49 protein-coding genes, 1 pseudogene and 1 riboswitch (2 of these 51 only partly in view) are annotated in these 57,671 nt (G+C 72.0%); of the genes and pseudogenes, 32 read left to right on the top strand and 18 right to left on the bottom strand.

The annotated features are described in order from the left end of the window. The 5 genes from pknB to thiO form a co-directional block, all read right to left on the bottom strand. Positions 1-1,792, bottom strand: the 5' portion of a protein-coding gene (pknB, locus tag ABZ822_RS16160) for a Stk1 family PASTA domain-containing Ser/Thr kinase (RefSeq protein ID WP_360853231.1). 140 nt of this gene lie to the left of the window's left edge; only the first 1,792 of its 1,932 coding nucleotides appear in the window; its start codon is at positions 1,790-1,792; the stop codon falls past the left edge of the window. Positions 1,793-1,911: 119 nt separating this feature from the next. After that, positions 1,912-2,358 carry an SRPBCC domain-containing protein gene (locus ABZ822_RS16155; protein ID WP_360853228.1) on the bottom strand — a complete coding sequence of 149 codons (447 nt, stop codon included), beginning with the start codon at positions 2,356-2,358 and terminating at the stop codon, positions 1,912-1,914. Positions 2,359-2,472: 114 nt separating this feature from the next. After that, a complete protein-coding gene (locus ABZ822_RS16150) occupies positions 2,473-3,339 on the bottom strand; it encodes a thiazole synthase (protein WP_360853226.1) in 867 nt (288 codons plus the stop codon). Positions 3,340-3,347: 8 nt separating this feature from the next. Continuing rightward, positions 3,348-3,548: a sulfur carrier protein ThiS gene (gene thiS, locus ABZ822_RS16145; RefSeq protein WP_360853223.1), complete on the bottom strand. Its 201-nt coding sequence runs from the start codon at positions 3,546-3,548 to the stop codon at positions 3,348-3,350. After that, entirely contained in the window at positions 3,545-4,765 is a 1,221-nt protein-coding gene (gene thiO, locus ABZ822_RS16140) for a glycine oxidase ThiO (protein WP_360853220.1), read from the bottom strand. The genes thiS and thiO overlap by 4 nt, the downstream gene beginning before the upstream one ends. 13 nt (positions 4,766-4,778) lie before the next feature. After that, a riboswitch (TPP riboswitch) is annotated at positions 4,779-4,866 on the bottom strand. A gap of 174 nt (positions 4,867-5,040) precedes the next feature. Here thiO and ABZ822_RS16135 point away from each other — a divergent pair. From ABZ822_RS16135 to ABZ822_RS16115, 5 genes are all read left to right on the top strand, one after another. Beyond that, positions 5,041-6,264 carry an FAD-dependent oxidoreductase gene (locus ABZ822_RS16135; RefSeq protein ID WP_360853218.1) on the top strand — a complete coding sequence of 408 codons (1,224 nt, stop codon included), beginning with the start codon at positions 5,041-5,043 and terminating at the stop codon, positions 6,262-6,264. Positions 6,265-6,463: 199 nt separating this feature from the next. Next, positions 6,464-6,829 (top strand): Rv2175c family DNA-binding protein, encoded by a 366-nt coding sequence (locus ABZ822_RS16130; RefSeq protein ID WP_356180988.1) that lies wholly within the window; start codon positions 6,464-6,466, stop codon positions 6,827-6,829. A 440-nt stretch (positions 6,830-7,269) separates the two neighbouring features. Continuing rightward, positions 7,270-7,932, top strand: a complete 663-nt coding sequence (thiE, locus tag ABZ822_RS16125; RefSeq protein ID WP_360853215.1) for a thiamine phosphate synthase — start codon at positions 7,270-7,272, stop codon at positions 7,930-7,932. Positions 7,933-8,109: 177 nt separating this feature from the next. Next, positions 8,110-9,027 carry a methylenetetrahydrofolate reductase [NAD(P)H] gene (metF, locus tag ABZ822_RS16120; protein ID WP_360853212.1) on the top strand — a complete coding sequence of 306 codons (918 nt, stop codon included), beginning with the start codon at positions 8,110-8,112 and terminating at the stop codon, positions 9,025-9,027. 35 nt (positions 9,028-9,062) lie between these two features. Then, positions 9,063-10,019 carry a hypothetical protein gene (locus ABZ822_RS16115; RefSeq protein ID WP_360853209.1) on the top strand — a complete coding sequence of 319 codons (957 nt, stop codon included), beginning with the start codon at positions 9,063-9,065 and terminating at the stop codon, positions 10,017-10,019. Positions 10,020-10,073: 54 nt separating this feature from the next. Here ABZ822_RS16115 and ABZ822_RS16110 read toward each other — a convergent pair whose 3' ends face one another. From ABZ822_RS16110 to ABZ822_RS16095, 4 genes are all read right to left on the bottom strand, one after another. Continuing rightward, entirely contained in the window at positions 10,074-11,630 is a 1,557-nt protein-coding gene (locus ABZ822_RS16110; RefSeq protein WP_360853206.1) for an NAD(P)/FAD-dependent oxidoreductase, read from the bottom strand. Positions 11,631-12,060: 430 nt separating this feature from the next. Beyond that, a complete protein-coding gene (locus ABZ822_RS16105) occupies positions 12,061-12,672 on the bottom strand; it encodes a helix-turn-helix domain-containing protein (RefSeq protein ID WP_360853203.1) in 612 nt (203 codons plus the stop codon). Between the two features lie 44 nt (positions 12,673-12,716). After that, positions 12,717-14,804, bottom strand: a complete 2,088-nt coding sequence (locus ABZ822_RS16100) for a YhgE/Pip domain-containing protein (RefSeq protein WP_360853200.1) — start codon at positions 14,802-14,804, stop codon at positions 12,717-12,719. Then, on the bottom strand, positions 14,776-15,660 hold the full coding sequence (locus ABZ822_RS16095; protein ID WP_360853197.1) for an ATP-binding cassette domain-containing protein: 885 nt from the start codon (positions 15,658-15,660) through the stop codon (positions 14,776-14,778). The genes ABZ822_RS16100 and ABZ822_RS16095 overlap by 29 nt, the downstream gene beginning before the upstream one ends. Before the next feature lie 255 nt (positions 15,661-15,915). Here ABZ822_RS16095 and ABZ822_RS16090 point away from each other — a divergent pair, with 255 nt between their 5' ends. The 3 genes from ABZ822_RS16090 to ABZ822_RS16080 all read left to right on the top strand — a co-directional run bounded on the left by ABZ822_RS16090 (position 15,916) and on the right by ABZ822_RS16080 (position 18,360). Further along, positions 15,916-16,554 carry an SAV_6107 family HEPN domain-containing protein gene (locus ABZ822_RS16090; RefSeq protein ID WP_360853194.1) on the top strand — a complete coding sequence of 213 codons (639 nt, stop codon included), beginning with the start codon at positions 15,916-15,918 and terminating at the stop codon, positions 16,552-16,554. Positions 16,555-16,667: 113 nt separating this feature from the next. After that, positions 16,668-17,429, top strand: coding sequence for a methyltransferase (locus tag ABZ822_RS16085; protein WP_360853192.1), 762 nt, complete (start codon positions 16,668-16,670; stop codon positions 17,427-17,429). A gap of 514 nt (positions 17,430-17,943) precedes the next feature. Beyond that, positions 17,944-18,360 carry a DUF3040 domain-containing protein gene (locus tag ABZ822_RS16080; RefSeq protein WP_360853189.1) on the top strand — a complete coding sequence of 139 codons (417 nt, stop codon included), beginning with the start codon at positions 17,944-17,946 and terminating at the stop codon, positions 18,358-18,360. An 877-nt stretch (positions 18,361-19,237) separates the two neighbouring features. Here the strand turns inward: ABZ822_RS16080 and ABZ822_RS16075 are convergent. The 4 genes from ABZ822_RS16075 to ABZ822_RS16060 form a co-directional block, all read right to left on the bottom strand. Next, positions 19,238-21,715, bottom strand: a complete 2,478-nt coding sequence (locus ABZ822_RS16075; protein ID WP_360853185.1) for a DUF3488 and transglutaminase-like domain-containing protein — start codon at positions 21,713-21,715, stop codon at positions 19,238-19,240. A 49-nt stretch (positions 21,716-21,764) separates the two neighbouring features. Continuing rightward, positions 21,765-23,117, bottom strand: coding sequence for a DUF58 domain-containing protein (locus ABZ822_RS16070; RefSeq protein WP_360853182.1), 1,353 nt, complete (start codon positions 23,115-23,117; stop codon positions 21,765-21,767). Continuing rightward, positions 23,117-24,157 carry a MoxR family ATPase gene (locus tag ABZ822_RS16065; RefSeq protein ID WP_360853179.1) on the bottom strand — a complete coding sequence of 347 codons (1,041 nt, stop codon included), beginning with the start codon at positions 24,155-24,157 and terminating at the stop codon, positions 23,117-23,119. The genes ABZ822_RS16070 and ABZ822_RS16065 overlap by 1 nt, the downstream gene beginning before the upstream one ends. A 194-nt stretch (positions 24,158-24,351) precedes the next feature. Beyond that, positions 24,352-24,903 carry a carbonic anhydrase gene (locus ABZ822_RS16060; protein WP_360853176.1) on the bottom strand — a complete coding sequence of 184 codons (552 nt, stop codon included), beginning with the start codon at positions 24,901-24,903 and terminating at the stop codon, positions 24,352-24,354. A 381-nt stretch (positions 24,904-25,284) separates the two neighbouring features. Between ABZ822_RS16060 and rsmH the strand changes: the two genes are divergently transcribed. From rsmH to ABZ822_RS15975, 17 genes and pseudogenes are all read left to right on the top strand, one after another. Beyond that, positions 25,285-26,268: a 16S rRNA (cytosine(1402)-N(4))-methyltransferase RsmH gene (gene rsmH, locus ABZ822_RS16055; RefSeq protein ID WP_360853173.1), complete on the top strand. Its 984-nt coding sequence runs from the start codon at positions 25,285-25,287 to the stop codon at positions 26,266-26,268. Next, positions 26,265-26,618: pseudogene (locus ABZ822_RS16050) on the top strand (septum formation initiator family protein); the annotation flags it as partial. The gene rsmH and the pseudogene ABZ822_RS16050, both read left to right, overlap by 4 nt. A 67-nt stretch (positions 26,619-26,685) precedes the next feature. Further along, positions 26,686-28,596 (top strand): penicillin-binding protein 2, encoded by a 1,911-nt coding sequence (locus ABZ822_RS16045; RefSeq protein ID WP_360853170.1) that lies wholly within the window; start codon positions 26,686-26,688, stop codon positions 28,594-28,596. Positions 28,597-28,695: 99 nt separating this feature from the next. Then, complete coding sequence (locus tag ABZ822_RS16040; protein WP_360853167.1) at positions 28,696-30,378, top strand: UDP-N-acetylmuramoyl-L-alanyl-D-glutamate--2,6-diaminopimelate ligase; 1,683 nt, start codon at positions 28,696-28,698, stop codon at positions 30,376-30,378. 64 nt (positions 30,379-30,442) lie between these two features. Further along, a complete protein-coding gene (gene murF / locus ABZ822_RS16035; protein ID WP_360853164.1) occupies positions 30,443-31,873 on the top strand; it encodes a UDP-N-acetylmuramoyl-tripeptide--D-alanyl-D-alanine ligase in 1,431 nt (476 codons plus the stop codon). Then, positions 31,870-32,940, top strand: a complete 1,071-nt coding sequence (mraY, locus tag ABZ822_RS16030; protein WP_360853162.1) for a phospho-N-acetylmuramoyl-pentapeptide-transferase — start codon at positions 31,870-31,872, stop codon at positions 32,938-32,940. Before murF ends, mraY begins: the two co-directional genes overlap by 4 nt. A gap of 11 nt (positions 32,941-32,951) precedes the next feature. After that, positions 32,952-34,358 (top strand): UDP-N-acetylmuramoyl-L-alanine--D-glutamate ligase, encoded by a 1,407-nt coding sequence (gene murD / locus ABZ822_RS16025; protein WP_360853159.1) that lies wholly within the window; start codon positions 32,952-32,954, stop codon positions 34,356-34,358. A 56-nt stretch (positions 34,359-34,414) separates the two neighbouring features. Next, positions 34,415-35,899 (top strand): putative lipid II flippase FtsW, encoded by a 1,485-nt coding sequence (ftsW, locus tag ABZ822_RS16020; protein ID WP_360853156.1) that lies wholly within the window; start codon positions 34,415-34,417, stop codon positions 35,897-35,899. A 6-nt stretch (positions 35,900-35,905) separates the two neighbouring features. After that, entirely contained in the window at positions 35,906-37,000 is a 1,095-nt protein-coding gene (gene murG / locus ABZ822_RS16015) for an undecaprenyldiphospho-muramoylpentapeptide beta-N-acetylglucosaminyltransferase (RefSeq protein WP_360853153.1), read from the top strand. Between the two features lie 47 nt (positions 37,001-37,047). Continuing rightward, a complete protein-coding gene (locus ABZ822_RS16010; RefSeq protein WP_360853150.1) occupies positions 37,048-37,845 on the top strand; it encodes an FtsQ-type POTRA domain-containing protein in 798 nt (265 codons plus the stop codon). A 277-nt stretch (positions 37,846-38,122) separates the two neighbouring features. Beyond that, on the top strand, positions 38,123-39,355 hold the full coding sequence (ftsZ, locus tag ABZ822_RS16005; protein WP_360853147.1) for a cell division protein FtsZ: 1,233 nt from the start codon (positions 38,123-38,125) through the stop codon (positions 39,353-39,355). A 10-nt stretch (positions 39,356-39,365) separates the two neighbouring features. Next, a complete protein-coding gene (gene pgeF, locus ABZ822_RS16000; RefSeq protein ID WP_360853144.1) occupies positions 39,366-40,097 on the top strand; it encodes a peptidoglycan editing factor PgeF in 732 nt (243 codons plus the stop codon). Between the two features lie 10 nt (positions 40,098-40,107). Continuing rightward, entirely contained in the window at positions 40,108-40,827 is a 720-nt protein-coding gene (locus tag ABZ822_RS15995; protein ID WP_360853141.1) for a YggS family pyridoxal phosphate-dependent enzyme, read from the top strand. Between the two features lie 124 nt (positions 40,828-40,951). Then, a complete protein-coding gene (gene sepF, locus ABZ822_RS15990) occupies positions 40,952-41,563 on the top strand; it encodes a cell division protein SepF (protein WP_360853138.1) in 612 nt (203 codons plus the stop codon). 62 nt (positions 41,564-41,625) lie between these two features. Continuing rightward, on the top strand, positions 41,626-41,910 hold the full coding sequence (locus ABZ822_RS15985) for a YggT family protein (protein ID WP_360853135.1): 285 nt from the start codon (positions 41,626-41,628) through the stop codon (positions 41,908-41,910). Between the two features lie 46 nt (positions 41,911-41,956). Further along, on the top strand, positions 41,957-43,024 hold the full coding sequence (locus ABZ822_RS15980; protein ID WP_360853132.1) for a DivIVA domain-containing protein: 1,068 nt from the start codon (positions 41,957-41,959) through the stop codon (positions 43,022-43,024). Positions 43,025-43,124: 100 nt separating this feature from the next. Further along, positions 43,125-43,553, top strand: a complete 429-nt coding sequence (locus ABZ822_RS15975; protein WP_360853129.1) for a hypothetical protein — start codon at positions 43,125-43,127, stop codon at positions 43,551-43,553. 51 nt (positions 43,554-43,604) lie between these two features. Here the strand turns inward: ABZ822_RS15975 and ileS are convergent, their stop codons facing one another. Further along, positions 43,605-46,745 (bottom strand): isoleucine--tRNA ligase, encoded by a 3,141-nt coding sequence (gene ileS / locus ABZ822_RS15970; protein ID WP_360853125.1) that lies wholly within the window; start codon positions 46,743-46,745, stop codon positions 43,605-43,607. A 519-nt stretch (positions 46,746-47,264) separates the two neighbouring features. Beyond that, entirely contained in the window at positions 47,265-48,110 is an 846-nt protein-coding gene (locus tag ABZ822_RS15965; protein ID WP_360853122.1) for a hypothetical protein, read from the bottom strand. 61 nt (positions 48,111-48,171) lie between these two features. Here ABZ822_RS15965 and ABZ822_RS15960 point away from each other — a divergent pair, with 61 nt between their 5' ends. From ABZ822_RS15960 to ABZ822_RS15935, 6 genes are all read left to right on the top strand, one after another. Further along, entirely contained in the window at positions 48,172-48,516 is a 345-nt protein-coding gene (locus ABZ822_RS15960; protein ID WP_360853119.1) for a TraR/DksA C4-type zinc finger protein, read from the top strand. 82 nt (positions 48,517-48,598) lie between these two features. Continuing rightward, positions 48,599-49,171 (top strand): signal peptidase II, encoded by a 573-nt coding sequence (locus ABZ822_RS15955; RefSeq protein WP_360853116.1) that lies wholly within the window; start codon positions 48,599-48,601, stop codon positions 49,169-49,171. A 115-nt stretch (positions 49,172-49,286) separates the two neighbouring features. Continuing rightward, positions 49,287-50,228, top strand: a complete 942-nt coding sequence (locus ABZ822_RS15950) for an RluA family pseudouridine synthase (RefSeq protein WP_360853113.1) — start codon at positions 49,287-49,289, stop codon at positions 50,226-50,228. Next, positions 50,225-50,773 carry a GNAT family N-acetyltransferase gene (locus ABZ822_RS15945; RefSeq protein ID WP_360853110.1) on the top strand — a complete coding sequence of 183 codons (549 nt, stop codon included), beginning with the start codon at positions 50,225-50,227 and terminating at the stop codon, positions 50,771-50,773. Before ABZ822_RS15950 ends, ABZ822_RS15945 begins: the two co-directional genes overlap by 4 nt. A gap of 270 nt (positions 50,774-51,043) precedes the next feature. Beyond that, entirely contained in the window at positions 51,044-52,642 is a 1,599-nt protein-coding gene (locus ABZ822_RS15940; RefSeq protein WP_360853107.1) for a Na+/H+ antiporter, read from the top strand. Between the two features lie 56 nt (positions 52,643-52,698). Then, a complete protein-coding gene (locus ABZ822_RS15935) occupies positions 52,699-53,445 on the top strand; it encodes an SDR family oxidoreductase (protein WP_360853104.1) in 747 nt (248 codons plus the stop codon). Positions 53,446-53,546: 101 nt separating this feature from the next. Here the strand turns inward: ABZ822_RS15935 and ABZ822_RS15930 are convergent, their stop codons facing one another. Continuing rightward, positions 53,547-54,671: a mechanosensitive ion channel domain-containing protein gene (locus ABZ822_RS15930; RefSeq protein WP_360853380.1), complete on the bottom strand. Its 1,125-nt coding sequence runs from the start codon at positions 54,669-54,671 to the stop codon at positions 53,547-53,549. Positions 54,672-54,796: 125 nt separating this feature from the next. On the opposite strand from ABZ822_RS15930, the gene ABZ822_RS15925 reads away from it, so the two are divergent. Next, positions 54,797-55,378, top strand: coding sequence for a dienelactone hydrolase family protein (locus ABZ822_RS15925; RefSeq protein WP_360853101.1), 582 nt, complete (start codon positions 54,797-54,799; stop codon positions 55,376-55,378). 254 nt (positions 55,379-55,632) lie between these two features. Here the strand turns inward: ABZ822_RS15925 and ABZ822_RS15920 are convergent, their stop codons facing one another. Both ABZ822_RS15920 and ABZ822_RS15915 read right to left on the bottom strand, forming a co-directional pair. Further along, complete coding sequence (locus ABZ822_RS15920) at positions 55,633-56,469, bottom strand: zinc metalloprotease (RefSeq protein WP_360853098.1); 837 nt, start codon at positions 56,467-56,469, stop codon at positions 55,633-55,635. Positions 56,470-56,941: 472 nt separating this feature from the next. Continuing rightward, positions 56,942-57,671: the 3' portion of an alkaline phosphatase D family protein gene (locus ABZ822_RS15915; protein ID WP_360853095.1), read on the bottom strand. Its footprint extends 914 nt past the window's final position; only the last 730 of its 1,644 coding nucleotides appear in the window; the start codon falls outside the window, past its right edge — the gene reads right to left on this strand; its stop codon occupies positions 56,942-56,944.

Here is a 57,671-nt window from a genome sequence, read left to right as displayed (position 1 = left end):
CGGCCTCTTTGGTGCCCTCGACGTCCGGCACCTCGACCATCTCCTGGCCCTTGGAGACCGTCAGCGTGACCGTGTCGCCCGTCGCGAGCTGCTTGCCCTCACCCGGGGACTGGACGGCGACCGCGCCCTTGTCCTGATCGGAGAAGACGCGCGTGGGCGCCACCTTCACCTTCAGCCCGTTCTCGCGGAGTTCGTTCGTGGCGTCCTCGACCGCGTCGCCGACCACGTCCGGCGCCTCGATCGGCTCGCCCTTGCTGACGGTGATCGCCACGGCGGAGCCGGGCTTGCGCTTCACACCGGAGCCCGGCTCCGTACGGAGGACGGTGCCCTGCGGCGCCTGGTCGCTGAACTCCCGGCGGACGATGCCGGGGGCCAGGCCCAGCTTCCGCAGCTCCGCCCTGGCCTTGGCGAGCGTCATGCCCTCCAGGCTCGGGATCTTCACGACCTCCGGGCCCTTGGAGACGATGATCGTGACGGTGCCGTTGCCGCGGATGCGCTTGCCGGGCGCCGGGTCGGTGTCGATGACCTTGCCCCGGTCCACATTGGCGCTGTAGTCCTCGGTGGCGCGGACGTCGAGCCCTTCGTCCTTGAGCTTCTTCTCCGCCTCGGCCCGCTCCATCGCCAGCACCCCGGGGACGCGCGTGAACTGGCCGGAGTTGATGTACCAGACGCCCGCGCCGATCCCCAGCGCCAGCAGTACGGCCGCCACGAGGGCGAGCACACCGCGCTGCGGGGGACGCCGCCGCGCACGGCCCGCGCCCCGCCCCGCGGGCGGTGGCCCGGAGGGGTCTTCGGGAGCCATGTCCAGGAGGCTGGTCCGGTTCATCGCGTCATCGCGGCTCGACGCCCCGGCCACGCGCGGGATGACGCTCGTACGGTTCTCGGATCCGGCGGTCCCGCCGGCGTCCGCCACGGCCTGCGGCGGTACGGCGTCGAGCTGCTCGTCGGTGAGCGTGACCCGGACGTCACGGGTGGCCGCGAGCAGCGCCACCGCGTCGACGGGGCGCAGCTCCGGGCTGCGGGCGGTGGCCGCCGCCATCAGGCCGTCGAGCTGGGGAGCCAGCCCGGGCACGGCCGCGGACGGCGGGGCGACGTCCTCGTGCAGATGCTGGTAGAGCACCTGGGCGGGGGTGTCGCCGCTGTGCGGGCGGGCGCCGGTGAGCATTTCGTAGAACACGACGCCGCAGGCGTAGACATCGGCGCGGGTGTCGGAGGTGCCGTGCTCGATCTGCTCGGGTGCGAGATACGACACAGTGCCGAGAAGGGACCCGGAGGAGGCGGTGGTGTTGGTGTCCACGGCCCGGACGAGCCCGAAGTCGGCGACCTTGACGCGGCCGTCGTCGCCGATGAGGACGTTCTCCGGCTTCATGTCCCGGTGGACGAGGCCGGCGCGGTGGGCGGAGCCGAGGGCCGCGAGGACGGGCTCCAGGATGTCGAGGGCGGCCCGCGGCTGCAGGGCGCCGCGCTCGCGCAGCACGTCGCGCAGCGTGCACCCGGCGACGTACTCCATCGCCAGGTAGACGTAGTGGCCGTCGGTGCCCTGGTCGTAGACGCCCACGATGTTGGGGTGGGCGAGCCGGGCCACCGACTTGGCCTCACGGATGAAGCGGTCGACGAACGCGCTGTCCGAGGCGAGGCCCGGGTGCATCACCTTGAGGGCCAGCACCCGGTCGAGACGGGTGTCCACGGCCCGGTAGACCGTGGCCATGCCGCCGACGGCGATCCGTGCGTCCACGCGGTAGCGGCCGTCGAGCACCTGCCCGACGAGCGGGTCCTGGAGGGTCGTATCCACGATCACGCAGTCTACGAGCCATCACGGACACACCGGTCCACCAGGACCCCTAGCGTTCCGGACTGCAGCGGAACGGTGACAGCCGACCTCAGGGGGAGCCGTCCGGCGTGAGGGCCGGGTCAGCCGTGGGACGCGGCGGCGAGGGCGCCCAGCTCCTCCAGCGCCGCCGTCCATGCCAGGCGCGCGTACTCCGCGTGCTGCGCCTTGGCCTCATCGGGCACGTCGAGTGCCTCGATCCCCGTCTCGGCGACGGTGACGCGGGTGCCCTCGCCCTCGGGTGCCAGCGTGAACTCCACCAGGGTCGCGTCGCCCCGCTCGGGCGGCTGGTCGGGGTTGGCGGCCATCCGGAAGACGAACCGGGTGGGGGCCTCGACCAGCTCGACGCGCGCGTGGAACTCCCCGTGCTCGTCCCAGCGGAAACGCAGCGCCCCGCGCGGGCGGAGATCCACCTCGGCGCCCCCGAAGGCGTACCAGGTCCGGATGTGCTCCGCCGTGGTCAGCACCCGCCAGACCCGCTCCACCGGGGCGGAGACGTACGCCTCGCGCTCGATCAGGTCGACGCTCACAGGGCACCTCCGGTCTCGGGTCTCCGCTCCCACGCTAGCCGCCCGGGGGTGGCGCGGCGCGGGTCGTGGACCGGACCGCCTCGTGGCGGCGCGGCGCCGGCCGCCCCGGTCAGGTCACGTGAACGCCGGCCGCTCCGGGTCCAGCACCGCGACGCCGTCCGTAGGCGAGGACGCCTCGGCGAAGTGGCGCCGCGGGATCCGGCCCGCGCGCCGCGCCAGCCGGCCCGCCTCGACCGCGTGGCGCATCGCCTCCGCCATCAGCACGGGCTCCTGGGCCCGGGTCACGGCCGAGGCGAGCATGACCGCCGCACAGCCCAGCTCCATCGCCAGCGCCGCGTCCGATGCGGTGCCCGCGCCCGCGTCGAGGATCACGGGGACGCTCGCGTGCTCGGTGATGAGCTGGAAGTTGTGCGGGTTGCGGATGCCGAGCCCGGAGCCGATGGGGGAGCCCAGCGGCATGATCGCGGCGCAGCCCGCGTCCTGGAGCTTCCGGGCCAGGACCGGGTCGTCGTTGGTGTACGGGAGCACGGTGAAGCCGTCGTCGACCAGCGTCTCCGCCGCGTCCAGCAGCTCGACCGGATCGGGCAGCAGCGTGCGCTCGTCCGCCACGACCTCCAGCTTGATCCAGTCGGTGCCGAGCGCCTCGCGGGCGAGCCGGGCGGTCAGTACGGCCTCACCGGCGGTGAAGCAGCCGGCGGTGTTGGGCAGGACACGGATGCCGAGCCGGTCCAGTACGGAGAGCACCGAGCCGTGCACGGTCGGGTCCAGGCGCCGCATCGCCACCGTGGTCAGTTCGGTGCCGGAGGCGATGAGCGCGTGCTCCAGCACCTCCAGGCTCGGGGCGCCGCCCGTGCCCATGATCAGCCGGGACGCGAAGGTGGTCCCGTCGATGGTCAGCGGGTCGGAGGCCGGGCCGGTCCCGGCCGCGCGGGTTCCCTCCGCGCTGTCGTGCGGTGCGTTGCGGAACGCGGTGTCGGTCATCGTCCGGATCAGCCTCCCTGGACAGCGGTGAGCACTTCGACGCGGTCGCCGTCGCCCACCGCCGTACCGGCCCACTGGCCGCGCGGCACGACGGTCTCGTTGAGCGCGGCGGCGACGCCCGACGGTGCGGTGGTGAGGGTCGCGACCACCTCGTCGAGGGTGGTCCCCGCGGGCACGTCCCGCGGTTCCCCGTTCACGGAGACGGTCATACGGGCAACTCCTGGAGTCGGCGGGATGCGGACGGGAATCGGCACGGGGCGAACGGGCGGGCCTCCTCGGGGAGTTCACCGGTGGCCAGCACCTCGGCCATCGCGTCGCCCGTGACCGGCGTGAGCAGCACACCGTTGCGGTAGTGCCCGGTCGCCAGATGCAGGCCGGGGAGTTCGGTCGGCCCCAGCAGGGGCGCGTTGTCCGGCGAACCGGGACGCAGCCCCGCGCAGGTCTCGACGAGCGGGAGTTCGGTGAGGCCGGGCACCAACTCATGGGCGTCACGCAGCAGTTCGTAGACCCCGCCCGCGGTGACCGTGGTGTCCCAGCCCAGCTCCTCGCTCGTGGCGCCGATCACCAGCTCGCCGCTCTCCCGCGGTACGAGGTAGACCTGCCCGCCGCGCACCACGGCCCGTACCGTCCGCGAGAGGAACGGCGCGTACGCGTCGGGGACGCGCAGCCGCAGCACCTGCCCCTTGACCGGGCGGACCGGCGGCACCACGTCCTCCGGCACCCCGTCGAGCCGTCCGCTCCAGCTCCCCGCCGCGAGGACGGTCTGCTCCGCGACGAGTGCGGTTCCGTCGTCGAGCACGGCGCCGGTGGCCCGGTCCCGCAGTGTCGTGAGCCGCCGGGCCCAGGAGCGGTGCAGGTCCACTCCGCCGCGCTCGCAGGCCTTGAGAAGGGCGGCGGCGAGGCGGCGGGGGTCGGTCTGGTGGTCACCGTCCACGCGCAGCCCGCCGCGGACGCCCGGCGCGAGCATCGGCTCGAGACGGCGGCATTCGCGCCCGGTCAGCCACTGCGAGTCGAGCCCGTACCGGAGCTGCAGTGCGTGGAGTTCGCGCATATGCGCGCGGTCGTCGGCGTCCAGCGCGACGGCGAGGGTGCCGCAGGCGCGGTAGCCGATGTCCAGCCCGCTCGCCTCCTGCAACTCGGCGGCGAAGTCCGGGTAGCGCTCGGCGGAGGCGAGGTTGAGACCGAGCAGGGTCTCCTCGCCGTAGTGGAGTTCGGTGACCGCCGCCAGCATTCCGGCGGCGACCTGTGCGGCGCCTCCGGCCGGCGACGGATCGGCGACCGCGGTGCGCAGCCCGCGCCGCGCCGCGCGCCAAGCCGTGACCAGGCCGATGATCCCGCCCCCGACGACGAGGACGTCGTAGGCCGCGGGGGCACCGTGGCCCTGGCGGGGAGTCCTGGGTGAACTGCTGTTCCCGGATGCGTGCATGGGCGCCTGGCCCCTCCCTTCGCCGGCATGACCCGGATCAGGTTCGTACGGTCGGAGGCCGCCCAGCCTCCCTCTCAGCCCGGTGCGTCCGGGCTCCCGCGTGTGCTCTCGACCCGCCACCATAGTCCCTGGCTCCGGCGGGGAGTAAGGGAGCGGCCCCCGGCGTGCGCCGGGGGCGCCCGGCCTGCGGCACGCCTCGTCGTACGTGATGGTGTGTCAGAGATCTCGATGCGCACGTCTGCGGCCCGCCCCCGTCGCCGTCCTAGAGTGATCGTGTGAGCGATGACAAGCAGCCAGAGCAGCGAGTCGTGATCGTCGGCGCCGGAATGGCCGGGGTGCAGACCGCGGTCGCCCTGCGCGAGCGGGGCTGGAGGGGCGCGATCACGCTGCTGGGCGCCGAGTCGCACGAGCCGTACGACCGGCCACCGCTCTCCAAGGCCGTCCTGCTCGGCAAGGCCGACGGCTCCGCCCTCGAGATCGACTTCCCCGCGCTGGGCATCGACCTGCTGCTCAGCCGCCACGTCACCCGGCTCCGTCCCGACCAGCACGTCCTGGAGACCGCCGACGGACCCGTCCCGTACGACACGCTGGTCATCGCCACCGGCGCGGAACCCGTCACCCTGCCCGGCACCGAGGCCGAGCCCGGTGTCCACGTGCTGCGCACCCTCGACGACGCCGAACGCCTGCGGCCCGTACTGGAGGGGCGGCAGGAGGTCGTGGTCGTCGGAGCGGGCTGGATCGGCGCGGAGTTCGCGACCGCGGCGCGCGAGGCCGGCTGCCCGGTGACCGTCGTCGAGGCCGCGGACCGGCCGCTCGCCGGGGCCCTCCCGGCCGAGGTCGCCGAGCACATGCCGGCCTGGTACGCCGACAGCGGGGCCCGGCTGATCACCGGCGCACGGGTGGCGGCGGTCGAGGCGGGTGCGGTGGTGCTCGAGGACGGGCAGCGGCTGCGCGCGGACGCCGTACTCGTCGGCATCGGCGCCCGCCCCACGACGGCCTGGCTGAGCAACTCGGGTGTGGAGCTGTGCCCCGACGGCTCCGTCCGCGCCGACGAGCGCCTGCGCACCTCGCAGCCCGACGTCTACGCGGTCGGCGACTGCGCCTCCTTCCCGTCCGGCCGCTACGGCGTACGCCTGCTCGTGCACCACTGGGACAACGCCCTGCAGGGGCCGCGCACGGTCGCCGCCAACATCGTCGGCGAGGAGACGGCGGGCTCCGTCTACGACCCGGTGCCCTACTTCTGGTCCGAGCAGTTCGGGCGCTTCGTCCAGTACGCGGGCCACCACGCCGCCGCCGACGCCACGGTCTGGCGCGGCGACCCGTCCGGTGCCTCGTGGTCGGTGTGCTGGCTGCGCGACGGGGCCCTGGTGGCGCTGCTGGCGGTCGGCCGGCCGCGGGATCTGGCGCAGGGGCGCCGGCTCATCCAGCAGGGCGCGCGGATCGACCCCGAGCGGGCGGCGGACCCGTCCGTGCCGCTGAAGGCCGCTGTCCTGGGCTGAGGCCGGCGTCCTGGGCCGCGGCTGCTGCACTGGGCCGAGGCGGAGCAGTCCCGCATGCGGGAACCCCGCGCGGGCCTATGACCGGTCCGTGACGGACCCGTGACGGACCGTGCCGTGGACGGGGCGAGGGACCGGCGATCGGCCCCGCCCGGCCGCGCTCTGCTACCGGCTGTCAGCCGGGGATGGCAGGCTGGTGTCCGTGACCGAGATTGACACCAAGACCGATGCGCTCGTTCCCGCCTGGCTCACCCTCCCCGACATCGCCGAACGGCTCGGGGTCGAGGTGACCCGCGTCAGGCAGCTCGTGAAGGAAGGGCAGCTCATCGCGGTCCGCCGCGGTGAGAACCGGGTCCTGCAGGTGCCCGCCGACTTCATCGGCGACGGCAAGGTCGTGAAGGGCCTCGCCGGGACGCTGACGCTCCTCAAGGACGACGGCTTCACCGATGAGGAAATGCTGGAGTGGCTGTTCACGCCCGACCCGACCCTCCCCGGTACCCCGGCCCAGGCCCTGCGCGAGAACCGCGGCACCGAGGTGAAGCGCCGCGCCCAGGCGCTCGCCGTCTGACGACGCCGCACCGCGTACCGACGCCGCATCCAGGTCCGACGGCACCGCGCCGCGCGGCCCGTACCGCACGGTCCGCGCGCGGGACCGACCTGCCCGAGGCACCGCGCCGACCGTGGTGTCCGAAGCCGCGAGCGTGACGGCCGGCTGCCGCGCGCGGTGACGGCCTCCTGGCGCATGCGGTGACGGCCTGCTGCCGCATGCGGTGACGGCCGGCGTCGGGCCGCGGCGCGGATGCGTGAGCGCGTACGTCCGGGCCGCCGCTGCCCGGGCGTGAAGAAGCGCGTGAAGAAGCGCCTGCCCGGGGCGCGGCCACCCATGGCGTTCGCCCACACCGGCGCCCGCCGCGGAGCCGCACCTCGTCGCAGGCCCGACGAGCCACCCCGTACGGTGTGCGGGCCGGACCTCCGGCCCGCACACCGCCGACCCGGGGAGGGGAACCCATGGCCGCCGCAGCTCCCACCGCCCGCGACCAGCTCGCCGACGCCCTGCTCTACCTCTGCACCGACGCACGCAAGCGCCAGGGCGACCTGCCCGAGTTCCTGGACGCGGTCCTGGCCTCCGGGGTCGACATCGTGCAACTCCGCGACAAGGGCATGGAGGCCGCCGAGGAGCTGGAGCACCTCGAGGTCTTCGCCGACGCCTGCCGCCGCCACGGCAGACTCCTCGCCGTCAACGACCGGGCCGACGTGGCGCATGCGAGCGGCTCCTCCGTCCTACACCTGGGCCAGGGCGACCTGCCCGTTCCCGCGGCCCGCACGATTCTCGGCGACTCCGTGGTCGTCGGGCGGTCCACGCATGCCGAGGCTGAGGTCGACGCGGCGGTCTCCGAGCCCGGCGTCGACTACTTCTGCACCGGACCGTGCTGGCCCACCCCCACCAAGCCCGGCCGTCATGCCCCCGGTCTGCCGCTGGTGCGGTACGCGGCGTCGCTGGAGCCCGTACGGCCCTGGTTCGCGATCGGGGGCATCGACACCGCCAACCTGGACGAGGTGCTCGACGCCGGGGCGCGGCGGGTCGTCGTCGTCCGGGCGATCACGGACGCGGACGACCCGGCGGCCGCGACCGCGGATCTGGCGAAGCGGCTGCGCGAGCGCGGAGCGTGACGTACGCCTGAGCGCGACAGCAGCAGGGCGTCACCGTGCGGCAGCGGGGTGTGGCGGTGGCGCCGAGCGCGGTGCGTAACCGGACGAGCTGTCCGAGTGGTGGACATGAGTCAGGCCAACCGGGCATATCGTCGGCTTTTGTTGGGGCTGCGCCCCGCCGCTGGTTAATCTGCCCCTATGGCCCTTGGCACTGCGTCCACCAGGATGGACCGCGCGCGTACCGTCCGTGACCTGCTTGCCTCAGGTAAGCAGTCCTATTCGTTCGAGTTCGCCGCACCGAAGACGGAGAAGGGTGAACGGACCCTCTGGAAGGCCATTCGCCGCATCGAGGCCGTCGCCCCCACCTTCGTGTCCGTGACCTACGGAGCCGGCGGCTCGTCCCGTGACGGCACCGTACGGGCCACCGAGCGCATCGCGACCGACACCACCCTCACCCCCGTCGCCCACCTCACCGCCGTCAACCACTCCCTCGCCGAGCTGCGCAACGTCATCGGCCGCTACGCCGACGCCGGGATCCGGAACATGCTGGCCCTGCGCGGCGACCCGCCGGGCGATCCCATGGGCGAGTGGGTGGCCCACCCTCAGGGGGTCGACTACGCCGCCGATCTCGTCCGGCTCATCAAGGAGTCGGGCGACTTCTGTGTCGGCGTCGCCGCGTTCCCGGAGATGCACCCGCGGTCGACGGACTGGGACAGCGACGTCCGTCACTTCGTGGACAAATGCCGCGCCGGTGCTGATTTCGCCATCACCCAGATGTTTTTCTACGCCGACGACTATCTCCGGCTGCGCGACCGCGTGGAGGCCGCAGGCTGCAGCACGCCGATCATCCCGGAGATCATGCCGGTCACCAACGTCCGCCAGATCGAGCGATTCGCCCAGCTCAGCAATGCCACTTTCCCGCCCGAGCTGGCCGAACGTATCCTCTCGGTCAAAGACGACCCGGCCGCTGTACGCTCGGTGGGGATCGAGTACGCGACGGAGCTGTGCGCCCGGTTGATGTCGGAAGACATCCCCGGGTTGCATTTCATTACGCTCAACCACTCCACAGCGACCCTGGAAATCTACGAGAATCTGGGACTGTCCCAACAGTCCTGACGGCTAGGCCGGAAAGCGGCGGAAGAGGGGCGGACATGGGCTGGACGGTCCTCTACATCGCATTTGGCGTCGTTGCGCTCTGGTTGCTCGGCGAAGTCCTCCTGCAGTACAAGGCGCGGCTGCGCTGGCGCCTGCTCGCCTTCGTCGGCTTCCTCGGCGTGGTCGTCGGCGTGCTGATGCCCTCCGTCTACGTCATCGGGGCGGGCGCCGCCGCCTTCGCGGTCGGCCAGACCTACGTCACGCTCTCCTTCCGGCGCGGCTTCTCCACCGGCTGGGCCCTGCGCAACGGCATCGTCGAGAACCGGCGCCGCAAGGACGAGGAGGACGAGCGCGCCGAGTACGCCGACCCCACGCTCGAGGTCTCCGACCTGGAAGCGCCCGGGGACGAGCGGTACGAGGACTACCGCCAGGAGGCCGCCGGCCAGGAGCCCGTCGGCCAAGCGGCCTTCGGCCAGGAGCCCGGCGGGATCTACCAGCCGCAGCCCATGCCGGACGACACCGGCCAGTACGGGGTCTACAGCGACGCGGCCTACGACGGCCTGGGCGCCGGCCGGGACAACGGCTCGTACGCGGCCACCGGCGCCTATGCGACCACGCCCGCGTACGGGTACGCCCAGCAGCAGGACCCCCTGGGTGACCAGGGCAACTACGCGGCCGCGGGGCAGTACGACTACGGCACGGGGCAGTACCAGGCGTACACCGACCCGTATCTGGGGACGGACACCGGTGCGCAGGGCTACGACTCGTCGTACGCCTCCTACGGCGGACAGGGGTACGACTTCAGCCAGTACGCGGACTCGTACGGCACGGGCGCCCAGGATCAGTACCAGGGGCAGCAGCAGTACGGCGACACCCCGCCCGGCGGGGTGTGGGCCCCCCAGCAGCCGGGGGCAGGGGACCAGCAGCAGCCCGGCGAACTGCCGGACGAGCAGCAGGGGTACCCGTACCAGCAGGGCTACGGCAACGGCTACGGGGACCAGTACCGCTACTGACCGAGGGGGACCGGGCGGAGGCGGACCGGCAACCGGTCCCGTCCCCGGACTCCGTCACTCCGAGCCGCGCCAGTCGTCCCCTTCGACGATGAGACCGGCCACCAGCGCCCCTGACATTCCGGCGTGCGCGAGCCCGCCGCCCGGGTGGTACCAGCCGCCGACCGTGTAGAGCCCGGGCAGCCGCGTGCGGTTGGCCGCGCGGAGGTGTTCCCCGCGGGCACCGGCCAGGGCGGGCCCCGGTACGGCGCCGCCCGCCACCCCCGTCTCGTCGGCGGCGTCCGCGGGCGTGCGGATCTCGGACCACATGAGCCGCTCGCGGAGATCCGGTATCGCGGCTTCCGCCACGGAGATCACCCGCTCCGCGAAGTCCTCGGCGACGCCGTCCGCCGACCAGTCGATCGAGTCCGGCGCCTCCTCCGCGTGGCCCGGCACGGTCACCGAGAGGGTGACCGCCTCGTGCTCGTCGTCCGGGCGCTGCGTCGGGTCGTCGGGGCGCAGCACCGTGACCGTCGGCCGGTCGCACGGGGCGCGCCGCTCGGCCGGGCCCCCACCGGTGCCGAAGACCGAGGCCAACTCCGCGTCCCGGTCGGCCGCGTGGACCACGGTGCGGTGCGCGGTCCCCGCGGGCCGTGCGCCCCTCAGGGCGAGCAGGACCGTGAAGCGGGCGCGGGGACGGCGCAGCCGCGGCAGGACGTCGCTCGCCTCGTACAGACGGGTGTAGGCCACGGGGGAGTCGCCCACCATGACCGCGAGCACCCAGGGGTCGACACCGGCGACGACCAGATCGGCGTCCACCTCCGTGCCGTCGACCAGCAGCAGGCCCGACACCCTGCCGTCCTTCTCCGTGATGACGTCGACCTCGGCACCGAAGGTGAACTCCACCTTCCGCGCCAGGCAGCGTTCGTAGAGGGAGTGGGCGAGCGCGCGCATGCCGCCGCGGACGTACCAGCTCCCGAAGGTCTGCTCCACGTACGGCAGGATCGCCGCGCTCGGCGGGGCGTCGCGCGGATCGATCCCGTACGCCAGCGCGTGGCTCTCCAGCAGGGCGCCCAGCCGCGGGTCCTCCAGTTCGCGGTCCGCGACCTCCGCGAGGGTACGGGCGCCGCGCCGCAGCAGGCCGCGGCGCACGGCCGGGTACGGGTCGCGGGCGAGCGTGCGCCAGTCGTCCCGCAGCGGCTCCTCGAGCAGCGGACGGCGGGTCGCGTCCCAGACGTCCCGCGCACGGTTGACCAGGTCGCTCCAGCGCTCGCCCGCGCCCGCGCCGAGCGCGGCGTCCAGCGCGCTGACGACGCCCGCGCGCGAGGCGTTCGGCAGCGAGACGTCGGTGCTGTCGGCGAAGACGTGCCGGCTCGCGGGGTCGACCTGGGAGAGCTCCACGCAGCTCTCCAGGGGCTCCTTGCCGGTCTTGACGAACAAGTCGCGGTAGACGGCGGGCAGATGGAGGAGGCCGGGGCCGGTGTCGAAGCCGAAGCCCTCGCGCTCGAAGCGGCGGACACCGCCGCCGTAGGTCTCCCCGCGTTCGTACACCGCGACCTGGTGGCCTGCAACGGCCAGCCGAGCCGCGGCCGCCATCGCGCCCATGCCGGCGCCGATCACCGCAATACGTGCCATGGGACGAGACCCTACCGAGCGCCCCCGCGCGCGCGTGAGGACGGGAACCCAGGAACTGAGTAGGGGTACCTATCCACCTGGTTGAGTAGCTGCGCGGATGGGCGACGACCTGCGCGAACGGAAGAGTGGAGACCACGGAAGGGGCGCGGCGCCGGCACTGCCGGCACGGGGCGGCGGAACGGCGCGGCTCCCCGGACGGAGGGGGAATCACGGGGAGATGCCCGGGGCCACGGGGGGCTCGGGAGGACGCCCGCGATTCGGGGGAACGGGGGATCACGGGGGAACGGGGGAAGCGCCGCCCTGTCACGGCTCGGGGGGATCGAGCCGCGCCGGGCGGCGCTTTCGGTTCTTCAGCTTCAGGTTCCGCTTCGGCTTCTGTGGCGGCTGTCGCGGCTGGTTCCCGCCGCGGAGGCACGGGCCCGGTTCGCCGTCAGCCCCCGCTGACCCGACCCTGGAGGAGCCGGGACAGCGCCGCGTGCACATCGTCCAGCGACCGTTCCGGCTGGAACGCCTGCCAGTCCAGCGCCGCCACCAGCACCATGCCCACCAGGGCCGCGGCCGTCAGCGGTACGTCGATCTCGTCGTTCAGCTCACCGCTCTCGACGGCCTCGCGCAGGACGTTCTCCACCACCGCGACCGCCTGCTGCCGCACCACCATCAGCGTCGACTGCCAGGCGCGGTTGGTCCGCCACAGCTCCGCCACGTAGAGCTGGGTGAAGGCCGGGTAGCGGTCGATGAAGACGAGACCGGCGCGGATCATCGCGTCCAGTGCGTCCACCCGGCTGCCGCCGCCCTCGATCACCTCGTCCGCGGCCCGCTGCAGCGAGTCGGTGAGCAGCCCCACCCCGTGCCGCAGCAGCTCCTCGAAGAGCTCGGTCTTGCTGGCGAAGTTGTAGTAGACCGTGCCCTTCGCGACGCCGGCGCGGTCGGCGATCTCGTCGACCGTGGTGGCCGAGAAGCCCTTCTCGGCGATGAGCGTGACGGCCGCCTCGTAGAGCTTCGTGCGCGTTGCCTGGCGGCGTCGCGTCGTGCTGCTGTTCATGGCGTCGATTCTGCCCGTCGCGGGGCGTGTTCCGGTGGCGGACATCACAGACTCAGCTCCGGGTGCAGCCGGTCGAGCGTCCACACCTGCTTGCGCCGGGCCGACCACGCGGTGAGGGCGAGCGCCCCGAGCGTGTACGCGACCAGCACCGCCGTCCCCTGCCACACCGGCTCCAGCCCGCCGCCGCTGATGAGGCGCCGCAGGCCCTCGACGACATGCGTCATCGGGAGGAAGGGGTGGATGGCGTTGAAGAAGCCGGGGCTCGTCTGCACCGGGTACGTGCCGCCCGCCGAGGTGAGCTGGAGCATCAGCAGCGCGAGGACGAGGATCCGGCCCGCGGGACCGAAGCGTGCGTTGAGCCACTGGACGATGGCGGCGAAGCAGGCCGTGGTCAGGAGGAGGAACCCGACCGTCCCGGCCGCGCGCGCCATCTCCAGGCCGAGCCCCCAGTGCAGCACGGACATCAGCGCGCCCGTCTGCAGCATCCCGAGCGCGGCGACCGGCAGCCAGCCCGCCAGGGCGATCCGCCAGGGCGACGAACCGACGGCCAGGGCACGGCGGTTGAGCGGCTGGATGATCATGTAGGCGACCATCGCGCCGACCCAGAGGGACAGCGGGATGAAGTACGGGGCGAAGCCGGTCCCGTAGTTGGGCGCCTGGTGCATGGACTGCGAGGCGAGCTGCACGGGGTCGGCCATCACGGCCGTACGGGCGTCCCGCTCCCGCTCGTCGTAGTCCGGGATCTTCTTCGCACCGTCGTGCAGACCGCCCGCCAGCTTGCCGGAGCCGTCCTCCAGCTTGAACATCCCGCCGTCGAGCGTGTTCGCCCCCTGCGACAACCGGCCGATGCCGCTGTCGAGTTCGGAGGAGCCGTCCTGGGCGGAACCCAGGCCGGTGTGGATCTCACGGGCGCCCTTGGCGACGGCCTGGGCGCCCTTGTCGAGCGCGTTGACCTTCGCGACGGCCGCGTCGAGGTCCTGGCCCAGGGTGGGGGCGCGCTCGGCGAGACCGGTGGCCATGCGGGTGAGGGCGTCGAGGTGGTCGCCCAGCTCGTCCAGGTTCTTGTGGTCCTGGACGAGGTCGTTGAAGTCCTCGGCCGCGTCCGCCGCCTGGTCGGCCGCGTCCACGAGCTTCTTCTGGTCCGCGCAGTCGGCGAGGAGGTCGAGCTCGACCGTGCCCTTGCAGTTGTGCTCGTACCGCTCCGCCACCCGGTCGGAAATCCGGCGGGTCTCCTCGGCCGCGGTGGCGGCCCGGGACGGCAGATTGTCGAGGTCCTTCTTGAGCGTCCGGCTGGCCTCGGCGACGTGCCGGGCGCCGGTCGCGATCTCGTCACCGTGGTTCTTCAGGAACGGACCGGCCTTGTCCGCCGCGGTGTTGACCTTGCCGGCCAGCCGGTGGGTGCCGTCGGCGACCTTCTGCGAACCGTCCTTGAGCTTGCGCGATCCGGTGTGCAGCTTGGTGACGCCGTTCTTGAGGTCCCGGCTGCCGTCCTTCGCGTCCGTCAGGCCGTTCGCGAGCTTGTCCGTGCCCTTCTTGGCCTTGCCGATCCCGCCGTCGAGGGTGTCGGCGCCCTTCGCGGCCTTCGCCGTCGCCCCGTGGATGTCGGAGAAGGAGATGAAGATCTTGTCGAGGAAGGTCCGGGCGGACTTCGTGGACGCGGCGGAGCGCACCTCGGAGAACACGCTCCGGGAGATCTGCCCCACGATGTAGTTGTTCGCGTCGTTGGTGCGGACTTTGAGCGCCCCGGTCTCCGGGTGGTCGCCCGAGCTCGACGCGATGCGCTTGCTGAAGTCGGACGGCACGGTGAGGGAGAGGTAGTACGTGCCCGACTCGACCCCCTCGCGCGCCTCGTCGGCGCTCACTTCGTGCCACTCGAAGGTCTCGCTGTCCCGCAGACCCTTGACGATCTCGTCGCCCGCGGTGACCTGGCGGCCCTCGGCGGTGGCGCCCCGGTCGGAGTTGACGAGGGCGACGGGGATCCGGTCCAGGCGGCCGTACGGGTCCCAGAACGACCACAGGTACAGCGCGCCGTAGAGCAGGGGCAGGAGCAGCAGGGCCACGAGCGCGGCGCGCGGGAGCTTGCCCCTGCCGAAGCGCTTGAGCTCAAGCGCGGCGAGTTTCGGCGAGCGCATCGGCTGCCCCTTCTTCGGTCTCGGTGTCGTGCGGGGTGGTCCCGGTGCGGGCGTCGTCGGTGGGGGTGGGTCCGCCGTCGGTGCGGTCGGCGTCTTCCCGCTTCGCGGTGGGGGTGCCGGGTGCGGCGTCGTCGGAGGTGCCGGGTGCGGCGTCGGTCCCGGCGTCGGTGGAGACGACCACCGCACCCTCCGGCGCCTCGCTGCAGACGGCCAGGACCGTCGTCCCGTCCTCCGCCACGCCGCGGAGCATCGCCCACGCCTGCGCGCGCTCCTCGTCGGAGAGCTTCATGTCCGTGTCGTCGACGGCGAGGAGGCGGGGCCGCTCGATGAGGGCGAGGGCGACCGAGAGGCGCAGCGCCTCCAGCCGCTCCAGGTCCCGTACGACCGTGCGCGGACCCTTCGGGAGCGAGGCGAGGTCCAGCCCGGCCGCTTCGAGCGCGGCGTCGATCAGGCGCTGGGCCTGCTCCGCGCGTTCGTGCCGGGGGCGGAGCAGGGCGCGCAGGGAACCGTTGAACCGCCGCTGCAGCAGGGCCCGTTCACGCATGTGCTCGGTCACGGTCAGCGCCGGATCGAGCTCGGCGACACCGGGTACGTGGCCGAGCGCGCTGATCCTGCGGACGGCGGCCATCTTCTGGGGCAGCCGCAGCCCGGCGACGTCGGCGTGGCCCGCGGCGGGGCGCATACGCCCGGTGAGCGCGAGCAGAAGGCTGGTGCGGCCCGAGCCCGAGGGGCCCGTCACGGCGATGAGGGAGCCGGGCCCTGCGTCGAGGCCGATGTCCTGGAACGCCCAGCCCCGAGGGCCCTTGACGCCGAACTTCACGGCCGTGACCGCTGCCCCGTGCGGGGTGCTGTCCACGGTACCCCTCCTTTGAACTGACTGGTCAGTTCAAAAGTATGCCCCATGGTGCGCGAACCCCGCACAGGGGGGGTTGGGGAGAGGGGGGGTGATCGCGTGGCAGGGCGCGGCCGTTGACCGTACGGGCCGGGCGGGCCAGTGACCGCCTGATCCCGTCGGAGGCGAGGAAACTGCAGGTCAGGGCCGATTGTCAGTGGTGTGCCCCACGATGTGGGCATACGGCTGAGAGCCGTCCACGACGACAGGAGGTTCGTCATGGTCAGTCCCGCCCGTCGCCCGAGCCCCGCGCCCGAGGCAGGCACCGCGCCGTCACTCCAGTCGGCGCGCCGACGCCGCGCGCCCCGCCCCGACTCCTCCACGCCCCGCCCCGACTCCGTGCAGAGCGGTTCCGCGAGCGATGTGCACCCCGTCGTCCGCCGCGACGCCGCGCCACCCGAAGCGCTCGGACTGCTCGCCCAGGCCCACAAGGGCCTCGGTGAGGCCGCCGAGTTGACGGACCCGAACGAGCGGTACGCGACCGCGCACCTCGCCGCCCTCCGCATAGCCGCCGCGGTGCTCGCGGTCCGCGGCAGGCCCGAGCCTCCGCCCCCGCGCCGCGGGAGCGCTGCCTCACGCCGCCGCCGTCCCATCCGCAGCGCCTGGGAGGTGCTGCCCGAGGTCGCGCCCGAACTCGCCGAGTGGAGCCTGCTGTTCGCGTCCGGCGCGGACCGCCGGGCCCGCGCGGAGGCGGGGATAGAGGGCGCGGCCGGACACCGGGACGCCGACGACCTGCTGCGGGACGCCGGGATGTTCCTGCGCATCGTCGAGCGGATGCTCCTGCTGCGCCCGGTGCTGCCGCCGTCGCGGACGGCAGACGCCTCCGATGAGGGGTGGGCACCGGGCAGTACGGCCTGACAGCGGCAGCACGGCCTGACGGCAATAGGCTCCGGAGGTCATAGGGTGGGAACCACCCGCACCAGTTCGCTTCCCGCCGTCCGCGGCGGTCCCGCGCCGAGGAGCCACTCGCTGTGTCCGACCCGATGCGCCCCCGCGCCACCCTCCGCACCGCCGTGGTCTGGGAGGTGCTCCAGGAGGCCCTGGACCGCCGGGTGAAAGCCGCAGGCCGGGAGAGTCTGGACGTCCTCGACACCGGGGGCGGCACCGGCAACTTCGCCGTGCCCGCTGCCCAGCTGGGCCACCGCGTCACCGTCGTCGACCCGAGCCCCAACGCGCTGTTCGCGCTGGAGCGGCGCGCCGCCGAGGCCGGGGTCGCCGAGCGGGTGCGCGGCGTCCAGGGCGACACCCAGGGCCTGTTCGACGTCGCCGAGCGCAGCGGTTACGACGTCGTGCTGTGCCACGGCGTCCTGGAGTACGTGGACGACCCGGCGGAAAGCGTGCGGCACGCCGTCGAGGCGCTCCGGCCGGCCGGGACCCTGAGCCTGCTCGCCGCCGGACTCGGCGGAGCCGTACTCGCCCGTGCCCTCGCGGGTCACTTCACGGAGGCGCGGCACGCGCTCACCGACGCCGAGGGCCGCTGGGGGGACGGCGACCCCGTGCCTCGCCGGTTCACCCCGGAGCAGCTCACCGGCCTGGTCACCGCCACGGGGCTCTCGGTCGGAGCGGTGCACGGGGTACGGGTCTTCGCCGACCTCGTACCGGGCGTGCTCGTCGACACCGAGCCGGGTGCCGCCGACGCCCTGCTCAAGCTGGAGGAGGCGGCCGCCGAACTCCCCGCCTTCCGCGCGGTGGCGAGCCAACTCCATGTGCTCGCCGAGCGGGACCTGGACTGAGCCCGTATCCTTCGCCGGCACCTTCCGCGGGCCGGCGCCGGGCAAGTACCGCCTCACGTCGTGAGGATGACGACTCGGGGGCCGCGTACGTGACGGCTCCGCTCCGTGGGCCGCACCGGTGCGCACGCAGGTCCGGGCCGGTCCGGGCCGGTCCGCGCAGGTCCGTAACGGCACGGCAGGCCGGAAGCCGCTCGAGCGGCCGGGGCGGAGCGCCTGTTGCGTACCCCGCACGAGGGAGCCACGGGCGCTGCCGCAGCGCTCTGATCGGCAAGGATCGATGGATGCAGTAGGCCACACGCCACCCGATCAGACGCATTGCCCCGTATGATCGGGGAACACGGTCCGGCATGGCGCACAGGAGGCCGGGGAATGCACCTCCCACCCTCTGCGTTGCCGTGGCGGCCCGTCATGGCGAATTGGCGCAGAGGGGCGGGTTTCACGGGGGCGATTCCCTGCCTATCCTGAAAGGGTCGCACCCCGGTCGCCCCCCGCGACCGACGAGTAGGAGGACTCCGTGCCGCTCTCGGAGCACGAGCAGCGAATGCTCGAGCAGATGGAGCGAGCGCTGTACGCCGAAGATCCCAAGTTCGCGACAGCGCTTGAGGGAAGCGGGCTGCGCCAGTACACCCGGCGACGGGTCTACCAGGCGGTGGCCGGTTTTCTGGTGGGTATCGCGCTCCTCATGGCCGGAATGGTGGCCCAGCAGATCTGGATCAGCGTGGTGGGGTTCCTCGTCATGCTCGGTTGTGCCGTGCTCGCGGTGACCGGCTGGCGCAAGGCGCCGAAGCCCGGTGAGCAGGGTCAGCAGCAGACGGCGGGCGGCAACGGCCAGGGCGGCCACTTCCGCCGTGGCCATCCGCGGCAGCGTCGGTCGCTGATGAACCGCATCGAGGACCGGTGGCAGCGCCGCCGCGACGAGCAAGGTCACTGACCTCTCCCGACACACTCCCGTGAAGGGTGGCCGCCGACCGGCGGCCACCCTTCACGCATACGGGCCCGCGCGCGGGCGTGCGGACGGGTGCGCGTGTGTGCGGACGGGCGCGCGTGGGTGTTGCCCGTGCGCGCGGGCCGGCGGGCTGTCGCCGGGGTGTGCGGGTGTGCGGGTGTGCGGGCGTGCGGGCGTGCGGGCGTGCGGACGCCTGGACCCGTATGAGGAGACCGGGCCTTGCCGCCCGTGCCGGAACCTGTATGTGGCCCCCGCTCGCCGGTACTCCCCGCAGCCTTCACCCGTCGCCCGTTCGGTCTCGTCCGCGCTGTGGTTCTGTCCACCTCGGGCTGAAACCCAGGGCTGGTCGCTGTCCGCGGCGCGAGCGGCATGGGGCTCGGTCTCAGCTGGGCGGCCTGGTTGGCCGGGCCTGTCCCGACTCGGGTTGCGCCCTGGCCCGTCGCGGTCGTCCGCGTCCGGTTTTCCGGAGATCCACCCCGGCTGGGCCGCACGCCGCCTCGGCCGCCGGCCCGCCCGGGAAGCTCGCCGTGTCCCGCCGCGGGCGGCGAGGCCGGGCCGAGCTGTGCCGTGGCCCGCCGCGGGGCCATGACCGGCCTCGTGCCGAAGCCCGCGCGGGTCGGCAGCAGGGGCAGGCGATCGGCACGACAGAGCCGCCCCAGGGCGGACAGTCACCGCGCATCAGCCCGGCTCGCAACAGGGCGCTGGGCAATGCCGCCGGGCCCGGCCGCCACCCCCGAGGCGGCAGGCCGCGGGGCCCTGACGAGCTCACCCCGGAGCCCTGGACGCGCCGCGGCCCTGGAAGCCCGCCCCGCGGCTCTGGACGGCCCCGCGGCCGCTGACAGGCCCGCGGCGCGGGCCCGTCTCAGCTGCTCTGGCTGCTCGGTCTGCGCGGCCGGAGGCGGCGCAAGGTCCTGGCCCAGCGCTCCATGCCCCAGCGTGCGCTCACCCCGGACCACCACCTGGAGAACGCCCAGGCCACCCGCACGGCTGAGCGCGGCGCGAACCGCGCACGGAGCCGGCTGGCCCGCCCCGCCGTCGCGTGGAGACCGGCTCTCACCCGTCGTACGTGGTCCGGCAGGTCCGGAGCCGGGCGCGGTTCGGGGGCGTACAGCACCTGTTCCACCGCGGCGGCCACGCGCCGAGCCGACTCCGCCGACACGTCGTCGAGGTCGCCACCGGCGACGAGCCGGTCGGCCGCCTGCCGGGGGGTCTGGGTGTCGTCCGGCAGGATGCCGTAGTCCCATCCCGAGTCGATCAACTCGCGCCAGGCCGCGAGGGTCCGGTCGGCGTTGGCTCGTGCTCCCTCGTCATCCGCCGCCCCCATGGTCTCCAGACGCACGGTCGCGTCGCCCAGGGTCGGGCCGGCGCCGCTGAGTCTCCGGCGGCGGGTGCGTGCCCGCCACAGCATGGGCAGGACAGGCACGGCCAGAAGCAGCAGGCCCAGCGCTGTCCACGAGAGGATCCGCCCCCACGGGGGCCCCTCGTCCGTGGGACCGCCACCGGCCTGGTCGGTGGCGATGCCGCAGTCGCCCGTACGCCGTTCGTCCGGGCTGCAGCTCTGCGACGGGGAGGGCTGGGCGGACGGCTCGGACGACGTGGACGGTGCCGGGCGCTCCGGATCGGTGCCACCGCCCGTCGGCGCCTCCTCGATCGCGTAGTCGGGAACCGTGCCGCGGGTCGGGGTCGGTTCGAAGCGCGTCCAGCCGACGCCCTCGAAGTAGAGCTCGGGCCAGGCGTGAGCGTCCTTCAGACCGACCGACATCGTGCCGTCCGCCCGGGCGGCGCCCGGGGTGAAGCCGACCGCCACGCGCGCCGGGATGTCCAGGGTCCGGGCCATCGCGGCCATCGAGAAGGAGAAGTGGACGCAGAAGCCCTCCTTCTCCTTGAGGAACCGTGCGATCGCCTGGGTTCCGCTGCCCGCCGACACATCCGTGTCGTAGGTGAAGCCGCCGTTGCTGGAGAACCAGTCCTGGAGCTTGACCGCCTGCTCGTACGCGTTGGAGGCGCCCGACGTCACATCGCGCGCCGTGGACGCGACCACACCCGGCAGAGAGTCGGGCACCTGTGTGTACTCCCGCTTCAGTTCGCCGGGTGCAGCCCCCGCGCGCGAGAGCTGCCGGGCCGTCGGCTCAACCAGCAGGCTGAAGACGCGGTACTGGGCGTCGCGCGTCGTCTGTCCGCGGTCGCCGACCAGGGTCCGGCCCTCCGGCTCGAACCGCCACCGCCCGCCGATGTCCACGCGGGACGCCGGGTAGGGGAGCGGCAGCCAGTTCTGCCGGTACCAGCCGGCGGCCGCGACCGTCGTCTCGACCGCACTCGTCCGGACGCCGGGACTCAGGCCCGGCGGCGCGGGAAGCGTCGGCGGCACATCGGTGACCTTGCGTTCCGACGGTTTCCAGGACTTCCCGTCGAACTGGTCGAGCGCCACGATCCGCAGGTACAGGTCCTGGGTGCTCGGAGCGTTCGTCCGATAGCTCAGGACCTCGCGGTTCTCCGGCTGGTTGAGGCTGTTCTGCAGCGACACCAGGGGGTTCACCGCGGAGATCGTCCCGCCGCCGGGCCCGACGCCGGAGCCGCTCGTCCGCGAGGCCAGCAGCCCGCCGCTCAGTGAGGGCAGCGCGGCCGGCACCACGAGGGCGATGCCGAGCGCCATGGCACCGATACGGCGCCCGGTGCGTACGGGAGCGACCGCCGAGTCGCCGCTGTGCTCAAGACCCGCCCCGAGGCGGCTGGGCGCCCGCGCCCCTCCGGTGAACACCCGCCCCCACTGCGACAACTTGTCCCGCCCCTCGGCGAGGAGCAGCAGCAGATAGCCGCAGGCCGCGATGAGGAACCACAGCCAGCCCGCGCCGTCCGGTGACAGCCCGGCGGCGACGGAGTAGAGAGCGAGCAGCGGCAGGCCCGCGGGCGCGGCGCTGCGATACGTCACGGCGAGGGCGTCGACGGCCAGACCGATCAGCAGGACACCGCCGACCAGCAGCAGCCGTATCCCCGAGGTGACGGGCGCGGGGATGGCGTACCGGCTGACGTCCTCACTTCCCTCGGCCAGGAGCTGCCCGAACTCCTGGAACGCGTCCGGGCCCGGCAGGATGCCGCCGAGGGCCTGTTCCCGGGCGAAGGCGATGGTCAGCACGAGCAGGGCCACGAGCGCCTGCACCGCGATGGTCATCGGCCGGGCGAGCGGGACCCGGCGGGTCAGCGCGCCCACGACGGCCACGATGACCAGCAGGAACGCCGCCTGCAGGATCCACACGGCCGGTTCGACCAGCGGCAGCAGCGCGCACGCCGCCATCAGCGTGGCCACCACCGCGCAGACCGTCAGCCGTCCCCGCCCGCTCATGCCCTGCCCTCGTCGTCGGTCATGCTCCGCCCCCGCAACCCCTGCTCGTTCATCGCCCGCCCCTTGCCGGGCCGCCCGGCCAGGCACCCGCGCCGAGGGGCTGCCCGTCGATCTCGCGCCACAGGCGCGGCAGGGTGTCGCCCGGGGCGACCGGCACCACCGTCCAGCCGGCCTCGCGGAGCTGCCCGAGCCGCTCCGCGTACGCCTCGTCAGGCTCCGCCTGTCCGTCCCTCGTCCAGCCCGGTCCGTCCAGGACGAAGGCCACGGCCGCGCCGGTGCGCTGGCGCATCCGGGAGACCACCGCGGTCTCCTCCTCGTCGAGACCGCCGAGGAAGGCGACCAGAAGGCCCTCCCGTCCGCTCCGCAGCACGTCATAGGCCGAGGAGAGCCCCGGCTCCTCGGAGTGGTCGATCACGGCGAGGGTGTCCAGCAGGAGCCCCGCCACGTCCGAGGAGTCCCCGCCGAAGCCTCCGGCGTCGGATCCCGGGACCGACGCGCCGGTGTCGGTGAGCAGCCGTACGGAGAACCCGCGCTCCAGCAGGTGGACCCCCACCGAAGCCGCGCCCGCCACCGCCCACTCGAACGCCGAGTCCGGCCCGGAGCCGCGGTGGGCGCACCGGCGGGTGTCCAGGAGCACCGTGCAGCCCGTGCGCTGCGGCTGCTCCTCCCGGCGCACCATCAGCTCGCCGTAGCGCGCGGTGGACCGCCAGTGGATCCGGCGCATGTCGTCGCCGTGGCGGTAGCCGCGGGGGATCACGTCGTCGTCACCCGCCAGCGCCAGCGAGCGCTGCCGGCCGTCGCCGTAGCCCGAGGCCTCCCCCGAGAGCCGGATCGCGGGCAGGGGCTCGGTCCGCGGGACCACGGTCAGCGTGTCGTACGAGCTGAACGCGCGGTTCAGCTCGCACATCCCGAACGGGTCGGTGAGCCGGAGCTGCAGCGGCCCCAGCGGATAGCGGCCGCGCAGATCCGACCGGACCCGGTAGGACACCTCGCGCTGCCCGCCCGGCTCCACACGGTCCAGGACGAAACGGGGCCGCGGCCCCAGCACATAGGGCACGCGGTCCTGCAGCATCAGCAGCCCGGTGGGCATCCGCGAGACGTTGTCGACGCGCAGGTGCACCCGCGACTCGGCCGCGGCGGGCACGCGCGCCGGGGAGAGCCGCCGGCTCCCGGACACCAGATAGCGGGTGCGGAGCAGCACGGCCACGCACACCAGGGGCAGCGCGGCCAGCAGGAGTCCGACCCGCAGCAGGTCGGACTGGCCCAGGACGTAGGCGCACACGGCCGCGGCGATCCCCGCCGCCAGGAAGGACCGGCCCCGGGTCGTCAGCCCGGCGAGGGCGGCGCGCAGATGGCCCTGCTCCTCCTCGGGGTCCGGACCCGGCGGCGGTGCCGCGGACATCACAGCCCCCGCACGCCGGGCGGCCGGTGGCCGGGTGACGGGTGGGCGTTGTGCGGCTGCCGCCACTGCTGTGACGCGGGGTCCGGCACCGGGGTCTGCTGGAGGATCTCGGTGACGATCTGCTCGGATGTACGGCGGTTGAGCTGCGCCTGCGCGGTGGGAAGCAGCCGGTGGGCGAGCACGGCCACGGCCAGCGCCTGGAGGTCGTCGGGCAGCGCGTACTCACGGCCGCACAGGGCGGCTGCCGCCTTCGCCGCCCGTACGAGGTGGAGCGTGGCGCGCGGCGAGGCACCGAGCCGCAGCTCGGGGTGGTTGCGGGTGGCCGCGACGAGATCGACGGCGTAGCGCCGGACGGAGTCGGCGACATGGACCGTTCGGACGGCGTCGACCAGCTTCACGATCTCGTCGGCGTGTGCCACCGGCTGCAGATCGTCCAGCGGGGATGCGCCGCCGTGCACGTCGAGCATCTCCAGCTCGGCCTCCGGGCTGGGGTAGCCGATCGAGACCCGGGCCATGAAGCGGTCCCGCTGCGCCTCCGGCAGCGGGTAGGTGCCCTCCATCTCCACCGGGTTCTGCGTGGCCACCACCATGAAGGGGCTGGGCAGTTCATAGGTCTGCCCGTCCATGGTGACCTGCCGCTCCTCCATCGACTCCAGCAGCGCCGACTGGGTCTTCGGCGAGGCGCGGTTGATCTCGTCCCCGATGACGATCTGCGAGAAGATCGCCCCCGGCTTGAACTCGAAGTCCTGCCGCTGCTGGTCGAAGACGCTGACGCCGGTGATGTCCGACGGCAGAAGGTCGGGCGTGAACTGGATCCGCCGCACCGAGCAGTCGATGGAGCGCGCCAGTGCCTTGGCGAGCATGGTCTTGCCCACGCCCGGAACATCCTCGATGAGCAGATGCCCCTCGGCGAGGAGCACGGTCAGCGAGAGCCGTACGACCTCCGGCTTGCCCTCGATCACGTTCTCGACCGACCTGCGGACCCTGTCCGCTGTGGTGGTCAGATCCGTGAGGCTCGCTCGATCGTCATAGGTCGTCACCCGGCCCTCCTCGGCCCGTTCTACGAGCCGGTGCCCTCTCGACGGACTCCGGCCCTCCCCGAAGTGTGCGCAGCGCATCCAGGGTGCCCGGGATGCGATGTCACACCACGCATTCTTGCTGCCGATACGGCTTCACGTCACTCGGGTGTGGATAACCGGGGTCGTAATGTCGCGACCGACCGGCTATGCACCGTTCATGACAGGGGGTCGATCTCGCGCAGCAGGCCCGTGCGCACGTCGAAGACGAAACCCCGCACGTCGTCCGTGTGCAGCAGGAACGGTGAGGTCCGCACCCGCTGCATCGACTGCCGCACGTCCTGGTCGACGTCCCGGAAGGACTCCACCGCCCACGCCGGCCGCTGCCCCACCTCCAGCTCCAGCTCGTGCCGGAAGTCCTCGGTGAGGCTCTCCAGGCCGCAGCCGGTGTGGTGGATGAGTATGACGCTGCGGGTGCCGAGCGCCCGCTGGCTGATCGTGAGCGAGCGGATCGTGTCGTCGGTGACGACCCCGCCCGCGTTGCGGAGTGTGTGGCAGTCGCCGAGCTGGAGGCCGAGCGCGCGGTGCAGATCGATCCGGGCGTCCATGCAGGACACGACGGCCACCTCGAGGACCGGGCGCGCGTCCATGCCGGGATCGCCGAACTCGGCGGCGTACTTCCGGTTGGCCTCGACGAGGCGGTCGATGACGCTGTCGCCGCTGCGGACGACGTCGGCGGGGTCTGTGGAACGGTGTGCGGATGTCGACATGCGTAAACGGTAAGTCGTCGCACCGCTCACGGCTCCCTGTGAGGTCGGGCATTTGAGGGTCAACGCATGTCCCTGTGAGGTAACCCACAGGGCCGGTCCAGTGTCCTCCGGATGGGTGAAGAACCGGTTCTGCGGCGCGCAGGGCGAGTTGGTTGACCGAGGGGACGAGTGGACTAAAGTGACGCGAAGTGGGAGGCGTGATGCTCCCCTCGGAACCGATTCCCCAGGCGTGCGCGGTGCGTACGTACGGCTCGGCCTCCTCCCGCTCCCCGGTCGGCTGACGTCACTTCCCCGGCGCCAGCAGACCACTTCCCCTTCAGTGAGCGGGCGGGGACCCGGTGGTACGTGCGCTCCGGCGCACGCCGGACCTGAGAGGGGCGCATGAGCGAGACCCGGCATGTCCCGGTGATGCTCCAGCGATGCCTGGACCTGTTGGAGCCGGCTCTCACCGTGACGCCGGGCGGGGACCGCCCCGCCGGCACGGAGCCGGTCGTCGTCGACTGCACCCTCGGGCTCGGTGGTCACAGCGAGGCGCTGCTGTCCGCCTTCCCGGCCGCACGCCTCATCGGACTGGACCGCGACCCGGACGCACTGAAGCTCGCCTCCGAACGGCTCGCCCCGTTCGGGGACCGCGCCACCCTCGTCCACGCCGTCTACGACGAGTTGCCCGACGTCCTCGACCGCCTCGGCGTCCCGCGCGTCCAGGGCATCCTGTTCGACCTCGGCGTCTCCTCGATGCAACTCGACGAGGCGGAGCGCGGATTCGCGTACGCGCAGGACGCCCCCCTCGACATGCGGATGGACCAGACGACCGGCATCAGCGCGGCCGAGGTCCTCAACACCTATCCGCCCGGCGAACTCGTCCGCGTCCTGCGGGTGTACGGCGAGGAGAAGTTCGCGAAGAAGATCGTGGAGGCGATCGTCCGGGAGCGTCGGCGCGAGCCGTTCAGCAACAGCGCCCGGCTCGTCGAGCTGATCCGCGAGGCTCTTCCGCAGGCCGCCAAGCGCACCGGCGGCAACCCGGCCAAGCGCACCTTCCAGGCACTGCGCATCGAGGTCAACGGCGAACTCACCGTCCTGGAGCGGTCGATCCCCGCGGCGGTCGCCTCCCTCGCCGTCGGCGGCCGGATCGCCGTGCTCGCGTACCACTCGCTCGAGGACCGCATGGTCAAGCAGGTCTTCGCCGAGGGCGCGGCGAACACCGCACCGCCCGGACTGCCCGTCGTGCCCGAGCAGTACCAGCCGCGTCTGAAGCTCCTCACCCGCGGCGCCGAGCTGCCGACGGAGGAGGAGATCGCCGAGAACCGGCGCGCCGCACCCGCCCGCCTCCGCGGCGCCGAGCGCATCCGGGAGGACGTGGCGTGAAGCGTGCCGTCCGAGGCAGGGCCGCGCGCCTGGCGCGGCTGGTGCCGGCCCGCGCGGGCCGCGCTCCCCGGATGCCGTTCGTGCTCCTCGTCGTGCTGCTCCTCGGCAGCGGGCTGATCACGCTGCTGCTGCTCAACTCCTCGCTCAACCAGGGCTCGTTCAGGCTCAGCAAGCTGAAGAAGGAGACCACCGAGCTGACGAACCGGCAGCAGGCGCTCCAGGAGGAGGTCGACGGCTACTCCGCGCCGGACGCCCTGGAGCAGCGGGCGCGCGAACTCGGGCTCGTGCCGGGCGGCAGCCCGGTGTTCCTGCTCCCCGACGGCACCGTCCGCGGATCGCCGTCCGCAGCGCCCGGCCAGTACGTACCGAGGGCCGCGCCGTGACCGGCGCCCTCGCCGCTTCCCGGGAGGCCACCGCATGACCCCGCCGCAGGAGCCCCCGCGCCGCCGAGTGCCCGGCCCCGCGAGGCCGCGCGGAGGGGCGCGCGGCCCGGCCCGGCGCCCGGCGCGCACGCCCCAGCAGATCCGGCTCGCCTCGCACCGCCCCCGTCTCCGCCTGGTCAGCCTCGGCCTGACGCTGGTCCTGATGGCCTTCGTCGTACGCCTGCTGCAGGTCCAGGCCGTGGACGCCGGCGCGTACGCGGCCAAGGGCGACGTCAACCGCTACGTCACCCACACCCTCGCCGCAGAGCGGGGCTCCATCACCGACCGCACCGGTGTCGCTCTCGCCACCACCGTGGACGCGTACGACATCACCGCGGACCCGCTCCTGTTCACGCCCGAGCAGAGCAAGGTGCGGGACGCTCCGCAGCAGGCCGCCGCCCTCCTCGCGCCGATCCTGGACAAGGACGAGAAGGAACTCGCGGAGAAGCTGGCCCGGCCCAAGACGCGGTACACGGTGCTGGCCCGCCGGAAGTCCCCGGAGATCTGGAAGCAGATCAGCGACCTCAAGCGGTCCTTCGAGGAGAAGAAGAGCACCGGAAAGGGCCACAACGTGCTCGCCGGGGTCTTCCAGGAGCCGCACAGCAAGCGGGTCTACCCGAACAAGGACCTCGCCGCGGGCGTGCTCGGCTTCGTCAACTCCGAGGGCCGGGGCGGCGGCGGGCTCGAGGGGCAGTACGACCGCAGGCTCGCGGGGACCAACGGAAAGATCACCTACGCCCAGTCCGGCGGCCGCCAGGTCCCCACCGTCGGCACCCAGGAGCAGCCCGCCGTCCCCGGCTCCGAAGTCGAGCTGACCCTCGACCGGGACATCCAGTGGGCCGCCCAGAAGGCGATCAGCCAGCAGGTGCAGGAGTCCGCCGCCGACCGCGGGTACGTCATCGTCCAGGACACCCGCACGGGCGAGGTCCTGGGCATGGCCAACTCGCCGGGCTTCGATCCGGGCGACATCTCCGCCGCGGGCGGCCGTTCCCTGGGCAACGCCGCGCTCGAGGACGCGTACGAACCCGGCAGCACCAGCAAGGTCATGTCCATGGCCGCGGTGCTGGAGGAAGGCGTGGCCTCGCCCGGCACCCACGTGGTCGTCCCCAACCGGCTGCACCGCGCCGACCGGCTCTTCGCCGACGACATCGACCACCCGACCTGGCAGCTCACGCTCAACGGCGTCCTCGCCAAGTCCAGCAACATCGGCACAATCCTCGCCGTCGAGCAGCTCGGCAAGACGCGCAAGGAGACCAACCGGGTGCTCGACTCGTACCTGCGGAAGTTCGGCATCGGGCGGGAGACCGGGCTCGGCTTCCCCGGCGAGACGCCCGGCATCCTGGCCAGGCCGGGGGACTGGAGCGCCTCGCAGCAGTACACGATCCCGTTCGGCCAGGGCCTTTCCCTCAACGCCGTCCAGGCCGCCTCCGTGTACTCCACGATCGCCAACGGCGGGACGCGGGTCGCACCGACGCTCGTCCGCGGTACGCGCGGCCCCGACGGGATCTTCACCCCCGCCGCCGCACCCGACACGACCCGCGTCGTCAGCAAGGAGACGGCGACGTCGCTCACGCACATGCTGGAGTCGGTGGTGGACGACGAGGAGGGAACGGGCACCAAGGCCCGTATCCCCGGCTACCGTGTCGCGGGCAAGACCGGCACCTCCAACCGGGTGGACCCGGACACGGGTCGCTACCGTGGTTACACCGCCTCCTTCGCGGGCTTCGCGCCCGCCGACAAGCCGCGGATCACGGTCTACTGCGCCGTGCAGAACCCGACCAGGGGTGCCTATTACGGCGGCCAGGTCTGCGGCCCCGTCTTCAAGCGCGTCATGGAGTTCGCGCTGAAGTCCCTGCAGGTCGCCCCGACCGGCGAGAAGCCCGCGCGGCTCCCGGTCACCTTCTAGCGAGGGGGAGCCGTGAAGATCACATCCGATTCCGGAAACCAGGACTCGGCCCGTACCGTGTTTCGCGACAGCACGTCCGCGCCGGGTACGCTCACCGCCGTGCCACATGCTGATCAGTCCCACACCGTCCCCCAGACCGTCACCACGGCTTATCCGGGACCACCCCGTCCTGAGCAGGTCCGCCCGACACCGCTCGCGGCCCTGGCGGACCAGCTCGGCATCACGGCTCCTCCGGCGCCCGCCGGGACCCCCGGCGCGGACACCACGTGCCCGCGTCTCGTCGCCGAGCCGGGCGTGGACGCCAAGGCCACGGGCATCACGCACGACTCCCGCGCCGTACGCCCCGGCGACATCTACGCCGCGCTGCCCGGAGCCCGCTTCCACGGCGCCGACTTCGCCGCCCAGGCCGTCGATCTCGGCGCCACCGCGATCCTGACCGACCCCGTGGGGGCCGACCGCGCCGCCGCCACCGGCCTCCCCGTCCTCGTCGTGGACCACCCGCGCGGGCGCATGGGCGCCCTGGCCGCCGCGATCTACGGCGAGCCGGGCCGCGACCTGCTGCAGATCGGCATCACGGGCACCTCGGGCAAGACCACCACCGCGTACCTCATCGAGGGCGGTCTGCGGGCCTCGGAGAAGCAGCGCGCGGCCGCCGCCGGAGGGTCGGGCACGCCCGCGCTCACCGGGCTCATCGGCACCGTCGAGTCGCGGATCGGCGACGAGCGGCTCAAGAGCGAGCGCACCACCCCGGAGGCCACGGACCTGCAGGCGCTCTTCGCGGTGATGCGCGAGCGCGGCGTCCACTCGGTCGCCATGGAGGTCTCCAGCCACGCGCTGGTGCTCGGCCGGGTCGACGGCACCGTCTTCGACGTCGCCGTCTTCAACAACCTCTCGCCCGAGCACCTCGACTTCCACCCGGACATGGAGGACTACTTCGCGGCGAAGGCCCAGCTCTTCACGCAGGCCCGCAGCCGCGTCGGCGTCGTCAACCTCGACGACGAGTACGGCAAACGCCTCGCCGAGGAGTCCGCCGTCCCCGTCACCACCTTCTCCGCCGAGGGGCACCCCGACGCCGACTGGCGTGCCGACGACGTCGAGGTCGGCCCGCTCGGCTCGACCTTCACCGCGCTCGGCCCCAACGGCGAGTCCGTGCGGGCCGCCGCCCCGCTGCCCGGCCCGTTCAACGTCGCCAACGCGCTGGCCGCCATCACCGCCCTCGTCGTCGCCGGCGTCGAGCCGCAGACAGCCGCCGACGGCGTCGCGGCCGTCCCCGGGGTGCCCGGCCGGCTGGAGCGCGTGGACGCGGGCCAGTCCTACCTCGCGGTGGTCGACTACGCCCACAAGCCCGACGCCGTCGAGTCCGTCCTGCGCGCCCTGCGCAAGGTCACCGATGGCAAGCTGCACGCCGTGCTCGGCTGCGGCGGCGACCGGGACCCGCACAAGCGCGGCCCCATGGGCGCCGCGCTCGCCCGGCTCGCCGACACCGCCGTCCTCACCTCGGACAACCCGCGCTCCGAGGACCCGCTCGCGATCCTCGCCGCCATGCTCTCCGGCGCCTCCGAGGTGCCGGTCCACGAGCGCGGCACCGTCCTCATCGAGGAGGACCGGGCTGCCGCCATCGCGGCCGCGGTCGCACGCGCCGAGGCCGGTGACACCGTTCTCATCGCGGGCAAGGGCCACGAGCAGGGGCAGGACATCGCCGGTGTGGTGCGTCCTTTCGACGACCGGCGGGTGCTGCGCGAGGCCATCGAGTCAGCCGAGAACCCGAAACCCCAGGGATGACACAGAACGCCATGCGCGCACCGAACACCAGCCGGAAACCCCCCAGTCGCGACGGAGGTGACCGGTGATCGCACTCTCCCTCGCCGAGATCGCCCATGTGGTCTCCGGGCGGCCGAGCGACATACCGGACCCCGGCCTCCAGGTCACCGGGCCGGTCGTCATCGACTCCCGGGAGGTACGGCCCGGCAGTCTCTTCGCCGCCCTCCCCGGTGAGCGGGTCGACGGCCACGACTACGCGCGGCGCGCCGCCGACGCGGGAGCCGTCGCCGTACTGGCCGCCCGCCCCGTCGGCGTGCCCGCGATCGTCGTGGACGACGTCGTCGCCGCCCTCGGCGCTCTCGCACGCCACGTCGTGCAGCGCCTCGGGGCCACCGTCGTCGCCCTCACCGGCTCGTCCGGCAAGACGAGCACCAAGGACCTGATCGCCCAGCTCCTGGAGCGGATCGGGCCCACCGTCTACACGCTCGGCAACTTCAACAACGAGATCGGGCTGCCCGTCACGGCTCTGCGCGCCGAGGACGGAACCCAGCACCTCGTCCTGGAGATGGGCGCCCGCGGCATCGGGCACATCCGCTACCTCGCCGAGCTGACCCCGCCCCGGATCGGCCTCGTCCTCAACGTCGGGACCGCCCACATCGGCGAGTTCGGCGGCCGTGAGCAGATCGCCCAGGCCAAGGGGGAGTTGGTCGAGGGCCTGCCTCCGGAGGACCAGGGCGGCGTCGCCCTGCTCAACGCCGACGACCCCCTCGTCCGCGCCATGGCCTCCCGAACCAAGGCCCGTACGGTGCTGTTCGGCGAGGCCGATGAGGCCGATGTCCGCGCGGAGGACGTACGCCTCACCGCCAGCGGGCAACCCACGTTCACGCTTCGCACACCGACCGGGTGCAGCGCTGTGACCCTGCGCCTGTACGGTGAGCACCACGTGTCGAACGCGCTCGCCGCGGCCGCCGTCGCCCACGAGTTGGGCATGCCCGCCCACGAGATCGCCCAGGCGCTCTCCGAAGCCGGGCAGCTCTCCCGCTGGCGGATGGAGGTCACCGAGCGCTCGGACGGCGTGACGGTCGTCAATGACGCCTACAACGCGAACCCCGACTCCATGCGAGCCGCCCTGCGCGCGCTCGTCGCCATGGGAGCAGCCTCCCGGGAGCAAGGGGGCCGCACGTGGGCGGTCCTCGGTCCTATGGCCGAGCTCGGCGACGAGTCGCTGGCCGAGCACGACGCTGTCGGACGGCTCGCCGTCCGGCTCAACGTCAGCAAGCTCGTGGCGGTAGGGGGCCAGGAGGCCGCCTGGCTCGACATGGGCGCCAAGAACGAGGGTTCGTGGGGTGAGGAGTCGGTGCACGTGTCCGACGCGGAGGCGGCGATCGACCTGTTGCGCACTGAGCTGCGCCCGGGGGACGCCGTGCTGGTGAAGGCATCCAGGTCGGCCGGCCTGGAACGGATCGCACAGGCCCTGATCGAGGGCGCTGGCGAGGGCGAGGTCGCCGGTCGATGAGGCAGATCCTCTTCTCCGGAGTCATCGGGCTCTTCCTCACCCTGGTCGGTACTCCGCTGCTGATCCGCCTGCTGGCCCGCAAGGGATACGGGCAGTACATCCGTGACGACGGCCCGCGCGACCACCACAGCAAGCGCGGCACCCCGACCATGGGTGGTATCGCCTTCATCCTGGCCACGCTCATCGCGTACGTCCTGACGAAGGTGATCACCTCCAGCGAGCCGACCTTCTCCGGTGTGCTGGTGCTGTTCCTGATGACCGGTATGGGCCTGGTCGGCTTCCTCGACGACTACATCAAGATCGTCAAGCAGCGCAGCCTCGGCCTGCGGGCCAAGGCGAAGATGGCCGGTCAGTTCATCGTCGGCATCGCCTTCGCGATCCTCTCGCTCAACTTCGCCGACTCGCGCGGCCAGACGCCCGCGATCGACAAGCTGTCCTTCACCCAGGACTTCGGCTGGTCGTTCGGCCCGGTCATCTTCGCGATCTGGGCGCTGTTCATGATCCTCGCGATGTCGAACGGCGTGAACCTCACCGACGGCCTCGACGGTCTGGCGACCGGCGCCTCCGTGATGGTCTTCGGCGCGTACACCTTCATCGGCGTCTGGAAGTACCAGGAGTCCTGCGCCAACGCCGCCACGCTCACCAACCCCGGCGCCTGCTTCGAGGTCCGCGACCCGCTCGACCTCGCCGTCGTCGCCTCCGCCCTCATGGGCGCCTGCTTCGGCTTCCTGTGGTGGAACACCTCACCCGCCAAGATCTTCATGGGCGACACCGGCTCGCTCGCCCTCGGCGGCGCGCTGGCCGGCCTGGCGATCTGCTCCCGTACGGAACTGCTGCTCGCGCTGCTCGGCGGTCTGTTCGTCCTCATCACCATGTCCGTGGTGATCCAGGTCGGCTCCTTCCGCCTCACCGGCAAGCGGGTCTTCCGTATGGCGCCGCTCCAGCACCACTTCGAGCTCAAGGGCTGGACGGAAGTCCTCGTGGTGGTCAGATTCTGGATCATTCAGGGCATGTGCGTGATCGTGGGTCTCGGGCTCTTCTACGCGGGCTGGGCGGCCGACAAGTGACCTGGAAAGGCATGAGCATCACCGTCGCGGGCCTGGGGGTGAGCGGCGTGAGCGCCGCCCGCGCCCTGGCCCGCCTCGGGGCTGCCGTCACGGTCGTGGACGGCGGCGACGGGGATCGGCAGCGGGAGATCGCGGCCTCCCTGGAGGACGAGGGGATCACGGTCCGCCTCGGCGACGGGGAGACGCTCCCCGAGGGCACCGAGCTCGTCGTCACCTCGCCGGGCTGGAAGCCCGGCAGCCCGCTGTTCCTGGCCGCGGCCGAGGCCGGTGTCGACGTCGTCGGCGACGTCGAGATCGCCTGGCGCCTCCGCGAGCCCGGTGCCGCCCCCTGGCTCGCCGTCACCGGCACCAACGGCAAGACCACCACCGTCCAGATGCTCGCCTCGATCCTCACCGCCGCCGGGCTGCGCACGGCCGCCGTCGGGAACATCGGCACCCCGATCATCGACGTGGTGCTCTCCGGCGAGCCGTACGACGTCCTGGCCGTGGAGCTCTCCAGCTACCAGCTCCACTGGGCACCATCCGTCCGCGCCCACTCCGCCACCGTTCTCAACCTCGCGCCCGACCACCTCGACTGGCACGGCTCGATGCGGGCCTACGCGGCCGACAAGGGCCGGATCTACGAGGGCAACCGGATCGCCTGCGTCTACAACACCGCCGACCCGGCCACCGAGGAACTGGTCCGCGCCGCCGACGTCGAGGAGGGCTGCCGCGCCATCGGCTTCACCCTCGGCACTCCGGCGCCCTCCCAACTCGGCGTCGTCGAGGGCATTCTCGTCGACCGCGCCTTCGTGGAGAACCGCAGCAGCAGCGCCCAGGAGCTGGCCGAGGTCTCCGACGTCACGCCGGCGGCCCCCCACAACATCGCCAACGCGCTGGCCGCCGCCGCCCTCGCCCGCGCCTTCGGCGTCGAGCCCACGGCCGTACGCGACGGGCTGCGCGCCTTCCGTCCCGACGCCCACCGCATCGCCCATGTCGCCGACGTCGACGGCGTCGCGTACGTGGACGACTCCAAGGCCACCAACACCCACGCCACCGAGGCGTCCCTCGCCGCCTACGAGCACATCGTGTGGATCGCGGGCGGCCTCGCCAAGGGCGCCACCTTCGACGACCTCGTCACCGGGGCCGCGAAGCGGTTGCGCGGTGCCGTCCTCATCGGCGCCGACCGCGCCCTGATCCGCGAAGCCCTCGCGCGACACGCCCCCGAGGTCCCGGTCGTGGACCTTGACCGGACCGACACTGGGGCGATGTCCGCGGCGGTCCGGGAGGCGGCGCGGCTCGCCCGGCCGGGAGACACGGTCCTGCTGGCCCCGGCCTGCGCCTCCATGGACATGTTCGTCAACTACGGCACCCGCGGGGACGCCTTCGCCGAAGCCGTACGAGGGCTCGAAGCAGCCGGCGGCGAACAGGGGCAGTAGAGCCGGAGCGTCCCCGCCGTGCAAGGATCCGGCGCACCAGCACCTACGGAGGGGACATGACGGCCGAGCACCCCGGTACCGCCGCGGACGGCCGGTCGCGACCCAGGACGGGTCTGCGAGGCCGCCTCTCCGCCGTCCGCCGCCCGGTCACGGCCGTGGCGGGAGCCGCAGGTCCTCTGATCGCGCTGCGCGAACGCACCGCCGCACCCCGGGCCGTACGGCCGAAACCGGCGCGGGCGGGCGGAGCCGGTGCGCGCTCGCCCGAGCCCCCGCGCGGCAGCGCGCTGCGCGGACTGCGGCAGCTCCACACCCGCATCAAGCGCGCCTGGGACCGCCCGCTCACCGCGTACTACCTGATCCTCGGTGGCAGTCTGCTGCTCACCGTGCTCGGCCTCGTCATGGTCTATTCGGCGTCGATGATCCAGGCCCTGCAGTCCGGGCTCGCCCCCACCCACTACTTCCGCAAGCAGCTCATCGCGGCCGTACTGGGCGCCTGCCTCCTGCTGCTCGCCTCCCGGCTGCCGGTACGGGCCCACCGTCTGCTGGCGTACCCGCTGCTGGCCGTCTCCGTCTTCCTCATGACCCTGGTGCAGGTGCCGGGGATAGGGCACACGGTCAACGGCAACACCAACTGGCTCCAGCTCGGCGGCCCGTTCCAGCTCCAGCCCAGCGAGTTCGGCAAGCTCGCGCTCGTCCTGTGGGGCGCCGATCTGCTCGCACGCAAGCAGGACCTGCGCCTGCTGACCCAGTGGAAGCATCTGCTCGTCCCGCTCGTCCCCGCGGCGTTCATGCTCCTCGGACTGATCATGCTCGGCGGTGACATGGGCACCGCCATCATCCTCACCGCGATCCTCTTCGGCCTGCTGTGGCTGGCCGGCGCGCCCACCCGGCTCTTCGCGGGCGTCCTGGCGGGCGCCGGTGTGATCGGGATCATCCTCATCACCACCAGCCAGAACCGGATGGCTCGGCTCGCGTGCCTGGGGGCGACCGAGCCCGGCGAGGGCGACCGCTGCTGGCAGGCCGTGCACGGGATCTACGCCCTGGCCAACGGCGGATGGTTCGGTTCCGGCCTCGGCGCGAGTGTGGAGAAATGGGGTGAACTCCCGGAACCTCACACCGACTTCATCTTCGCCGTGACCGGGGAGGAACTCGGCCTGGCAGGGACGCTGTCGGTGATCGCACTCTTCGCGGCTCTAGGCTATGCGGGTATCCGCGTGGCCGGACGCACGGAGGACCCCTTCGTGAGGTACGCCGCGGGAGGGGTGACCACCTGGATCACGGCCCAGGCCGTGGTCAACATCGGTGCGGTGCTCGGTCTGCTGCCGATCGCCGGCGTCCCGCTCCCGCTGTTCTCCTACGGGGGGTCAGCCCTGCTGCCGACCATGTTCGCCATCGGGCTCCTGATCGCCTTCGCGCGAGCCGAGCCCGCCGCCCGGGCGGCCCTGGCCACGCGGCAGCCAGCCTTCCGGAGGAAGCTGGCGGGTGTGAGACGGAAGACGATGCGACGGCGCGCCACGAGGCGGCCGTCCAGAGAGCGGTGAATTTCGGTGCATGTCGTACTCGCCGGTGGGGGGACCGCCGGCCACATCGAGCCCGCGCTCGCCCTCGCGGACGCCCTGCGCAGGCAGGACCCGACCGTGGGGGTCACGGCCCTCGGCACTGAGCGCGGACTCGAGACCCGGCTCGTCCCCGAGCGGGGCTACGAACTGGCGCTGATCCCGGCCGTCCCGCTGCCCCGCAAGCCGACGCCGGAGCTGATCACCGTCCCGGGACGGCTGCGCGGCACCATCAAGGCGGCGGAGCAGGTCCTGGAGCGCACCAAGGCCGACTGCGTGATCGGCTTCGGCGGTTACGTGGCGCTGCCCGGCTATCTGGCCGCCAAGCGCCTCGGCGTCCCGATCGTCGTCCACGAGGCCAACGCCCGCCCGGGCCTGGCCAACAAGATCGGCTCGCGGTACGCGCACCAGGTCGGTGTCGCCACCCCGGACAGCAAGCTGCGCAACTCCCGCTACATCGGGATCCCGCTGCGCCGCTCCATCGCCACCCTGGACCGGGCCGCGGTGCGGCCGGAGGCCCGCGCCGCCTTCGGGCTCGACCCCAACCTGCCCACGCTGCTGGTGTCCGGCGGCTCGCAGGGTGCCCGCCGCCTCAACGAGGTGGTGCAGGCGGTCGCCCCGGCGCTCCAGCGCTCCGGCATCCAGATCCTCCATGCGGTCGGCCCGAAGAATGAAATGCCGCATGTGGACAACATGCCGGGAATGCCCCCCTACATCCCGGTACCGTACGTGGACCGGATGGACCTTGCGTACGCCGCGGCCGACATGATGCTCTGCCGCGCGGGCGCGATGACCGTCGCCGAACTGTCCGCGGTCGGGCTTCCGGCCGCCTACGTCCCGCTGCCGATCGGCAACGGCGAACAGCGGCTCAACGCCCAGCCCGTGGTCAAGGCGGGCGGCGGTCTGCTGGTCGACGACGCCGAACTGACTCCGGAGTGGGTGCAGAGCCAGGTGCGCCCGGTGCTGTCGGACCCGCACCGGCTGTACGAGATGTCCCGCGCCGCGGCGGAGTTCGGCCGCCGGGACGCCGACGACCTGCTCGTCGGGATGGTGTACGAGGCGGTGGCCGCGCGCCACCGGGCGTGAGGCCGTAACGGCCCGGGTCTCCCCGGGCCTCCGGAAGGAGCCAGGGCGTGGCCGGACCGACGACCGCCGATCGTGGTGCCAGGAAGCCGGTGCGGTCCGGCCCGCCCCGGCCCTCCAGGAAACGGAAGCTCCGCTTCCCAATCCCCGGCCGCCGCTTCCTTCTGGTGACGCTCGCCCTCGTGGTGCTCGTCGTCGCGGCCGGGGTCTGGGTCGTCTACGGCTCGAAGTGGCTGCGGGTGGACACGGTGAGCACCCGGGGAACCCGGGTGCTCACGCCCCGTCAGGTGACGGAGGCGGCGGACGTCCCGCTCAACACCCCGCTGATGTCGGTCGACACGGAGGGGATCGAGGCGCGGCTCAGGTCGAAGCTCCCGCGTATCGGCACGGTGGACGCCGTACGGGTCTGGCCCGACGAAATCCGCCTGAAAGTGACGGAACGCAAACCGGAAGTTCTTATTGAAAAGAGCGGAAAGTTCATCGAAGTGGACAGGGGCGGAGTTCACTACGCGACCGTTCCCCAGGCGCCGAAAGGCGTTCCGCTTCTGGAATTGGACGTGAGTCGTTCGCCGAGTCTCCGGCGATTCGGACCGGAGAGGCTCGAGCGTGAGGCGGTCGGTGTGGCGGCCGGACTCCCGGAGGCGATTCGTCGTGACACCCGGGTCGTCCGAGTCAGTTCATATGACTCCATCACGCTGGAACTGACGGGGGGTCGGGCCGTGGCGTGGGGAAGCAGCGAACGCGGCGCCGACAAGTCGAAGACACTTCTCGCGCTGATGAAAACGGCGCGGGACGCGAAGCACTTCGATGTCAGCGCTCCCACCGCCCCTGTGGTGTCAGGGAGTTGACGTGCCGAGCGGCAGGCCAGCACCCTGGGTGGCTAGCACATGGCGTGATCACATAGGGTGAAAAGAAAAACGGGAGGTTCGGCGTGTTCGTTGAACGCGCAGCACTTGTCGACTTAGTGTCTCGTTCGAAGAGTCCACAGGGCAGACACAACTGGTAACCCTAAACTTGACCGTTAGGGTTCGGGTCGGCTTTGGACCGTCCCAAATCGGCATGCGTCCGCGCTCCGCGAAAAATCGCGGGAGCCGGACACGTAACTCGAGGCGAGAGGCCTTCGACGTGGCAGCACCGCAGAACTACCTCGCAGTCATCAAGGTCGTCGGCATCGGCGGCGGTGGCGTCAACGCCATCAACAGGATGATCGAGGTCGGTCTCAAGGGCGTCGAGTTCATCGCGATCAACACCGATGCACAGGCCCTGCTGATGAGCGACGCCGACGTCAAGCTCGACGTCGGACGTGAGCTCACCCGCGGACTCGGCGCCGGCGCCAACCCCGATGTCGGCCGCAAGGCCGCCGAGGACCACCGCGAGGAGATCGAAGAGGTCCTCAAGGGCGCGGACATGGTCTTCGTGACCGCGGGCGAGGGCGGTGGCACCGGTACCGGTGGCGCACCGGTCGTCGCCAACATCGCGCGTACGCTGGGCGCCCTCACCATCGGTGTCGTCACGCGCCCGTTCACCTTCGAGGGGCGCCGCCGCGCGAACCAGGCCGAGGACGGCATCGCGGGGCTGCGCGACGAGGTCGACACCCTCATCGTGATCCCGAACGACCGCCTGCTGTCGATCTCCGACCGTCAGGTGAGCGTGCTCGACGCGTTCAAGTCCGCGGACCAGGTCCTGCTCTCGGGCGTCCAGGGCATCACCGACCTCATCACCACTCCTGGCCTCATCAACCTCGACTTCGCCGACGTCAAGTCCGTGATGTCCGAGGCCGGGTCGGCACTCATGGGCATCGGCTCGGCCCGCGGCGACGACCGCGCGGTGGCCGCCGCCGAAATGGCCATCTCCTCGCCGCTGCTCGAGGCGTCCATCGACGGCGCCCGCGGTGTGCTGCTCTCCATCTCGGGCGGTTCGGACCTCGGACTGTTCGAGATCAACGAGGCTGCCCAGCTCGTCAGCGAGGCCGCCCACCCCGAGGCGAACATCATCTTCGGTGCGGTCATCGACGACGCCCTCGGCGACGAGGTCCGCGTCACCGTCATCGCGGCGGGCTTCGACGGCGGCCAGCCGCCCTCCAAGAACCGCGACAAGGTGCTCGGTACGAGCAGCGGCCGCGAGGAGTCGTACCAGAGCGGCAACCGCCCCTCCTCCGACACCGGCAGCCGTCCGTCCTTCGGTGGACTCGGCGCCGTCACGCCGCGTGACTCCGACGAGGCCGAGCCGGAGCGCAGCGAGCCGGCGCCGGTCAGCGAGGTTCCCTCGCCCCCGGTGACCCCGCCGCAGGTGCCGTCGGCCCGCCCGTACCAGGACAGCCAGGCCGAGGAGCTGGACGTCCCGGACTTCCTGAAGTAACCGGCCCGACGTGATAGGGCACCAGCAGCGATCGAGCGGCGCGCACTTCGCTTTCACCGACCGGTGGGGCGGGGTGAGCGCCGCTCCTTATGAGCAGCTCAATCTCGGCGGCGCCGTGGGTGACGACCCCGGCGCCGTACGGGCCAATCGCGAACTCGCCGCCAAGGAACTGGGCCTGGACCCCGTCGGCGTGATCTGGATGAACCAGGTGCACGGGCGGGACGTCGCCGTCGTCGACGGTCCGTGGCGGCCGGACGAGAAGATTCCGGGCGTGGACGCCATGGTGACCACCCGCCGCGGGCTCGCCCTCGCCGTTCTCACCGCCGACTGCACCCCCGTCCTGCTGGCCGATCCGGTGGCGGGTGTGGCCGCGGCGGCGCATGCCGGGCGCCCCGGCATGGTGGCCGGTGTCGTCCCGGCGACCGTCGAGGCGATGCTCGCTCTCGGCGCCGAGCCGTCCCGGATCACCGCCGTCACGGGGCCCGCGATCTGCGGGCGGTGCTACGAGGTGCCGGAGGGCATGCGGGCGGAGGTGGCGGAGGCCGTCCCGGAGGCGTGGTCGACCACGAGCTGGGGCACGCCTGCCGTGGACGTCACCGCGGGCGTGGTCGCGCAACTTGCCCGATTTGGCGTTGAGATGTGCGAGAAGAGTCACATCTGCACGCTCGAGTCACCCGATTACTTTTCATACCGACGCGATCGCACGACGGGGCGGCTGGCCGGCTATGTCTGGCTGGACTGATGGGACTGGCATGACGGAGCGCAGGGCTCAACTCGCCGAGAACCTGGCGCGGGTGGAGGAACGTATCTCCTCGGCCTGCGCCGCCGCGGGCCGCAAGCGGGACGAGGTCACCCTCGTCGTGGTCACCAAGACCTACCCCGCGAGCGACGTCCGGCTGCTCGCGGAACTGGGCGTGTGCCATGTCGCGGAGAACCGTGACCAGGAGGCGGCGCCCAAGGCGGCGGAGTGCTCCGGATTCACCCTCGACTGGCACTTCGTAGGGCAACTTCAGACGAACAAGGCGCGTTCGGTGGTGAGTTACGCCGATATGGTGCAATCCGTGGACCGCACGCGACTCGCCACCGCCCTTTCCGCTGCCGCGGTCCGTGCCGGGCGCGAGGTCGGCTGTCTCGTCCAAGTCGCCCTGGACGCCGAGGAGGGAGGCGCCGGAGGCAGGGGTGGGGCCGCACCGGACGAGGTGCCGGAGATCGCCGATGCGATCGCCGCTGCCGAAGGGCTGCGCCTGGGAGGTGTGATGACCGTCGCACCCCTCACCGGCGTGTACGCGGGGCGTCAACGGGCGGCATTCGAGAGGCTGATGGAAATCTCCGCACGCCTGCGCGCGGAGCATCCTGCTGCGAACATGGTGTCGGCAGGTATGAGCTCGGACCTCGAGGACGCGGTAGCGGCGGGAGCGACACATGTGCGCGTCGGCACTGCGGTACTCGGAGTCCGACCCAGGCTCCGGTAACGTCGCCAAGCAAGTCGGACCACAGTAGAAAATATGGTCATTTCCGTCAATAGGCGGACAGGCCGAGTGGATCCAGGGCAACCGGTGACGGAGCCGATCCACCACAGAGCGGAGGACGCAGAGCATGGCCGGCGCGATGCGCAAGATGGCGGTCTACCTCGGCCTCGTGGAGGACGATGGGTACGACGGCCGGGGCTTCGACCCCGATGATGATTTCGAGCCGGAGCCGGAGCCCGAGCGGCCCCGCCGGCAACATCAGCCCCACCAGTCCGAGCGGACACAACAGGACGATTCCGTCCGCGTCGTCCATACCCCCGCCCCCCGTGAGCCTCTGGCTCTTGCCGCGGAAAGCGGACGACCTGCTCGTATCGCCCCCGTGGCGTCCATCACACCTGAACGTCAGAATCTGGAGAAGAACGCACCGGTGATCATGCCCAAGGTCGTGTCCGAGCGTGAGCCCTACCGCATCACGACTCTGCATCCCCGGACGTACAACGAAGCCCGTACCATCGGGGAACACTTCCGTGAGGGCACCCCGGTGATCATGAATCTGACGGAGATGGATGACACCGATGCGAAGCGACTTGTCGACTTTGCGGCTGGATTGGTGTTTGGTCTTCACGGCAGTATCGAGAGAGTGACGCAGAAGGTCTTCCTCTTGTCGCCTGCTAACGTCGATGTCACGGCGGAGGACAAGGCCCGTATCGCAGAGGGCGGGTTCTTCAACCAAAGCTGAGACGCAACACCGGTCACCGAGGCCGCGAGGCCCGGCACGAGTAAGGGGAGAGGCACCGCGAGATGAGAGTCGCACTCGATGTGGTCTACATCGCGCTGTACTGCTTCCTCATCGTGTTGATCTTCCGGCTGGTCATGGACTACGTCTTCCAGTTCGCCCGCTCGTGGCAACCGGGGAAGGCGATGGTGGTGGTCCTGGAAGCCACCTACACTGTCACTGATCCGCCACTCAAGCTTCTGCGGCGGTTCATACCGCCGCTGCGTCTCGGGGGCGTGGCGCTCGACCTGTCCTTCTTCGTACTGATGATCATCGTCTACATCCTGATCACCGTCGTGAGCCGGCTGTGAACGATACGGTCTGCCGATATGCCGACGACTACGTTGAGGTGAAGAGATGCCGTTGACCCCCGAGGACGTTCGGAACAAGCAGTTCACGACCGTCCGCCTCCGAGAAGGCTATGACGAGGACGAGGTCGATGCCTTCCTCGATGAGGTCGAAGCCGAACTGACCCGGCTGCTGCGGGAGAACGAGGACCTGCGCGCCAAGCTGGCCGCGGCCACTCGCGCCGCCGCGCAGAACCAGCAGCAGGGTATGCGCAAGCCTCCGGAGCAGCAGGACCGAGGCGGGGCTCCCGTGCCCGCCGCCATATCGGGCCCGCAGCCGGTGCCGCCGCAGCAGCAGATGGGTCCGCCCCAGCTGCCCGGTGGAGCGCCTCAGCTGCCTGCCGGTCCCGGTGGCCACGGTCCCCAGGGACCGCACGGTCCCGGCCCCATGGGCCAGGGCGGCCCCATGGGTGGTCCGATGGGTGGCCCCGGTGGCCCCGGCGGTCCGCACCTGCCGCAGCAGGGTCCCGGTGGCGACAGCGCCGCCCGCGTCCTCTCGCTCGCGCAGCAGACCGCGGACCAGGCGATCGCGGAGGCCCGTTCCGAGGCCAACAAGATCGTCGGCGAGGCCCGTAGCCGCGCCGAGGGCCTGGAGCGGGACGCCCGCGCCAAGGCCGACGCGCTGGAGCGGGACGCCCAGGAGAAGCACCGCGTCGCGATGGGCTCCCTGGAGTCCGCTCGCGCCACGCTGGAGCGCAAGGTCGAGGACCTGCGCGGCTTCGAGCGGGAGTACCGCACGCGCCTGAAGTCCTACCTGGAGAGCCAGCTCCGTCAGCTGGAGAACCAGGCCGACGACTCGCTGGCCCCGCCGCGGACCCCGGCGACCGCCTCCCTGCCGCCGTCCCCGTCGATGGCGGGTGCCGGTGCCGGTATGGGCGGCCACACCATGGGCGGCAACCAGTCCATGGGCGGTCACGGCCACGGCCCGGGTGGCGGTGGCCCGTCGTACGGCGGCCAGCAGCAGATGTCGCCGGCGATGACCCAGCCGATGGCGCCGGTGCGGCCGCAGGGCCCGCAGCCGATGCAGCAGGCACCGTCCCCGATGCGGGGATTCCTCATCGACGAGGACGACAACTGACGGAACACCGCGCAGTACGCGCGTAGCAGTCGGCAGATCGAGGGCCGGGCCCCGGGGCGTATCCCGGGGCCCGGCCCTTTTCTGCGCTAACGTCCCCACCATGGGCGACGGCTACCAGCAGGCGAGCGCCGAGACGCGCAGGCGATGGGGCATGCTCGCGGAGGACGTGTCGACCGAGCTGGCCGCGGCCGGGCTGCCGGTCGTCCCGGGGATGGACGCACGTGTCAGCGCGGGCGTCCGCGTGGCGATCGACCCGGGCAGCGACGCCTCCGGAGGCGTTTACGTGGAGTGGCGGATCCATCCGTGGCTGGCCTCCGCGATCACGCGGTGCACGCTTCAACACCAGGCCGAGGCACCGGTGGTGCGCTACGGGGCGCATGTTGCGGATGTGATGCGTGAGGCGATCCGCCAGATCCTCACCACGGGAGGCTTCACCGTGCACGAGAGCCCCAACGAGCTTGTCGCGCACATGCTCTACGTGGCCGCCGGTCCCCGGGGCACGCTCTCCGAGCGCCTCAGACTCGGCTGAGCCGGCACGGCGGCGCACCCACGGGTGGGCGCGCCGCCGTGCCGGTCCGTCCTACGCCTCGGTCTTGCGGAGGCGGAAGGTGAGTCCGAGGCCCGCGTCCTCGAACGGGTCGCCGTACGAGGAGTCCGCCTCGCCCGGTGCGAAGTCCGTCGCCAGCACCTCGTCGGAGATCAGCGCGGCGTGGTCGGCCAGCGCCGTACGGACATCCTCGTCCGCGGACTCCCAGCGCAGTGCGATCCGGTCGGCCACGTCGAGTCCGCTGTTCTTACGGGCCTCCTGGATCAGCCGGATCGCGTCACGGGCCAGACCCGCACGCCGCAGCTCCGGGGTGATCTCCAGGTCGAGCGCCACCGTCGCGCCCGAGTCGGAGGCCACCGACCAGCCCTCGCGCGGGGTTTCGGTGATGATGACCTCGTCCGGCGAGAGCGCGACGGCCTCGCCGTCCACCTCCACCGACGCCGTGCCCTCGCGGAGGGCCACGGACAGCGCGGCGGCGTCCGCCGCGGCCACGGCCTTGGCGACCGCTTGGACGCCCTTGCCGAAACGCCTGCCCAGCGCACGGAAGTTGGCCTTGGCCGTCGTGTCGACCAGGGAACCGCCGACCTCCGACAGCGAGGCCAGCTCACTGACGTTCAGCTCCTCGGCGATCTGGCCGCGGAGTTCGGCGCCCAGTGACTCGAAGCCGGCCGCAGCGACCAGCGCGCGGGACAGCGGCTGACGGGTCTTCACGCCCGACTCGGCACGCGTCGCCCGCCCCAGCTCCACCAGACGCCTCACCAGCGCCATCTGGCGCGAGAGTTCGGGGTCGACGAGCGCGGTGTCGGCGACCGGCCAGGACGACAGATGGACCGACTCGGGAGCGCCCGGCGTCACCGTGACGACCAGGTCCTGCCACACCCGCTCGGTGATGAACGGAACGATCGGCGCCATCAGGCGCGTCACCGTCTCGATCACCTCGTGGAGGGTGCGCAGCGCGGCCGCGTCGCCCTGCCAGAAGCGGCGACGGGAGCGGCGGACGTACCAGTTGGACAGGTCGTCGACGAAGGAGGAGAGCAACTTGCCCGCGCGCTGGGTGTCGTACGCCTCCAGCGCCTGCGTGACCTGGTCGGTCAGCGCGCCCAGTTCGCTCAGCAGCCAGCGGTCCAGCAGCGGCCGCTCGGCCGGTGCCGGGTCGGCCTCGCTCGGGGCCCAGCCGGACGTGCGGGCGTACAGGGCCTGGAAGGCGACCGTGTTCCAGTACGTCAGGAGGGTCTTGCGGACGACCTCCTGGATCGTGCCGTGGCCCACGCGGCGGGCCGCCCAGGGCGAGCCGCCGGCCGCCATGAACCAGCGGACGGCGTCGGCCCCGTGCTGGTCCATCAGCGGGATCGGCTGGAGGGTGTTGCCCAGGTGCTTGGACATCTTGCGGCCGTCCTCGGCGAGGATGTGGCCGAGGCAGACCACGTTCTCGTAGGAGGACTTGTCGAAGACGAGCGTGCCGACCGCCATCAGCGTGTAGAACCAGCCGCGGGTCTGGTCGATGGCCTCGGAGATGAACTGCGCCGGGTAGCGCTTCTCGAAGATCTCCTTGTTGCGGTACGGGTAGCCCCACTGCGCGAACGGCATCGAGCCCGAGTCGTACCAGGCGTCGATCACCTCGGGCACACGCGTCGCCGTCAGGGAACAGCCCTCGGCGGTGCAGGTGAAGGTGACCTCGTCGATGAACGGGCGGTGCGGGTCCAGGCCGGAGTGGTCGGTGCCGGTCAGCTCGGACAGTTCGGTGAGGGAGCCGACGCAGGTGAGGTGGTCCTCCTCGCAAGCCCAGATCGGCAGGGGCGTGCCCCAGTAGCGGTTGCGGGAGAGCGCCCAGTCGATGTTGTTGTTGAGCCAGTCGCCGAAGCGGCCGTGCTTGACCGCCTCCGGATACCAGTTGGTCCGCTCGTTCTCCCGGAGGAGCGCGTCCTTGATGGCGGTGGTGCGGATGTACCAGGACGGCTGCGCGTAGTAGAGCAGCGCGGTGTGGCAGCGCCAGCAGTGCGGATAGCTGTGCTCGTACGGCAGGTGCTTGAAGAGCAGTCCGCGGGTGTGCAGATCGGCGACCAGCGCCTCGTCGGCCTTCTTGAAGAACTGGCCGCCGACGAGGGTGATGCCCTCCTCGAAGGTGCCGTCGGGGCGGACCGGGTTCACCACCGGCAGGCCGTACGCGCGGCAGACCTTGAGGTCCTCCTCACCGAAGGCGGGGGACTGGTGGACCAGACCGGTGCCGTCGTCGGTGGTGACGTACTCGGCGTTGACGACGAAGTGGGCGTTCTCGATCTCGACGAGCCCGAAGGGGCGCTCGTAGGCCCAGCGCTCCATCTCCCGGCCGGTGAAGGTCTGCCCGGTGGCCTCCCAGCCTTCGCCGAGGGCCTTCTCCAGCAGCGGCTCGGCGACGACCAGCTTCTCCTGGCCGTCCGTCGCCACCACATAGGTCACGTCGGGGTGCGTGGCGACCGCGGTGTTGGAGACCAGGGTCCACGGGGTCGTCGTCCAGACCAGCAGGGCCGCCTCGCCCGCGAGCGGGCCCGAGGTCAGCGGGAAGCGGACGTAGACGGACGGGTCGACGACCGTCTCGTAGCCCTGCGCCAGCTCGTGGTCGGACAGGCCGGTGCCGCAGCGGGGGCACCAGGGGGCGACGCGGTGGTCCTGGACGAGCAGCCCCTTGCCGAAGATCTCCTTCAGCGACCACCAGACGGACTCGACGTACTCGGGGTCCATCGTGCGGTAGGCGTCGTCGAGGTCGACCCAGTAGCCCATGCGCGTGGTCAGCTCGGCGAAGGCGTCGGTGTGGCGGGTGACCGACTCGCGGCACTTTGCGTTGAAGGCGGCGATGCCGTACGCCTCGATGTCCTTCTTGCCGCTGAAGCCCAGCTCCTTCTCGACGGCCAGCTCGACCGGCAGGCCGTGGCAGTCCCAGCCGGCCTTGCGGCCGACGTGGTGGCCCTGCATGGTCCGGAAGCGAGGGAAGACGTCCTTGAAGACGCGGGCCTCGATGTGGTGGGCGCCCGGCATGCCGTTGGCGGTCGGGGGGCCCTCGTAGAAGACCCACTCGGGCCGGCCCTCGGTCTGCTCCAGGCTGCGGGAGAAGACCTTGGCCTCGCGCCAGAAGTCGAGCACGGCGTGCTCGAGCGCGGGCAGGTCGACCTGGGCGGGCACCTGGCGGTACTGCGTCATCGGATCTTCCTCCGGCGGACATCACGTCTGTAGAAAAATGCAGTCCGTCGGAGGGACGAGAGCACGGGCTCCCGCGGTACCACCCTCCTTGGCGGTGAGCACTGCTCTCACCGCCCCCTCATTGGGGCCGCGATGCCGGTTCTACTCGCCGGCGGGCCGCAGGCCACGGGGGCCGCTGCCGCAGGCTTTCTTCCGGCGACTCAGGGGTGATCTTCACGTCGCGCTCGCCCCCGGGCTCGCACCGTCCCCGGGTCGCTCATGGCTGCGTGCGGCGCTACTCGTCCCCTTCCACGCCTTTCGCTGGGCCCAGTGTACGGGGCTGCGCCCACCGCGGCCGACCGGATATCCCGTCGCCCGAATGGCCATACGGGCGACAGCGGAGTCCGGGCGGCGGATTACGGGGCGGGCAGTGGGGCACAACGGTTGCAGACCCGCCCGGATGGCGTGGCTGTGGTGGTTTGCCCCGTTTGCTGCCGCCTTAGAGTCGATTTATCGTCCCAGCACGACTCGCGTGCAAGATCACATATGTGAAGGGGCCGCGATCATGGTGGCGAAGAAGTCCGCCGTGCAGAAGTCGGCGTCGGCCGGATCGCCCGGCGCGGCGTCCAGGAAATCGTCGGCGAGGAAGAGCACCGTGACAACGACCGCGCGAGTAGCGAAGACGACGCCGGAGAAGAAGGCGCAGGCTGCGGCCGCCAAGACCGCACCCCCGAAGAAGACCGCCGCCAGGAATGCCCCGGCGAAGAAGACGGCCGCGACGACCGCGGCGAAGAAGACCACGGCCCGGAGCGCGGCTCCGGACGAGCGGTCCGGGCCGCAGACGACCGGGCCGGAGCAGGTCACCCCGACCGGGGGCACCGCGCCGGGCACCTCCGGGACGGGCAGGAGCGCGGCGAAGAGGACGGGGCGCGCGGTGAAGTCCGAGGACGGCGGGAAGAGCGCGGGGAAGCCCGCGGCGAAGAAGACGGCGGCACGGGAGCCCGCGGCGAAGAAGGCCGCCAAGAAGACGGCGAAGAAGACCGCCGCGAAGACCACCAGGGCCACCGCCAAGAAGACCACGAAGCGGACTTCGGCCGCCGGGACGGCGGAGAAGATCGCGCCGGCCGCGGAATCCGCCGACGGGAAGACCGCGACCGGGACATCGAGCACGGAGCAGCCCGCGACGCGTAGGGCCACGGCGAAGAAGTCCGCGCCGGCAGGGAAGGCCGCGCAGACCAAGAAGACGGCGCCGGCGAAGAAGGCGGCGCCCGGCGCCCGCAGGCCCGCCGCGAAGAGGACGGGAGCCGCGGCGCCCGCGAAGAAGACCACGGGCCGGTCGGCCGCCGCGTCGAAGGCTCCCGCAGCCGCGCCCGCGGCGCGCGCCACCCCGGCCGCGCCCGGTGATCTCGCCGTACGCCCCGGTGAGTCCCCCTGGACGCCGGAGGAGGTGGCCGGGGCCCGCGCCGAGCTGCGCGAGGAGGCCGAGCGCCTGCGGGACGAACTGCTCGCCTCCGAGACGGCGCTCACCGGCCTGATGCGGGATTCCGGCGACGGCGCCGGGGACGACCAGGCCGACACCGGCACCAAGAACATCACCCGCGAGCACGAGCTGGCGCTCGCCGCCAACTCCCGGGAGATGCTCGTCCAGACCGAGCGGGCCATCGAGCGCCTCGACGCCGGGACGTACGGGCTCTGCGAGTCGTGCGGCAACCCCATCGGCAAGGCCCGGATGCAGGCGTTCCCGCGCGCGACCCTGTGCGTGGAATGCAAGCAGAAGCAGGAGCGGCGCTGAGTGCCCGCACGTGTGTGCCGTACTCTCGTCCTCAGTTCGGCCGGGTATGCCCCGGCCCGTGGACACAGGCTGAGGGACTGACGTGGCAGAGGCGGAGCGGACGATCGGTACTCCAGGGTTCGAGGAGGGGGCGCCGGAGCCGGAGCAGGCCGGGGAACCCGCGCCCAAGGGCAGGCGGCGGATCGCGGTCCTCCTCGGGGTGGCCGCCTTCGCGTACGCCCTGGACCTGGTCAGCAAGATGATCGTGGTGGCCAGGCTCGAGCACCAGCCGCCGATCGAGATCGTGGGCGACCTGCTCAAGTTCGAGGCCGTTCGGAATCCCGGTGCCGCGTTCGGCATCGGTGAGGCCCTGACGATCGTCTTCACCCTCATCGCGGTCACGGTGATCGTCGTGATCGCCCGGATCGCGCGCAAGCTCTACAGCGTCCCGTGGGCCATCGCCCTCGGTCTGCTGCTCGGTGGTGCCTTCGGCAACCTCACCGACCGGATCTTCCGCTCGCCCGGCATCTTCCAGGGCGCCGTGGTCGACTTCATCGCGCCCGCGCACTTCGCGGTGTTCAATCTCGCCGACTCCGCGATCGTCTGCGGCGGGATCCTGATCGTGATCCTGTCCTTCCGCGGTCTGGACCCGGACGGCACGGTCCACAAGGACTGACGTCCCGGCGGCGTCGCACCACGGCGTCCCCGGCGCGCCCTCACCGTGGAGCCGGTGACGGGCGACGTACGAGCTGGCGTACGAGTCGCTGCCCGCAGTCCGGCATACTCGACGGGTGAGCACGCTTCCCGAGATCCGCACGCTGCCCGTACCCGACGGCCTGGAGGGCGAGCGCGTCGACGCCGCCATCGCCCGCATGTTCGGCTTCTCCAGGACCAAGGCCGCCGAGCTCGCGGCCTCGGGCAAGGTCCAGGTCGACGGCGCCACCGCGGGCAAGTCCGACCGCGTTTCCGGCGGTGCCTGGCTCGAGGTGGAGATGCCGCAGGCCGCGCCGCCCGTGCAGATCGTCGCCGAGCCCGTCGAGGGCATGGAGATCGTGCACGACGACGACGACATCGTCGTGATCATGAAGCCCGTCGGCGTCGCCGCCCACCCCAGCCCCGGCTGGAGCGGCACGACCGTGATCGGCGGGCTGGCCGCGGCCGGGTACCGGATCTCGACCTCGGGCGCCGCCGAGCGGCAGGGGATCGTCCACCGCCTCGACGTCGGCACGTCGGGCCTCATGGCCGTGGCGAAGTCCGAGCGCGCGTACACCTCGCTCAAGCAGCAGTTCCGCGAGCGTACGGTCGACAAGCGCTACCACGCGCTCGTCCAGGGCCACCCGGACCCGCTCAGTGGCACCATCGACGCCCCCATCGGGCGCCACCCCCAGCACGACTACAAGTGGGCCGTGACCGCCGAGGGCAAGCCCAGCGTCACGCACTACGACCTGATCGAGGCGTTCCGCGCCGCCAGCCTCCTCGACATCAAGCTGGAGACCGGCCGCACGCACCAGATCCGGGTCCACATGGCCGCCCACCGCCACCCGTGCGTCGGCGACCTCACCTACGGGGCCGACCCCACCCTCGCCAAGCGTTTGAAGCTCGGCCGCCAGTGGCTGCACGCGGTCCGGCTCGGCTTCGAGCACCCGTCGGACGGGAGCTGGGTGGAGTTCGAGAGCACCTACCCGGAGGACCTGCAGCGCGCGCTGGACATCGTCCGCTCCGAGAGCGCATGACGACGGGCGCGTCCTCCGTGTCCCCGTCCTTCCCGCCCGGCGCGCGTCCGCAGGAGCCCGGGCGCGGGTCCGCGTACGAGGTGCGGGTCGCCGTCGGCGACGACGACCGTGCCGCCTGCTTCGCGGTACGTCACGAGGTCTTCGTCGGCGAGCAGGGCGTGCCCGCCGCGATCGAGTCCGACGCTGACGACGCCGTGGCCGTACACGTCCTGGCCACCGGCGCCGACGGGCCGCTCGGCACCGGCCGCCTGCTCCACGGCCGCGCCGCCGCGGCCAGGAACGGCGGCGACGAGGGAGTCGGTGTGCTCGGCCGCCTCGCCGTCACGCGGGCGGCGCGCGGCCTGGGCGTCGGCGCGGCACTGGTGCGCGCCATCGAGGAGGAGGGGCGGCGGCTCGGCCTGACCGCCGTCGACCTCCACGCCCAGGTGCCGGCGATCGCCTTCTACGAACGACTGGGGTACGCGGCCTACGGCGCGGAGTTCCGCGAAGGGGGCATCGCGCACCGCTCGATGCGCAAGCCGCTCCAGCGGGGCGCACGCCCGTAACCGCAGTGGTGCGCACGTCGCCCCGGCGGCGCGTCCCGTCGACACCGCCGCATCCACGGGCCGTTCACGCCTCCGATTCCGCGGGCCGTTCACGTCCCCGAGGCCACGGGCCGTCACGACCCCGCATCCGCGGGCCGTTCACGCCTCCGAGCCCACGGGCAGTCCGCGCCCTCCGCGTCCGCGGGCTGGACGACGGGCGGGTCCTTCGCCCTCCCATGGCAGGCTTGACGCGTTGATCACCTGTTCCTGACCTGCCGGAGCGTGCCGACCGTGGACCAACTGGCCCTCCTCTTCGCCCTGCTCCTGGGAGCCCTGGTCACGGTGCCGCTCGGCGAGCGGCTCGGTGTGCCCCCGCCGGTGCTCATGACGCTCGGCGGGATCGTCATCGCCCTGCTGCCGTTCGTCCCCAACGTCCAGGTGCCGCCCGAGTTCATCCTGCCGCTCGTCCTCCCGCCCCTGCTCTACGCGTCCGTGCAGCGCACCTCCTGGCGGCAGTTCGCGGCCAACCGGCGGCCGATCTTCCTGCTGGCCGTGGCCCTGGTGTTCGTCACCACGGCCGCCGTCGCCGCCGTCGCGCACGCCGTCGTCCCCGGGCTGCCGATCGCCGCCGCGTTCGTGCTCGGCGCGCTCGTCGCACCGCCCGACCCGGTGGCCGCGACCGCGGTCGCCGGGAAGCTCGGGCTGCCGCGCCGCATGGTGTCGATCCTCGAGGGCGAGGGCCTGTTCAACGACGTCACGGCGATCGTGCTCTACCACGTGGCGCTCGGCGCGGCGGTGGGCGGCACGTTCTCCGTACCGGGGGCGGCCGGTGAGCTCGTGCTGTCCGCGGTGGTCGCGGTGGCGGTCGGCCTGGGACTCGGCTGGGCGGCGCACCGGCTGATGGGCCTGCTGGGCGAGGCCACCCTGCAGATCGGCCTGACGCTGCTCGTGCCCTTCGTCTCGTACGTCCTCGCCGAGGAGTTCGAGGGCTCGGGCGTGCTCGCGGTGCTCACCACCGCGCTGTTCCTCGCGGAGTACGCGATGGACCCGGACGACGTCGTCGGGCGGCTGGCCGGGGACACCTTCTGGAACGTCATCGACACCCTCGTCACCGGAATCGCCTTCGGCCTCATCGGCCTGGAACTCCACAACGTCTTCGGCACCGCCACGGGCCGCTGGGGCCAGATGCTCGGTGCGGCCGCCGCGGTCGTCGGGGTCGTCGTCGTGGTCCGGCTGCTGTACCTGCTGCCCGCCGCCTGGGCCGCCCGCCGCATGCACCGCCGCTCGGACGTCGAGGAGGACATCCCGCTGACCTGGCGCGAGACCGTGATCATGTGGTGGGCCGGGATGCGGGGGGTCGCCTCGGTCGCGCTGGCGCTCGCCATCCCCTTCACGGTCGACGGGGGAGGGGACTTCCCCGCTCGCGACGAGATCATCTTCATCGCGTTCGGCGTCGTGCTCACCACCCTGGTGCTGCAGGGCCTGACGCTGCCCTGGCTGGTCAACAGCCTCGACGTACGCCATGACACCGACGTCGAGCGGGAGCAGGAGCGCCGGCTCGCCCTGCGCGTCGCCAAGGCCGCCAAGCGGCGGCTGCGCGAGATCGAGGCGGTCGAGGAACTGCCCGAGGAGCTGTCCGAGCAGATGCTCCGCCGCGCCTATGACCTGGCGTCCCGTATCTCGCCGGACATCGTCGACGAGGAGCGGCGCGAGTCCCACCGCAAGCGCACCCAGCGGGTCCGGCGGGTCCAGCGCATCCAGGGCGAACTGCTGTCGGCCGCCCGCCACGAGGTGCTGGCGGCGCGCAGCGAACCGGGCGCGGACCCCGAGGTCGTGGACCGCGTGCTGCGCCAGCTCGACATGCGGAGCCTGCGCGGCGGCCCGCCGTAGGATCGGAACGGATCTTCAGAAACGCTTGGATCTCTCCCGGCGAGGGGATGGGCAGGATGTCGCGCACAGTCGTGATCAGCGGTGGCGGTACGGGGATCGGGCTCGCGACGGCGAGAACGTTCGCCCGGGACGGTGACCGTGTGGTGCTCATCGGGCGGCGCGCGGAGGTCCTGGAGCGGGCCGCGGCGGAGATCCCCGGCGCGTTCCCCTGCCCGGCCGATCTGACCGATCCGCAGGCGGTGGCCCGCGCCGCGCACCTGGTGTGCGAGGAGTTCGGCGCCGTGGACGTCCTCGTCAACAACGCGGGCGGCAACGGTGGCCTGGAGGCCCCGACCGGCGGAGACGACCCGCTGGCCGCCACCGCCCACGACTGGACGCTCAACTTCCGCCTCAACGTCCTCACGGCCGTGCTCCTCACCGAGGCGCTCCGCGACCACATGGCCTCACCGGGCGGACGGGTGCTCTTCCTCAGCTCGATCGCCGCGCTGCGCGGATCCGGGTCCCACGCGTACGGCTCCGCCAAGGCGGCCCTGCACCCGTACGCGTTCGCGCTCGCCCGGGACCTCGGCCCGCGCGGCGTGACCGTGAACCTCGTCGCCCCCGGCTACATCGAGGAGACCGGGTTCTTCGGCGGCGAGCTGCCGGAAGGACGGCGCCGGAAGCTGATCGACGAGACGCTCAACCACCGGGCCGGTCACCCGGGAGACGTCGCAGGGACGCTGCACTGGCTTGCCTCCCCGGCGGCCGACCACATCACAGCGCAGGTGATCCAGGTCAACGGCGGGGCCGAGCGCGGGCGTTGACGCCGCGGCACGGGAGCGGCACCGCCCGGTTCCGGCACTGCCCGGTTCCGGTTCGGTTCCGGCACCGCCCGGTTCCGGCGGCCAGGAGTCCGGCGCGGACGTCAGCGGAGGACCCCGTCCTCCCGACCCGTCCGGCCGGGGCCGCCCTCGCCGTGGTCCTTCTTGTCCTCCGCGCCGTCCGGGCCGGGACCGTACGTCTCCTGCACCGTGGCCGTGACGATGCGCGGCAGGGCGTACGGGTGCTCCTCGCGCAGCCAGGCGAGCATCCGTTCCCTGACCTCGCAGCGCACCGCCCACACCGCGTCCGCGTCCCGGGCCGTGACCAGGGCTCGTACCTCCATCGTGGTCGGCGTGCTGTCGGTGACCACCAGGCTCCAGTCGCGTCCGTCCCAAGCCGGGCACTCCTGCACGATCTCGTGCAGCCGCTCCCGCATGAGGCCGACGGGCGCGGCGTGGTCGAGATGGAAGAAGACGGTGCCGGTCATCTGCGGACCGCCGCGCGACCAGTTCTCGAAGGGCTGGCTGGTGAAGTACGAGACCGGCATCGTGAACCGGCGCTCGTCCCAGGTCTTCACGGTCAGGAAGGTCAGTGTGATCTCCTCGACCGTGCCCCATTCGCCGTCCACCACGACCGTGTCACCGATGCGGACCATGTCGCCGAAGGCGATCTGCAGTCCTGCGAAGAGATTCCCCAGGGCGGACTGGGCGGCGATACCGGCGACGATGCCGAGGAGACCGGCCGAGGCGAGCATCGAGGCTCCGAGCGTCTTCATGGCCGGGAACGTCAGCAGCATCAGGGCGATGCCCAGCACGCCGACGACCGCGGTCACGACGCGCTGGATGAGGGTGACCTGCGTGCGTACGCGCCGTACGCGGGCCGCGTCCCGCGTGCCCGTCGCGTACTTCGAGTACGCCGACTCCACGATGGCCGCCGAGATCCGGATGAGCAGCCAGGCCGTGGCACCGATGAGGACGATCGTCAGGATCTGGGCGATGCCCTCCCTGTGGGAGGTGGCGATGTGCGTCTGGTCATAGGAACTACGGACCAGGGCGGCGCACAGCACGAACTGGAGGGGTACTCTGCACCGGCGCAACAGGCCCCACAGCGGGGTCTCCGGGTGCCGGGCGTCGGTTCTGCGCAGGATCACATCGACGATCCAGCCGATGACGACGGTCACTGCCACCGAGCCGCCGAACACGAGCACCGGACGCAGCACGTCCTCCATGGACACTTCAGCTCCCTTCGGAGTGGTCGGCCGGGCGCCTGATCGCGCCCACGGCTGTCCACGTACCCACGAAGGTAGCTGGCACGATGTGAGATGAGAGATACACCGAGAGGGAAGTGACCGCCGTGCCGTCCTCGACCATCGTCCTCTTCCACTCGGCCTACGGGCTGCGGCCCGCGGTGCACGCGGCGGCCGACCGCCTCAGGGCGGCGGGCCACGAGGTGCATGTGCCCGACCTGTACGACGGCCGGACCGCCGAGACCGTCGAGGAGGGCATGGAGATCAAGGACGAGATCGGGCAGCACGAGCTGCTCAAGCGCGCGATCACCGCCTCGGCGCCGTTGTCCGACCGCGGCCTGGTCTACGCGGGCCTCTCGCTCGGGGGCTCGATCGCCCAGAATCTCGCCCTCGCGGACGGCAAGGCGCGCGGGCTGCTTCTGCTGCACGGCACGTCCGACCTCGCGGAGAGCGCCACGGCCGACGAGCTCCCGGTGCAGCTCCACGTCGCCGACCCGGACCCGTTCGAGCCGGACGACTGGCTGAACGCGTGGTATCTGCGGATGCGGCGGGCCGGCGCGGAGGTGGAGGTCTTCCGCTACGCCGGGGCCGGGCACCTCTACACCGACCCGGAGCTGCCGGACTACGACGCGGAGGCGGCGGAGGCCACGTGGTCCGTGGCTCTGGGGTTCCTCGACGAACTGGCGTGAGCGGCGCGGGCGGGCGTGAGCGGCGCGGGCGGGCGCGGGCGGGCGCGAGTGGCGCGCGTCGGCATGAGCGGCGCCTTGGCCGGGCCGGTCCGGCGGTCCCGTGAACGCGCGGCTGCCTGCCGCACATGGCGTGTGCGGCAGGCAGCACGGAGAAGGGGCCGGAACCCAGGTGGTGATCAGCGCGTACGGCGTGGCCCACTGGTCGCCGCGTACGGCGTCACACGGTGTTCAGCCCGCAGGGCGTCGGCCGGTGATCAGCTCGCGCGGTAGGCGAGCCAGGACTCCGTCATGCGCTCCACCTGACCCGGCGTGAACTGCGTCATGCACGAGTCGTACGTGTAGTCCATGAAGTTCTTGATCGGGTCCAGGCCCTCGGCGGCGCAGGTGTCGCGGCCGACCGGGCACTCGAAGGCCGGGCTCGACTCGGCCGGGGTGTCGGCGACCATGTCACCGGTGTCCGAGCATCCGTCCTGGAAGGTGTGCCACAGGCCCATCCAGTGGCCGACCTCGTGGGTGGCGGTGTCGCCCTCGTCGTAGTTGGTGGCCGAACCGCCCGGCAGGGACTCGTCGAGGACGACGACGCCGTCCATCTTCGGGTCGTCCGGGTACCAGTCCGGGAAGGTCGCCCAGCCGAGCAGACCGCCGCCGAGGTCCGCGGAGTAGATGTTCAGGGCGCTCGAACCACCCTTGCGGAGCTTGGTCTTCATGGCGCGCTCCTGGGCGCCGTCGGGCTCGAGCTGGTTGTACCACTCGGCGTTGTCGGTGTAGTCGGTCTTGACCAGCTTGAACTTGAACTGGCTGGCGGTGTTGCCGTCGCCCTTGCCCGCGAACGCCTCGTTGAGCACGGTCATCTGGCCGTCGACGTCGGCGGCGGTGAGCTTGCCGGTGGCACCGTCGTGGACGACGTGGAAGTACACCGGGATGGTGGTGGAGGCGGCGGCCCTGGCGGCGAGCATCCGGCCCTGCGGCGACTTGCGGAGCTGCTCGACTCTGCGGTCGAGTCTCTTGTCCATGGCCTTGGCCTCGGCCGCGGACACCTCACCCGGCTCCTTGGCGCCGGGCTTCCCGTACTTGCTGTGGGGGTCGGCCACGCGAGCCGCGGCGCCGGCACCGCTTGTGTCGGCACACTTTTCGGCCGACGACGCAGCCCGGTCCTGGGGTGCGGTCGCGGCGCCGGCCGGAGCCGACAGCGGGGCGAAGGCCATGGCCCCCGCCACCAGTGCGGTGCCGATCAAGCGGTTGCGAAGGCGCGGGGATATACGGGCAGTCGGGCGCATGTGGGCTCCTCGCGAGCACGGTGACGGGTGGGATTTCCGCCCGTCGCCGGGAGATTACGAGGCCCTGTCAGATCTTCAGCAGATTCGATCTGGCCCAATCAACAAGTGGGGCAATTGTGGACGTTGGTGAGAGATCTTCTGACAACTTCCCCACTATGAGACACATCGGTTACGACCGACGTAGCGGAGGTGAGTGGTGTGCCCCGGTTTGTACCCGGAACGCACCACTCACCGCGACCGCTCAGCACCAGTCGTATGCGAAATCGAAGTGGCCGAAAGTGTGCCCTCAGCGGACGGGAGCGTCCACCCTTTCGACCTTCTGCGTGCCGGACTTGGTCCGGTACGAGCGCGTCCACTTCGCCGTGGCGTTGCGGTCGCTCTTGTCGGAGACCGTGTAGTAGTCCATCTGCGTCCGCTCGGCGGCGACGTCGAGGACGCCGTAGCCGTGCGAGTCCAGGTCCACCCACTTGACGTGGCGGTTGGCCGCCTTGATGATCCCCGCCGCGGCCAGCGAGACCGTCTGCGCCGGGACGTGGAGGATGTCGTCGAGGTTGTCCGACGTCACCGAGGTCACCACGAACTCCGTGGCCGCGGACGCCGAGAGCGGATACGTGGCCGCCTTCACTGGCACGTCGTTCGCCCACGCCATGTGGATGTCACCGGTCAGGAAGACCGTGTTGGTGATGCCGCGGTCGCGCAGATGCGCGATCAGTTCACGCCGGTCGTCGGTGTAGCCGTCCCACTGGTCGTTGTTGAACGCCAGCCCCTCCTTGGCCAGCCCCAGCAACTCGAGTATCGGCTCCAGCAGATGGGCCGGCAGCGAGCCGAACGCGAACGGCGAGATCATCACCGAGGTGCCGACCAGCTTCCACGAGGCATCGGAGGAGGCGAGCCCGTTCTTCAGCCAGTCGAGCTGGGCCCGGCCCGTGATCGTACGGTTCGGGTCGTCCACGCCGCCGCTGCCGGTACCCGCCTGCTCCGACCGGAACGAGCGCAGATCCAGCAGATGCAGATCG

This window comes from Streptomyces sp. NPDC047108 (genome assembly GCF_040643575.1).
Taxonomy (GTDB): domain Bacteria; phylum Actinomycetota; class Actinomycetes; order Streptomycetales; family Streptomycetaceae; genus Streptomyces.
Note: the sequence above shows the minus strand (reverse complement) of the source record. Positions and strands in the feature narration are given on the sequence as shown.

Bases quoted from the DNA above. Each gene is read 5' to 3' on its own strand.
- ABZ822_RS16150 (WP_360853226.1), bottom strand. From the start codon at position 3,339: ATGACCGACACCGCGTTCCGCAACGCACCGCACGACAGCGCGGAGGGA.
- thiS (WP_360853223.1), bottom strand. From the start codon at position 3,548: ATGACCGTCTCCGTGAACGGGGAACCGCGGGACGTGCCCGCGGGGACC.
- thiO (WP_360853220.1), bottom strand. From the start codon at position 4,765: ATGCACGCATCCGGGAACAGCAGTTCACCCAGGACTCCCCGCCAGGGC.
- thiE (WP_360853215.1), top strand. From the start codon at position 7,270: ATGGCCGCCGCAGCTCCCACCGCCCGCGACCAGCTCGCCGACGCCCTG.
- metF (WP_360853212.1), top strand. From the start codon at position 8,110: ATGGCCCTTGGCACTGCGTCCACCAGGATGGACCGCGCGCGTACCGTC.
- ABZ822_RS16115 (WP_360853209.1), top strand. From the start codon at position 9,063: ATGGGCTGGACGGTCCTCTACATCGCATTTGGCGTCGTTGCGCTCTGG.
- ABZ822_RS16110 (WP_360853206.1), bottom strand. From the start codon at position 11,630: ATGGCACGTATTGCGGTGATCGGCGCCGGCATGGGCGCGATGGCGGCC.
- ABZ822_RS16105 (WP_360853203.1), bottom strand. From the start codon at position 12,672: ATGAACAGCAGCACGACGCGACGCCGCCAGGCAACGCGCACGAAGCTC.
- ABZ822_RS16100 (WP_360853200.1), bottom strand. From the start codon at position 14,804: ATGCGCTCGCCGAAACTCGCCGCGCTTGAGCTCAAGCGCTTCGGCAGG.
- ABZ822_RS16090 (WP_360853194.1), top strand. From the start codon at position 15,916: ATGGTCAGTCCCGCCCGTCGCCCGAGCCCCGCGCCCGAGGCAGGCACC.
- ABZ822_RS16075 (WP_360853185.1), bottom strand. From the start codon at position 21,715: ATGAGCGGGCGGGGACGGCTGACGGTCTGCGCGGTGGTGGCCACGCTG.
- ABZ822_RS16070 (WP_360853182.1), bottom strand. From the start codon at position 23,117: ATGTCCGCGGCACCGCCGCCGGGTCCGGACCCCGAGGAGGAGCAGGGC.
- ABZ822_RS16060 (WP_360853176.1), bottom strand. From the start codon at position 24,903: ATGTCGACATCCGCACACCGTTCCACAGACCCCGCCGACGTCGTCCGC.
- rsmH (WP_360853173.1), top strand. From the start codon at position 25,285: ATGAGCGAGACCCGGCATGTCCCGGTGATGCTCCAGCGATGCCTGGAC.
- ABZ822_RS16045 (WP_360853170.1), top strand. From the start codon at position 26,686: ATGACCCCGCCGCAGGAGCCCCCGCGCCGCCGAGTGCCCGGCCCCGCG.
- mraY (WP_360853162.1), top strand. From the start codon at position 31,870: ATGAGGCAGATCCTCTTCTCCGGAGTCATCGGGCTCTTCCTCACCCTG.
- murD (WP_360853159.1), top strand. From the start codon at position 32,952: ATGAGCATCACCGTCGCGGGCCTGGGGGTGAGCGGCGTGAGCGCCGCC.
- ftsW (WP_360853156.1), top strand. From the start codon at position 34,415: ATGACGGCCGAGCACCCCGGTACCGCCGCGGACGGCCGGTCGCGACCC.
- ABZ822_RS15995 (WP_360853141.1), top strand. From the start codon at position 40,108: ATGACGGAGCGCAGGGCTCAACTCGCCGAGAACCTGGCGCGGGTGGAG.
- sepF (WP_360853138.1), top strand. From the start codon at position 40,952: ATGGCCGGCGCGATGCGCAAGATGGCGGTCTACCTCGGCCTCGTGGAG.
- ABZ822_RS15985 (WP_360853135.1), top strand. From the start codon at position 41,626: ATGAGAGTCGCACTCGATGTGGTCTACATCGCGCTGTACTGCTTCCTC.
- ABZ822_RS15980 (WP_360853132.1), top strand. From the start codon at position 41,957: ATGCCGTTGACCCCCGAGGACGTTCGGAACAAGCAGTTCACGACCGTC.
- ABZ822_RS15975 (WP_360853129.1), top strand. From the start codon at position 43,125: ATGGGCGACGGCTACCAGCAGGCGAGCGCCGAGACGCGCAGGCGATGG.
- ileS (WP_360853125.1), bottom strand. From the start codon at position 46,745: ATGACGCAGTACCGCCAGGTGCCCGCCCAGGTCGACCTGCCCGCGCTC.
- ABZ822_RS15945 (WP_360853110.1), top strand. From the start codon at position 50,225: ATGACGACGGGCGCGTCCTCCGTGTCCCCGTCCTTCCCGCCCGGCGCG.
- ABZ822_RS15935 (WP_360853104.1), top strand. From the start codon at position 52,699: ATGTCGCGCACAGTCGTGATCAGCGGTGGCGGTACGGGGATCGGGCTC.
- ABZ822_RS15930 (WP_360853380.1), bottom strand. From the start codon at position 54,671: ATGGAGGACGTGCTGCGTCCGGTGCTCGTGTTCGGCGGCTCGGTGGCA.